This window comes from Eisenbergiella sp. OF01-20 (assembly GCF_003478085.1).
GTDB lineage: Bacteria > Bacillota > Clostridia > Lachnospirales > Lachnospiraceae > Eisenbergiella.
The window spans coordinates 1-49,376 of the sequence record NZ_QUES01000045.1 but is presented as its reverse complement, the minus strand read 5'-3'; the positions used below and the strand labels follow the sequence as shown (position 1 = coordinate 49,376).

The following is a 49,376-nucleotide window of genomic DNA, read 5'->3' as shown; positions in this document are numbered from 1 at the left end:
GGGAACCAGGAGCGCGTCCGGTTATGCAAGCATGCCGGATCGTGCTCCTGGTTCTCTGTCCATGCGGCTCGTAGATAAAAAAATTTGTATTCTGTTGGAAACACTGACAGGCTGTGTAGCATAGTATAAACCATAAAAACCAATTTGGAGGCAAATAAACATGAGTGATTTAACAGCAAGCGGCTGCGGATGCGGCAGCAATACCGGTTGTGGCTCCAGCAACACCGGCTGTGGTTGTACTACTAACTGTGGCGGGAGCTGCGGATGCGGATGTAATTCCGGCTGCGGTGGAAACTCCGGCTGCGGAAGCTGGATTTGGATTCTGATCCTGCTTTGCTGCTGCGGCGGCAATGGCTTCGGCGGCGGAAACAGCTGCGGATGCGGAGAGTCTAATGGCTGTGGCTGCGGCGGAAACTCCGGTTGCGGAAGCTGGATTTGGATTCTGATCCTGCTTTGCTGCTGCGGCGGTGGAAACGGCTTCTGCTAATGTAACTGCGCCCTCATTGGGCACATACATGAAAATAGGCTCTGTTACAGAGCCTATTTTTATGTTCTTATGTTTCCGGCGCCGACATAGTATTTCTATGAAAGGGAAAAGGACCGGGATATGGAGAAACATGATAAAGATTATTTACAGGCATTTGATGCTCTGTATACAACCAACCAAATACAAATAATGAAAATCCTCCTGCCCTACTGCAATCCCGACAGTCGCAGAGGGCTGGCTGTCATGATTAAATTCATGGAATTTGACTATACTCTCCGTTTTGCCCGTTCGCATCCGGGTAGCTTTCAGGATGCGGCTATCCCTTTTTCCTTGATAGACATCTGTGATAAAATAAAAAACTACTGTTCTCCCCAGGTACGTTCCATGCTGGAACAGTTCCAGTCCATACAGAATGCCATGCAGATGTATGAGGAAATGAAACAGTATATGGATCTCTTCCAGGGAATGAGTACAAATGACGCAAATGGTACCGCAGCTGCCGGAAGCGGCAGCGGCCCTGCACCGGAAACCGGACAGGGCGGCGAAGAAAAAGCTGGCGGCAATCCCTTTGGCATGAATCCTATGGATATGCTGATGGGTATGCTGTCACCGGAGCAGCAGTCCATGTTTCAAATGTTTCAGTCGGATTTTAGCACAGAGGCGGCTTCCACAGATAATACGGTTACTCGGGACAGCCCGCCGGAAGGGGATCAATAACTATGGCAGATTATAACGATTCTAAAAATTCCAAGGATAAACCAAGATGGATGCAGGAACCTTCCCTGAGGAATATTCCTGAGGAAAAACTCGATTTTCTGCAAAAGATGGTCTTTGAGAGCAACAACCTGTCTCAGAAAGAGCTTATGCCCTTTCTCATGGCTCTTGCCCAGAGAAGCCGGGCGGCAAATATCACATTTACCCAGGAGGAAATGACAGCTATTATAGAAGCGATAAAGAAATACAGTACACCGGAGGAACTGATGAAAATGAATCAGATTATGAAGCTTATGCAGCGTCGTAAATAATATGGTACGGGGCAGGATTCGATACCTGACGCAAAAATATAAGGGGCACCTCCCGATGCTGTCAACACACATTGGGCTGTGTCCCTTACATAATACATATCTTGTGAATTATGCCGTTCAATCCATAGCGGCCACTTTTGCAGAAAGCTCCTTCAGAAAGCTTTCCGAAGGAACATACTGTACTTTCACCGGCTCCGAAAGGATACGGAAGCGGCAGGCTTCCAGTTCCGTATGTATCAGGCCGGCGCTCTGGCCTCCCCAGCCATAGGAACCAAACGCAAAGGCCTTTTTATTTTTAGGGGCAAGTCCTTTCATATAACAGAGAAAGGAAGCGACCGAAGGCAGCATCTGATTGTTCATTGTCGATGAACCTACCACGATATATTCCGCTTTCAAAACATCCATCATGATATCGGAAATATGATCCACCTTCAAATCATAAAGCTTCACAGGTACCCCTTTCATGGCAAAGCCTTCCACTATAGCCCTTGCCATCTTTTCCGTGGAATGCCACATGGAATCAAAAACCACCACCGCTTTATGCTCCGGCGTCTCATCGCTGTAATGCTTATAGGCATTCACAATATCTTCGATATGGCTTCTCCACATTACTCCATGGCTGGGGGCAATCAGACGGATATCCAATGCTTCTATTACCGGCAGGGTCTTTTTCATCTGCATACCGTAAGGCATCAGGATATTGGCATAATACTTTCCCGCTTCGGCCATAACCTCGGCCATATCCACCTCATCATCATATCGCTTGCTGCTGGAATAATGCTGGCCGAACGCATCGTTGGAGAAAAGGATTTTTTCTTCCGGGCAATAGGTAACCATATTATCCGGCCAATGGAGCATAGGGGTAGGAACAAACTGAAGGGTATGTTTTCCCAGGTTCAGGCAATCTCCGCCTTTTACCGGCATATATTCATAGCTATCCCCATAATGCAGCTTCAGGCCGTTCAGCCCGCTGGGGGAACTAGTCACAATAACCGCATGGGGAGCTGCTTCCATCACTGCAGGAACGGAACCGGAATGATCCATTTCCACATGGTTGGAAACCAGATAATCAATCTGTGCCGGATCCATAATTTCACGGATACGTTCCAGAAGCTCTCCGGCAAAGGGGGCTTTTACAGTATCTATCAATGCGGTTTTCTCGTCAACAATCAGGTAAGCATTATACGTTGCCCCTCTGTTGGTTGTATAGCCATGGAAACTGCGTACATTCCAGTCAACAACACCTACCGCATAAATACCGGGTCTTAATTCTGTGGTATTCATCACTTATCCTCCTGTTTTTCCACTGATTTTGTGCTTTTGTTTTCATATTATACTAAAAATTTCTTAAATCGTGTACATTATAACTCCGTTTTTTTATCTTGTATACTTTTTAGGGACAAGTATTCTTTTTTGTACATAAACAAGTAACAGTTCAGACAAGTCTGAACTGTTACAAAGACAGGCCCTTTACCGACAACGGCCTGTCAATAAAGGGCATTATGCTGCTTCTCCGTTTTTATATCCGGTTCCCACAGGAGGAAAGCTGCCTCCGTTTTCTCCTTAGTCTGCTCCTTCTGACGGTTCTTCTGTAAGGGATTCTTCTGCAGTTTCCTCTGGCATTACTTCTGCAGTTTCCTCCGTCGTCTCTTCTATGAATTCTTCCGGATCCTTATCAAAAGCAGTTACCACATAGGAACTGATTCCATAAAGATGGTCGTCTCCTTCCAGCCGGATATAATAGTCTCCGGTGAGATCGTTCTGGTTCCCCACATATATTATTACACTGGAACCATTCTTCATTTCGGCCTTTATGGTCCTTACTGGATTATCCAGACCGTATTCGGACAGATTCTCCGGTTCTTCGACAACAGATTCCGTTGCAAGACCGGCAATATTGTTCACAAGAGAGCTGATCTGGTTTTGATCCAGCGTCATTTCCCTGTCATCCGCATTCACCCACTTCTCTTCTTCCTTTACAAAGTTCAGAATGTGATCGCCGGTTACGGAAAGGGCCGTTACATCCCCGGAAGCAAAATCCGTCACGGTTACCTGTTGTGCGGAAAGCGTCTCTTCTTGTGCAAAATCCATATTTTTAACAAGCACGTAAGCCCCTACACAAAGCAGGCAGAGAATTACAAGCACAAGCAGCTGTATCTTTTTTTTCTTCATCAGCGCTTCCTCCTTCCCATCCAGACAAAGATTCCGGCTATAAGCAGTCCCAGCGGCAGAATCAGCATAAACAGGGAGCCAAGAGAAAAGGCCGTGCTGTCATTTACCGTTATTATACTGGATTCATAAGATTTCACCGGTACGGAGACACTTATCTCGCTGTCGGACATGGATGCCACCGTATTGGTGAACAGCGTGAGGTTGGCATCCGCCACCATTGTATTGGCGCTGTCTGTAAACAGATTTTCGGAGGCAAACAAGGTCAGCTGTGCGGTCCCTTCCTCCAGCGTTTTTTCCGCGTGCACACCTACATCGAAAGGCCCCTGCACGTCCCCGTCTTCTTTTTCGTACGTCTGTGCCTGGTTCATATTGGTTTTAGCATAAGAAGACGCAGAGGTGGCCAGCAGGGAGGTTACGCTCACATCCTCTTTTTCCTCCGCACGTATCCCTTGTGCGTAAGGCATAAATATATACTTTTGCCCCGCCACCCCGTTAGTAAGGGTATCATAAGCCACTTCAGGCAGCAGATAGGTGGGCTGCTGGTAATACATTGAAGTGTCACCTTCCATAACAAGCCCCTTTTCTATGGACAGGCCGAAATAATCCAGAACCTTCTGCAGATTAGGCATATCGGCTGCAAAATCCTCCATATAAGAGGTCGTCATCAGGATTTTACCGCCTTTATCCAGATAGGCAATGAGCTTTTCTGCATCATCGGCAGATATATCCGAGGTGGGCGCCAGGATGAGCATTCCCTGGGCATCCTCCGGCACGCTTTCCTGGGTAAGCAGATTTATGGACTGCAGCGCAGCGTTCTGTTTTGCCAGACCGTTCTGGAAGGCGGTGGAAAGCGACAGCTCATCCTGCCCTTCCAGTGTGTACAGAACCGGCATATCATCGCTGGTTACATAGGCAAGTGCGCTGGTAATCTGGCCTTCCCCGTCATAACCGGTAACGTTGCTGCTGTAGGTAGAATAATCCATCTCTGTTTCATAAATATCGTTATAGTTAATTACCTTAAACCGCTTATCACTCACCACAATCAGTGAGTTCATACCGATATTTCCGTCGGTATAATCCTTATAGAAATTGGGGTTTACTACCGGATCCTTATATTCCACATGGATATGACCGGAAAGATCCATATACCGATCCAGCGTCTGCTTCAGCGTGGTATCCTGGCTTTCCTCCGACTGAAGGATATAAATGGTGACATCCTCCGTCAGATTCCTTGCCAGTTCCTCCGAGGTTTCCGTCAGGGAATACAGCTTTTGGGAAGTCACATCAAATGTGGTATAACGGGAAGGCAGCTCTCCTGCCGCCAGATTCAGAAAAACCGCAGCAACCAACACCACCGCAATCATTCCTGTACTGTAAGCACCCATCTGCAGGCTTTTTACCGATACCTGATATCTTCTTTTCTGTACTGACTGGACAGTCAAAAAAAGAAACACCAGAATAAAGGTAAGAAAATACAATACCGATTGCAACGCAAGCGAACCCTGCATCATATCTTCCAGACGGCTTGTCATATCATACACGCTTAAAATCCTGGTAAACAGATTGCCTGCGGAAGAAATCAGCCCTGTTATACTGCTCATCATGTAGCCCAGGAAAAGAGCGCCGAAGCTCAGGACAGCCGCAATCACCTGGCTCTCTGTAACAGAAGAAAGAAACAGGCCGATGGCAATACCGCTTAAGCCGTACAGATAATAGGCAAGCACGGCCGTATAGCTTTCTCCCATGGAAACGGTACCAAACCGGGAAAGGATGAGGGGATACACAGCTATCACCAGCGTGGACAGGGTAAAAATGGTAGCTGCCGCCAGATATTTCCCCCATACCACCTTACCCACGGACACCGGGGAAGTCAGGATCAGCTGATCTGTCTTCTGCCGCCTTTCCTCCGACATCATACGCATTGTCAGAAGCGGAATGGTAATGAGCAGCAGGAACAGAATATTATATACGGTATTTGCCATGCTGGAATAGCCAAATCTAAGGTTCAGCGCAAAGAAATACAGACCTGACAGAAAAATATTCGCTGCAAGGAACAGCCATCCTGTCATGGAATGGAAGTAAGCTTTCAGTTCTCTCTTATAAATCGCTGTCATCGTCCGTCACCTCCTGCTCGTTTTTCTGCTCCTCCTTCTTTCTGCCGAAATTGAATTTTTTCTTTGCCTGCGGCTTTTCCATGGAGTGTTTTCCTTCCATGGAATGCTTTGCTTCCATTTCCTCCGCCGCACTCCGCTTTTCGGAATCCGTCAGTTCCAGGAAGATATCTTCCAACGATTTGGTGCTTATATGCATATCCAGCAGAGGCAGCTTTTCTTCCGCCAGAAGATAAAAAAGCGGTTCCCGAATATCCACATCCGCGCCGGTTTTCAGAATCGCCCTTGTCTGTCCTTCACCTGCCGCTTCCAGCCTGCTGTCTTCTATTTCCTCTATTTTTTCCAGCGCTTTTATCAGTTTTTCCTGCGTTCCTTTTACGGTAATTTCCAGCTCTTCTTCTCCCGTCATAAGTCTGGTCAGGCCTTCCGGGGAATCACATGCCACCAGCTTTCCTTTGGATATAATTAAAATCTGATCACAGACAGCGTTGACTTCGGAAAGTATGTGGGAACTGAGGATAATCGTATGCTTATCTTTCAGGCTTTTTATCAAATCGCGGATTTCAATGATCTGCTTGGGATCCAGGCCAACGGTAGGTTCATCCAGAATCAGGACCTCCGGGGAACCCAGCAGCGCCTGCGCAAGCCCTACCCTCTGCTTGTACCCTTTGGAAAGGTTACGTATCAGACGATCCTTCATGTCCAGAATCCGGGTCATCTTCATCACCTCTTCCATTCCGTCCTCCCGTTCTCTGGACGGAATCCGTTTCAGCTGCGCAGCAAAACGCAGATATTCCTGTACGGTCATATCCGGATAAACAGGTGGCATTTCCGGAAGATAGCCGATACAGCGCTTGGCTTCCTCCGGCTCCTTCCTAATATCATGCCCGCCGATTTTTACTTCCCCGTCCGTAGGCGCCAAATAACCGGTAATGATATTCATGGTTGTGGACTTCCCTGCGCCATTCGGCCCTAGGAATCCATAAATCTGCCCTTTTTCCACTTGGAATGAAAGGTCATTTACGGCAAAATGGCCGCCATACTTTTTCACCAGATGATTTACTTCTATCATCTTATATCCTCCTCGCAACATTTTTGAGCCAACTCTATTGATAAATGTATTCTATATTTGTGTAAAAATGTTGGAAGAAATGTGATTTTTTTGTGAAAAACAGGGCGTACCCGCAAAAAAGGCCTGCCGGAGATGTGACTCCGGCAGACCTTTTCCTTACCTTCAGGTTTACACAAAGCACGGCATCCGTTGTTTGCAGCCTGTTAAGGTTTTACAACAATATTGATGATTTTTCCAGGTACATAAATTTCCTTTACTACATTTCCGCTCAGTTTTCCGGCATCTTCCAATGCCTTCCTGCCTGCCGCAATGGCGTCTTCCCTGCTGATATCAACCGGTACGGTTACCACCAGCTTGGTCTTACCGTTTACCTGCACGGCAATTTCCTTTTCTTCATCCGCCATAGCGTCCTTGTCCGCTACCGGCCAGGTGGCATGGAATACGGAATCCGTTCCTCCCAGCTGACGCCACAGTTCTTCACCGATGTGAGGAGCAAAGGGAGAAAGCATAATCACGGCCGTCTCCAGTGTTTCTTTATCAATTCCGCCGTTTCTTGCCATATCGATCATCTTATTGGTGAATTCCATAAAACCGGAAACAACAGTATTCAGACTGAAATTTTCCAGCCTGGTGGTAATTTCATGAACCATTTTGTGACGTACCTTGATCATTTCTTTGGAAGGAGCTACGCCGCTGTCTTTATTATCCATAACCAGATTCCAGAAACGGTTCAGGAAACGGTTTACACCGTCAATTCCCCTGTCGTCCCATTCGCTGTCCAGTTCCGGAGGACCTACAAAAAGCTCATACATCCGCAGGGAATCACAGCCGTAATCTCTCACCAAATCATCCGGAGACACTACATTTCCTTTGGATTTACTCATCTTAATTCCGTTCTTGCCGGTGATCATGCCCTGGTTAAACAGCTTGATAAAAGGTTCGTCAAAATCCACCACACCGGAATCATACAGAAATTTGGTATAGAAACGGGAATAAAGCAAATGCAGCACCGCATGCTCCACACCGCCGATGTACATATCAACGGGCAGATAGGTATCCGCTTTTTCTCTGCTCACCAGCTCCTTCTCATTTTTATTATCCACATAACGCAGGAAATACCAGGAGGAACCGGCCCACTGAGGCATAGTATTGGTCTCTCTCTTGGCAGGAGCGCCGCACACAGGACAGGTGGTGTTCACCCACCAGTCGATATCAGCAAGCGGAGATTCCCCTGTTCCGGTAGGCTGATAGGATTCCACTTCAGGAAGCAGCAGCGGAAGCTGATCCTCCGGCACCGGCACACAGCCGCACTCCGGACAATGAACGATAGGAATGGGTTCTCCCCAATAGCGCTGACGGGAAAATACCCAGTCACGGAGCTTGTAATTTACCGTTTTGTGGCCGATTCCCATTTTCTCAATCATAACCGGCGCTTCCTTCTTCAATACCGCGCTTTCCATGCCGTTCCATTCGCCGGAATTGATCATGGTTCCGCTTGCATCCGTATAGGCTTCCGTCATATTTTCAATTTCCTTACCATCTTTGGCGATAACCTGGATGATAGGAATAGTAAACTTTTTAGCAAATTCAAAGTCTCTGTCATCATGGGCCGGAACACACATGATAGCGCCCGTACCATAATCCGCCAGAACATAATCAGAAAGCCAGATGGGAACCTTTGCTCCGTTTAACGGATTAATCGCATAGGTGCCGGTGAAAACGCCTGTCTTTTCCTTATCCTGCAATCTGTCCACATTGGACTTCATGGAAGCATCAAAAATATATTTTTCCACAGCACTTTGATTTTCCGGTGTGGCAAGTCCGGCTGCCAGCTCATGTTCCGGGGCAAGAACCATAAAAGTCGCTCCATGCAGGGTATCCGGCCTTGTTGTATAGACTGTGATCTTTTCTTCTCTGCCTTCCACCGGGAAATCCACTTCCGCACCGTAGGATTTTCCGATCCAGTCCGTCTGCATCTTCTTCACTTTCTCCGGCCAGTCCAGCTTGTCCAGATCATTCAGGAGACGATCCGCATAGGCGGTTATTTTCAGCATCCACTGCTTCAGATTTTTCTTGGTAACATCTGCACCGCAGCGTTCACACTTGCCGTTAACCACTTCCTCGTTTGCCAGGCCCGTCTTACAGGAAGGACACCAGTTAATAGGCATCTCTTTTTCATAAGCAAGCCCGGCCCGGAACATCTTGACAAAAATCCACTGGGTCCACTTATAAAAAGAAGGATCCGTAGTATTCACTTCCATATCCCAGTCGTACAAAGCAGCGATCTGCTTAATCTGGCTTTTGATCTTTGCCACGTTGTCCGCTGTGGAAATTGCGGGATGCACTCCCATCTTAATGGCATAATTTTCTGCGGGAAGGCCAAATGCATCCCAGCCCATGGGATGGATGATGTAGTGGCCGCCGTTAAGCATTTTATAACGGCTCCACACATCGGAAATCACATAACCTCTCCAGTGTCCTACATGAAGCCCGTTTCCTGATGGATAAGGGAACATATCCAGACAATAATACTTGGGTTTCTTTCCATCGTTGACGTTAACAGGATTCGTTTCCCATTCTTTACGCCATTTCTCTTCAATCTCTCTGTGATTGTATGGTGCTGCCATAGCTTCCTCCTTTTTGCTGCCGCTCGTAATCCTTCACCTATACAGGTAAACGGACACGCCGCGCTCTGCTGTCCGTCCGCAGAAGCCAGCGGAATCGCATCCGCCCGGCACGTTACCTGCGGGAATACACAACGGATGCCACGCTCCGCGAGCCATCCATATGTCCAAAAAAAGCCCTTTCTTCTGCTTAGAGACGAAAGGGCTTCTTTTCCGTGGTACCACTCTAATTCGCAACCTTCAGCACAGGACCGATAGTCCTCTCCCTGCCTTATGCTGCGCACTTAAATATCTGTAACGGGAATACCCGCTCCGGACTACTTCCTTAGAAAGCTCTGCTTCTATAGAATGCTTTGCTTCTATTCTTAAGGGGATCCCCCGGAGGACTCCAAGGCGAGTTGGGGACTTATCCTTACCGCCTTACACCAACCGGCGGCTCTCTATAAAGGACAGGATCCTTACTACTCCTCTTCCAAGTCTCTGTCTTATTGCTATTCTGCCGGGAAACACAGAAAATATGCTGGATTCCCGGAAACTAGGGATAATTTTATCCTTTTTCCCGGCTTTTGTCAATAGTCCTCTTCTTCTAATTCAGCTCCCGCACCGGATTTAAACCGCCTTCATCCAGATATTTCAGCGTAATCCTGTCACCGGCTTTAAAACGGACGATTCCAATGAGCTTTTCGTCGGACAAGTCCACATCAAAGATACTCTCATTTCCTTCAATGCAGATATAATAATGAGTAGTTCCCTCCAGTACGACCGGCGATATCGATTCAATTCTGCCGGAAGCCTCCAGGTAAGCATCCGTATTCTGGCTGACAATACCGTTGGTACTCAGCAGTTCATTGTAATTCTTTTCACATTGCTGGATGGTATCGCCGATAGCAACCCATTGGTATTTCTGTACATTTACCATGGCATATTTCTTTACCAGGCCTGCGGCATCCTTAAGCGCCATAAAATAGGTGGGTTCATCCGCAATATTTAACAAAAGCGGGAAGGAGGCCTTATACCCCAGATTCTGTACCTGTCCTTCCGCAGAGGACATGGCCGACATCTCCGTTGCTCCTTCCACCTTATAATAACGGGTTTCCATGGTTCTCTGATTCATCAGGACGAACCCTACGTTTGACTGATCCCCGTTTACAGAGGTGATTCCCGTATATACCCAAACATCGTCATCCAGAGCGATATAATTATATCCGTTGGTTGTCACCAGACAATCCTTCTGTCCTAAAACACTGTTAAAGAAGCCATGCTGGTACATCCCATGGTAATCATACAGCTGCATCAGCATCTCTGCGGAATATACCTTGTCAATCCACTGCGGAACATCTTCGATGTCATAATCCGTACATTCCCCGGTAACAGCATTACAGAGCACAACACGTCCCACCGTCTCTCCGCCGAACAGCCCAATATTAAACTTTTTAACAGGGCATACCCAGTAGGGAACGCCATTGTCATCTATTTCAAAAAAGAGCTGATCGCCGAAAATATAGGTAGGGAACCGGAACCGGAGATGCCGGTACAGATTCCGGTTGAAATATTCGGATTTGGAATATTTGATCCCTTCCTCCAGCATGACACATTCCGTATCCTGTGTGGTCATATCAATGCGAATATACGCAGGAATCCCGTTTTTCTGGTTGGTCAGCCACTTGATCGGGCTGGCATATACAAGAGGGGTAACTCTCACCGGCACCCCGTTATAATTCAGCTGGGTATAGTCATCCGCCACCTCAAACTGGGAAACCATATCCACCAGACTTCCCATCTTCCTGTCTCCCAGCAGCGCCGCCGAGTCCTTATCCAGAAGAGGGATTGTCCGATAATCCACTTCCTTGATGTCATCCGTGAAATTCCGGCTCTCCAGAGTCAGAAGCTGCTGGTATTTCTTGGCATTGATAATCGGGGATGACAGCACGCTTCCGATTAAATAAGCAGCAAGCAAAAGCAGAAGCAGAATCCCCATCCACTTCAGGGGCTTATATTCCTTCAGGCTGAACTTCAGCGATACGCCTCCCGTTCCCGCCATATCCTTCCCTGCCTTGCGTACGGCATACAGGATCATTACGGCAACGATAGCCGCCATAATAAAAAACCAGAAGCCGCTGGAATGGATATTAATGGCCGGCAGTGTTACGTAATAATAAATAAATGCGGCAGCAGCAGCCAAAACGCCCAAAATCGTGTACAATACACCTTTTTTCATATAAAATAATACTCCTCCCTGCCGGCATCAGCTTCCGGCAAATCCTGTCGTCAGCCTGTTTTCCGGGCAGAATACAGGCTGCTAATAAATTAATTCATTGTACCACAATATTCCAGCCATAGCAATGCTGAACGACCGGCACGGGTGATGCCATTCTTTTTTATCTGCACCCTACCGGCACTTTTTCCTTGTTTCTCCCCTATGCGCATGATAAAATAAGCATGATGAAATCACAAAGGAAAGGCAGATAATCTGATTGAATAACCCTTTAGTTACCATTATTATTCCCATATATAACAGGGAACAAACGCTGGAAAGATGCCTTTGCAGCGTAATCAGGCAGACCTATTCCCATCTGGAAATTCTTGCCATAGATGACGGCAGTACGGATCACAGCGGGATAATCCTTGATAAATATGAAAAAAAGGATCCACGCCTGCGTGTTGTCCATAAGGAAAATTCCGGTGTTTCGGAGAGCCGGAATATAGGGCTGCAGATGGCAAAGGGCGATTATGTGCAGTTTGTGGATGCAGATGACTGGCTTACCCGTGATGCCACAGCTCTTTTGCTGCAGGCTATGGAACCGGATACGCAGCTTGTCATATCGGATTATTACCGGGTTATCGGAAGGAGGATCTGGATTAAAGGCCATATTCCCTCTCCCGCCCTGATGAGCAGAGCCGAATTTGCCAAATACATGATGAAATCCCCCGCTAATTTCTACTATGGGGTAACCTGGAATAAATTTTACCGCATGGATATTATCAGAGAAAACCGGCTGTTCTTCTCCCATGAACTGGATTGGTGCGAGGACTTCAAATTCAATCTGGAATATCTGAAATTCACCTCCAACGTCCATGTACTCACGGTTCCCTTCTATTATTATGTAAAAACAAAAGGAAGCCTGGTAGACAGTAAAATTGATTTGCGGGAAACTATCCGCACCAAAAGGATTCTCTTCGGCTATTACAAGGAATTGTATCAGATACTGGATATGTATGAAGAAAACAAACTGAAAATACAAAGCTTTTACCTGGAATTTGCCCGGGATAAGGTCAAGCATCCTGCCGCTGGCAGCGGGACGCCAGTCCTGAAACGCCGTAAACGACGGGATAACTGATAAAGCTTCTCCCTATATAAAAGGCGCCGAAGATATCCCCCAATATCCCCGGCGCCTTTACCCCAATATTTGTTTCTCTTCTCTAAAAAAGACTTTATTCTTCGCTTCCTTCTGCAACCTTGGCGGCTCTTGCAGCAACTTCTTTCTCCTGGATATCGGAAGGGGCCTGCTCATAACGGGCAAATGCATAGGAGTAATCTCCCCGGCCGCCTGTCATGGAACGCAGATCCGTACAATATCCATACAGTTCCGTCATAGGCACATCCGCTTCCACAATCTGCTTTCCTCCTGCAATAGGTGTCATTCCCAGCACACGGCCGCGGCGTTTATTCAAATCACCCATAACATCACCGGTGTACTGATCAGGAACGGTTACCTTCAAAGATGCGATCGGCTCAAGAAGAATCGGTCCCGCATCCATAAAGCCTTTTTTGAATGCCTGGATAGTTGCCATCTTAAACGCCATTTCCGAGGAGTCAACCGGATGATAGGAACCATCATACAGTATCGCTTTCACACCGACTACCGGATAAGCGGCCAAAGGCCCTTTCTGGACAGATTCCTGGATTCCCTTCTCCACCGCAGGATAATAATTCTTGGGCACGGCGCCGCCTACCACCTCCTGGGCAAATTCATAAGCACTTTCCAGATCCCCTGACGGTTCGAATTTCATCTTGACATGGCCATACTGCCCATGACCGCCGGTCTGTTTTTTGTATTTATACTCCACATCTGATTTTTTACGGATGGTTTCGCGGAACGCAACCTTGGGCTGGCTCAGCTCTATCTCTACTTTATACTCATTCAGCAATCTGCTTACCACCACATCCAGATGCTGATCGCCCATACCATACAGCAGTGACTGATGGTTCTCAGAATCATTAACCACTTTAAGGGTTAAATCTTCATGAGTCATCTTGGTAAGGGACTGGGAAATCTTATCAATATCCGCTTTGTTTTTGGCTTTGTATCTCTTTGAAGTATAAGGAACGGAGATTTCCGTTTTACCATATTCAATAGGTGTGGCCTTAGTGGAAAGCGTATTTCCTGTCCTTGCCCCTGTCAGCTTGGCCAGGGCACCGATATCGCCGGCATGAAGCTCGCTCACTTCCATAGGCTTGCTTCCCTGAAGAATATAAAGCTTACCTATCTTCTCCTCAATATCCTTATCGTAATTAAGCATCTGATCATCTGTTTTCAGAACGCCGGAGCAAACCTTTATGAGAGAATATTTACCAATAAAGGGATCCACAATCGTCTTGAAGATATAGGCGCTCTTTGCCTTGGCAAAATCGAAATTCGCCTGGAAAATATCCTTTGTCTTCATATTGATGCCTGCAATTTCCCGTCCTTCCGGGCTGGGCAGGTACTTCACAATGTCATCCAGCAGCGTATAAATGCCCTGTCCCAGAATATTAGATCCCATAGACATGGGAACAATACTGCCGTCATTAATATTGGTACGCAGAGCCGCTCTGATTTCCGCTTCGGAGAAGGACTCGCCGCTGAAATACCGTTCCATAAACTCTTCGCTTGTTTCAGCCACCGCTTCCATCAGGGTATCACGGCAAATCTGAAGGTTCGGTTTGTTGTATTCGGGTATCTCACACTCCACGACTTCCTTGCCCTGCCATCTGTAGCCGGTCTCGGAAATAACGTTGACATAACCGACAAACTTCTCATTTTCACGGATAGGCAGATGGAAGGGTGCAATTTTCTTGCCGTAAAGGTTTGTCATATCTTCCACGATCTGCCGGTAAGAAGCATTATCAATATCCATATCCGTTACGAATACCATGCGGGGAAGCTTGTATCTGTCACACAGCTCCCAGGCCTTCTGGGTACCCACTTCCACGCCGGCCTTGCCGGAGATGACAATGATGGCAGCATCCGCAGCGCTGACCGCTTCTTCCACTTCCCCAACAAAATCAAAAAAACCGGGAGTATCCAATATATTGATCTTCACACCTTCCCATTCAATCGGGACAACAGATGTGCTGATTGAAAATTTTCTCTTCTGCTCTTCCTTGCCAAAATCGCTGACCGTATTTCCGTCTGTTACCTTACCCATCCTGGATGTGATTCCGGACAAATACGCCATTGCTTCTACTAAACTAGTCTTGCCTGATCCGCCATGTCCCAGAAGAACAACGTTACGAATCTTGTCTGTTGTGTAAATGTTCATACTGAATTCCTCCGTATTATGCGATTTCCGGGTTTTCTGTAAAAGTCCCCAATCCATTAAAAATCTCTTCCAGAACCCCATGGGTATATTTTACTAAATGTCCAAATTTTTTACAAGCAATTTTCAACATTTTATACAAGTTATTTTTTCCCTTCTTTTTCCCTCCGCTGCATCTAAATCAGCCCTACCTCTAAAACCCCCTGAAATCAAGGGAAAATAGCCAAAATACAGGATATGGATTCCGGTTGACTTTCGCGCTTTAAAGTGCTATATTGGTAACGGCATTAAAATTACCGGAAAGTGAAAGGAACCAAACCTATGATTATTGTAATGAAACCCCAGGCAGCACAATCCAGTATCACGGCGATAAAGGAATATATTGAAAACAGCGGGCTGAACGCCCATCTTTCCCAGGGTACCGAGGTTACCATCATCGGCGTGGTGGGCGATAAAAGCCGCCTGTCCACGGAAAACCTGATAAGCTTCAAGGATGTTGACAGGATAGTGCCGGTAACGGAAACCTACAAGCTGGCAAACCGGAAGTTCCATCCCGATCCCACTACGGTTATAGTCGGCCCCACCTCTATCGGTCCGGACAATATGACCATAATGGCGGGTCCATGCGCCGTGGAAACGCAGGAGCAGCTGATGGCTATCGCAAAAGCCGTCAAAGCCTGCGGCGCTACCATTCTCCGCGGCGGAGCATACAAGCCGCGGACCTCCCCCTACTCCTTCCAGGGACTGGAAGAGGAAGGGCTGCGTTACATGCAGGAAGCCGCGAAAGAAACCGGGCTGGCCACCATCTGCGAGGTTGTGAGCCACGAGGCCATTGAAGCTGCCGTGAAATATGTGGATATGATCCAGATCGGCGCCCGGAACATGCAGAATTTTATCCTTCTTAAGGAAGCGGGACGATCCGGCCTTCCCGTACTTTTAAAAAGAGGCCTGAGCGCCACCATTGAGGAGTGGCTCAACGCAGCGGAATATATCATTGCCGAAGGCAACCCCAATGTGGTATTATGCGAAAGAGGCATCCGCACCTTTGAGACCGCCACCCGCAACACACTTGACTTAAGCGCCGTTCCGGTATTAAAGGAAAGGACCCATCTTCCTGTGATTGTGGATCCCTCCCATGCCACCGGCGTCTACAAATATGTGGCTCCTCTGGCAAAAGCAGCCGTAGCCTGCGGCGCGGACGGTCTGATGATAGAGGTACATAACGATCCCGCCCATGCCCTTTCCGACGGCCCGCAGTCCCTTACCTTTGAAAAATTTGAGAAGCTGACCGGTGAGCTCGCTCCCTATATCGGACTTGCAGGCCGCAGCTTCAGATAAAAGGAGCACGTTATGAAGCAACTCACCTTTGCCTTTATTGGGCTTGGACTTATCGGCGGTTCCATCGCCAGAGCCATCCGGGCATCCATGCCGGACTGCTATATCCGGGCCTGTGATACGGACGGTGCAACACGGAAGCTGGCCCTGGAAGAAGGTATTATTGATGAAGCGGCGGAACGGGTTGACGAAGAAAACGGAGCCGCCTTCACGGATTGTGACTTTCTATTCTTATGCGCCCCGGTGTCCCAGAATGACAGAAACCTCCGGTTAATCCGCAATTTCCTGTCCCTTCATCCCGGCTGTATCCTCACCGATGTGGGCAGCGTTAAAAGCACAATCCATGCCGCCATTGAAGAACTGGGCCTTACCGCTTCTTTTATCGGAGGCCATCCCATGGCCGGCAGCGAACGGATCGGCTACCAGAATTCCAAGGCCTCTTTATTGGAAAATGCCTATTATATCCTCACCCCCACTCCGGATGCCCCAAAAGAACAGGTGGAACGGTATGCCGCATTGGTTAAAGCAATGGGAGCCATCCCCCTGATTCTGGATTACCGGCAGCATGACTATGTGACGGCGGCAATCAGCCACCTGCCTCATGTCATCGCTTCTTCCCTGGTGAATCTGGTAAAGGCCAGCGATAACGATGAAGGAATCATGAAATTGGTTGCTGCAGGGGGTTTTAAGGACATTACCCGTATCGCTTCTTCCTCCACGGTTATGTGGCAGCAGATCTGCCTGACGAACAGGGAAAATATATCACAGCTTCTGGAACGCTATATCAGTTCCCTTGAAAAAGTAAAGGATGAAATTGACCGAAAGGATGCAAGCCAGCTCTATTCCTTCTTCGATACGGCCAGGAACTACCGGGATTCCTTTATTGACGCTTCCAGCGGCCCTATTAAAAAAGTATACACCATCAATGTGGAAATTCCCGACGAAGCCGGCTCCCTGGCCTCCGTGGCCACCCTGCTGGCGCTGAACCATATCAGCATTAAAAATATCGGCATTGTCCATAACCGGGAATCGGAAGACGGTGTCCTGCGCATTGAATTTTATGAAGAAGCTTCCATTGAGAAAGCGGAAAGACTGCTGAACAGCAGAGGTTATACAGTATTTATCAAAAACTAAACAGCAGTTCCCCATAAAACGACGCCGGCTTTCAAAAATCCGGCGTCGTTTTTATATATGGGTAATAATGATCTCTGCGTCCCCATCCAGACGGAATTTCTTCTCTCCGGCAGGAATGAAAATACTGTCTCCGGCCTTCATCTGTATTCTTTCCGCCCCCTCCGCGTGCTGCAACTGCGCCTTCCCTTTTACGCACAGCAACGAGTAAAAGGAGTTTCCGTCCTCCTCCAGCTCATAAGAGCCATGGAGTGTACAGCTGACACACTCAAAATATTTGCAGCGGCTCAGGATGCGTAAAACCACCTCCTGCGTTTCTATGGTTTCGCTGTCAAACCGCTGCACTTCGTACCGGCTGTAATTCATGACCGCCAGCGCCTTCTCCATATGAAGCTCCCGGTAATTTCCATACTTGTCCCTGCGGTTATAATCATATAAACGATAGGTACAATTGGAACTTTGCTGGATTTCACATATCAGGCTTCCCTTGCCGATGGCATGAACGGTACCTGCCGGTATGAAAAAAGCCTCCCCCTGTTTGATGGGAATCCGGTTCAGCAGGGAAAGAATCGTGTCCTCTTCCACCGCCTTTTCCACCTCTTCCCGGGTTACATCCCGTTTAAAGCCGCAGTAAATGCAGGAATCCGGTTCGCACTGAAGGATGTACCACATTTCATTTTTCCCGTATTCATTTTCCTTTTCCAGGGCATAGGCATCATCCGGATGAACCTGTACGGAAAGATTCTCTTTTGCATCAATCAGCTTGACCAGAAGCGGGAAACGTTCCAGCGGCTGGCATTTCCAGCCCCATTTTTCCTTCCCGATCCGATCCAGATACTCGGAAAAAAGCAGTCCCTTATGACGCCCGGAAGCCACAATGCTCTGCCCTTCCTTATGGGCGGACAGCTCCCAGCTTTCCGCAATGGTTTCATAGTCACATTTCTTAGCATAAATATCCCGAAGCCTGGTGCCTCCCCATAAGTAATCCTTGAAGGCGGGAAGCAGACGGACAAAAGGCTCCACCTGATAGCCCAGTTCCGCCTCCGACAGATCCCGGCTGCGCACAGAGATCAAGTCTCTTTCTTCCACCATTTTACCTGTGGATATCTCCATAAACACCAAAGGTTCATTTCCTATATTGGATATCTGGTGGGGGGTGTTTTCCGGTACTTCTATGCTGTCGTTGGGCCCGTATTCTCCTTCCCCGCCTTCCAGGATGATTCTGGCCCTTCCGCACACGATAATCCAATGCTCCGTTCGATGGGAGTGCTGGTGTGCATAGATCGTTTTTCCTTCCGTGATCATCACCTTGCGGACAACGTAGCGGGGATTCACATTCAGAAGCTCATAGGTTCCCCACGGCTTGTAAATGACCCTTCCCTGGTCAAAGTAATGCTGTTCCTCCGGATTTTCCCTCATGATACCCTTCAGCTTCTCGGATTCCCCTGTCTTGCCAACATAAACCGCATCTTCTGTATTAATAATAGTGATATCCGTCAGATTGTTGGCTACCACAAGCTGACGGTCACTCTGATTCAGCACCGTCGTATTGGTGCTTTCATACACGATTTGATTTCTTTCGTCTCTCCGGATCCCGGTGAGGGATAAATCCTCCAGGCTTCCGATATCCTGCCACTGAAAAGAGCTGTGAATCACCTTCCCTCTTCCGGTCCGTTCAAAAACACTTTTCTCAATAGGGACCGCCTGGATGCCTTCCAGTACCTCGGACGGATAATACGTATGTCTTCCTTTTACCTTCCTCATATAAAAGGCCGCTTCACAGGAATTGTATAACCATGGATAGAATTTCCGGATTTCCTGGACCAGCGTCCCCACACGAAACAGAAACATACCGCTGTTAATCAGATAGTCCCCTGCTTCAAAATAGGAAGCCGCCGTGGCGGCATCCGGCTTTTCTATAAAGGAAAGCACTTCTTCTCCCCGGCAGCGGATATAACCGAACCGGGTTTCCGGCTTGCCTATATCCATACCGAAGGTGACAAGCCAGCCCTCTTTTGCCAGCTCCGCGGCCTTTGTTACATCATCTTTATAGGTAGCCCCTTCAATCAGATGATCACTTGCCACCACAAACATCAGTTCAGACAAAGGAAACTGCAGACACGAAAGCACAATGGCCGCGGTAGTTTTCCTCCCCACATCCTCCAGTACCAGCCTGTAGGTTATCCCCTGGAAAGCCTTCATCTGGTTTTCCACAATAAACTGGTATTCTTTATTGGTAACTATAATAAATTCATCGCAATAAGGAATATTCCTGGCAATAGTCTCCTGAAAAATGGAATGATCCTTCTGGATGCTGATAAACTGTTTCGGATAATTCTTTCTGGACAGCGGCCACAGCCTGTCGCCTCTTCCTCCTGCCAACACGAGACATTTCATATGCATCTGCTCCTGTTTCTTTAAAAATTTCTTCAAAATCAGACCAATACGGCATTCCTTACGGAAGCCGTTTCTTCACACACCTAATACTATAGCCGAAACCGGACTTTTTCACAAGAAAAAAGAACGGTAAAAACCGTCCTTTTTTACGTATGCCATAGGCATATGTTCCCTCTTCAGTTGTCTTGTGTTATCCGTTCTTCTTCGTGGCTCCCAGCTTACGGGATTTGTCAGCGCCGAGGTAGTCCTTTTCTTTTGATCTTCCCAACAGATAATCCGCTGATACATTATAGTAGTCACAAAGCAAAGGGATAAATCTCACAGGCATAGCGTTCTGCCCTCTTTCATATCTGGAATAGACCCTCTGATCAATGTTCAGGTACTCGGCCACCTCCCTCTGCTTTACATCGTTGTCCTCTCTTAAGCCACGCATAATAACTACATAATCCATCATCATTTGCACCTTACTTCCAAAATTTACCAAACTTCGTTTTTTTCAGTTTAGCATATTCCATAAGCAAGAATTGCTTTTTCCACTGAACTGTAGTAGTATTTTAACGTACTTTTTACTCCGTGACTACAAACGAGGGAATTAGATATCCGAAGCGGCAAAAGATGTGCCATATATGGCACATCCAACAATACCTTTTGAGGCAATCCGTTAATCTGCACAAAAAAAATGAATATCCATTACCATATAAACCGTAATACAAATAATCAACGTCTGCGGCATCTATCAAAAGTCCTTTGAAAAATTCGGTATATTCCTAAAGATGCAGATATTTCTCCGAACAATGGATTTTGTTCCCCGGTTTACGGCAGTCGGCGTCCATCCGGCCACTGTACTGGAATAGTAATATTATATCGATAACTTAAAAGAAGCACCTGCCGGTACTCAGGGCAAAAAAAAAATACCTGGCTTCCGATATTCCGGAAACCAGGTATTTTGAAACCACACAAGTTGATTTTAGGAAATAGTTTTAGTACGAATCCAGAACTATCAGGTTCTGGGAGAAGTTGTTGCCGGAACATCTTCCATATGAGCGCCTTTGGCTACAACAAATGTAACATTTACAGCGCCGCCGAATGCAGGAAGTGCAACGGCAACTGCACCGTTCTTGATAACTACCGGAACGGCTACCCATGTTCCGTCTGCTCTCTGGTATAATGCCTGAATGGTTTCCCCTTCAGCCAGAGTAGCTGCTCCGAGAATATCTGCCAGCGCGAATGCTGCAGATACGGAACCGTTCTGTGCAACAGCTTCACCGGCTGCGGTCTGAAGGCCAATTACCATGTTGTTAACAACATTCAGATTGCCTTTGCTGTCTGTAAGAGACAGTCCGTTTCTTCCGGTAAAGTTAACTACCTGCATTTTGCTGGAAGCCATTGCTGCTGCTAAAGATGCGGCAGAAGCCTGTGCCTGTTCAGCGGAAGCGGGTGCGATAACCATTGCTACTGCAGCCGGGTCCACAACCTGGCCGCTTGCGGTCTTGAAGGTTGTTCCGGGAAGGACTGCAGACTTGTCGCTGGAAACACTTACAGCCTGTGTGGTAACGGTATTGCTTGTACCGACAGAAGGGCTCACAACGACCTGCGCTACAGGTTCCTTCTGGATGGACGGACTGGGAGCCGCCATCGCAGTCATGCCCATAGAGCATGCGAGAATTGCTGAAAGAACAATTGCCATTTTCTTTTTCATGTCAATCATCCCCCTTTCTTATAGTGTGTGTGGCTTCTTTATATCAACGTCCGGTTGCCCGTCCGCTAATACCATTGGTAAGCTGTAACAACAGCCTTACGGAGCTGCTTCCTCATAAAAAACCTGAAGTATCAGTTCATACAGGGCCGTATCATCCTGGTAAAATTCCTCAAACATTTCACCCATTTCCACGTTCCCTTCCATCGTATATATGTCATTCTGGTCAAAACTGTAGGATAATGCCTGTCCTGCCAGATAAACTGCTTCGTCTGCGGATATATCCGTAACCATATAAGGAGAAACCTGCGTATACAGCTTCAGCGGAAGCGTCATATCCTGCTTCATAGCTGCCTTTGCCTGTCCGATAAATCCCTGTAAATACTCTTTCTGACGGGACAGACGTGCTTCCGCGCTCTGCGCTTCCTTTGTATCACGGTACTTTATATATACATAGGCCTCTTCGCCCTCCAGATGAACGCGGTCCCCCGTCTTCCATTCACCGCCGTAGCGTGTACCATTTATTTTCATACCGCCCTTAGCTACGGATTCCGGTATGGTAACCTCCACACCGCCCACCGCATCATTAATTGCGGCTATAACACTCATATTCAGAGCACAGTATCCATGAATCGGCAGGCCATAGAATAAATTGGAAACAGCCTCCACCGTATTTTCACAGCTTTCTTCCAGCCCCTCTCCATAGGCATGGGCCAGGGCTATCTGTGCAACCTCTTTTCCGGAATATAAGCCATTGGGATCGTAAGTCTTTATTTCCGTCATAGTATCCCTGTTGATACCGATTACACTGATCTTATTTTCCCGGGGGTCCAAAACCGCCAGGAACAGGGCATCAGCCTGTCCGCCCCTGTATAAATCGGAGGAAGCCTTCACTTCTCCGGTCTTATCTATCCCCATACATAAAAAGGTCAAAACATCCTTTTTATAGGTATATGTCTTTCCCTTGTAACGCAGCGTCCCTGCTTCCAATGCTTCTCCCGCATCATTTTCCGATACGGAAACCGTCTGCATCTGTTCCGGGACCGCTTCCTGCTTTTGAGCAAAAGCACTCCGCCCATGGCTTTCCATCCATAAATATCCAACCAGCAGCAAAAGGAGAAACAAAAGGAGAACCGACAGCAGAACGGCAAGGAAAATACCGGCTTTTTTAGCTGCGGACCGCTTTCTCTTTTTTCTTCTTCTTTTTCGTTTCTGTTCCATGTTCCATCCGCCTTTCAGGCCTGTTCCGGCACAAGCACAGCCTGCACCAGATAACGCTTGTCATCCTCACCTGTTACCCCGGTGGATAATGTAATGATTTTATCCTCTGCGGAAACCGGGGCGGAGCTGTCGATAAAAGCATCCATCGCACGGATCGCAAAGATGTCTTCCAAATATGCAGAATAGACTGCCGGATCCCAAAAATCATATGTTGCGATTAAATGCCGGTCATCATAGGTATATGCCGCAAAAATCTGATAGGTAAGTACCTTGTCATCCAAATATATCTTTACTTCCCTGTGGGAATCAAAGAAATCCCTGTCCTTGTATTGGTGAAGCCTGCCGAATCTTTTATCCCTGTTACGACCGTATATAATGGTATTGGGATCGCCAAAATCCTTATTGTTGTAATACTCCGTATAAATGCAGCCGTCCTCATCCTCTTTCCCGTAAATATTATGGCTCAGGTAAAAGTATTCGTCCTCTGCCGGCTGCAATACCGGAAAGCTGATATCTGTCCCGGTGATTTCCAGCCATGCGTAGGCCTCCACATTTATATTCTGCAAAGACTGCATATCCGCTGTACCATCTTCTTTCATAAAATCTGCCAAAGACAGATCGGCACTTTCAACCGTCTGACGGGTATCCGTCTGTGTATTGCCCTGTTCTCCGGTTTTACTGCCGCAGCCTGCCAAAAGCAAACAGAACAAAAGAAATGGGGAAATGATAAAAACATTATTCAGAAGTTTGTATTTTTTATGTAACATCTTTTTATCCTTTTCATTCGGTTTCATTGTCCGGGAATAACCTGTCAGGAACATGCCGGCTCCGGGAAGCATACAGAGCACATAAAGATAACGATTCTAAACGAATTACGCCGGCTGCTGCAGAATTCCTCCGGTTCTGAACCGGAACGGAACCTGCCCGTATATGGTTTACAGGCCCTCCCCTCCTGATGATTCTTGTATAGCTTCCCATATTAACGCCAGAGGCGGTAATAGCTATTGCTGTACCTCTTCATAAAAAATATCGATAACAAGCTGATGAAGAGCATCCTCGTCTGGATAAAATTCCTCATAAACCTCCCCCATACGGGTTTCCCCTTCCAGCATATGGATTTCTCCGCTGAAGGCATAGGAAGCGGCTGTCGTAGCCAGATAGGTAACTTCGTCCGCTTTTATATCCGTGGTCATATAAGGACTTAATTTCTGAAACAGCGTGAGAGGCAGGGTGACATCTTTTTTAAAGGCCGCTCTGGCCTGCTCGATAAATCCCTGCAGATACTGCGCCTGCCTTTCCAGGCGATGACGGTTGCTTTCAAAAACATCGGTATCTCTGTACTTTACATACCAGAAGGCCGTTTCCCCCTCCAGCCTTACCGTATCACCTGCACTAAGGGCCGGGTCCGCAGCCGTCAAATCCTGCAGACATTCCACCTCCACGCCGCCTATGATATCATTAATTGTAGGAATCCCGTCCATATTCACAGCGAGATAACCATGGATAGGCAGCTGATACAGCAGCGCTGAAACGGCTTTTTCCATCAAACGGGCACTTTTATCCTTTCCATCCCCATATGCATGCTGCAACGCAATCTGGGCTTTAACTGTACCGGAATAGGCCCCCGATTGTCCGTACACCTCCACATCCGCCATCGTGTCCCTGTTAACAGCTATCAAATCCACCTTTTTATTATGCGGATTCATCACTACAAGAAAGACCGCGTCCGCCTGCCCCTTCTGCCCTCCGTTTTCAACGGTTTCCAGCTTGTCCTTTTTATCAATACCCATGATAAGAAAAGTCATGATATCATCATTGTATTCATAGATCTTGTCCTGATATCCGATCCAGCCATCCTGCCATTGTGCCACCTTATCCATTACCTTTACATCTGTGGAAATTGCCGGCTCCATACCGCCGCCTTTACTCATTATGCTGTTTTTCCCCATAGCACGCACGACCATAAAACCGGTGGTACCTACCACAAAAATCACACAGACTACTGTCACTGCTGCCATTAGACGGGCTTTACGCTTCCTGAGCCTTCTTTTCTCCGCTTTTTCCGGATTTAATATTTCTTCTTTTTCAAGATCCGCCTTGCTTAACTTTTCCATCCTCTGGTTCCTGCTTTCTTTTATCCTGTTTTGTTAAAAATTGTAACTGTTCAGTCCCCCTCACAGTTACATAAAGGTTCCTTATACCTTATCGGCATTTTAAAACGTAAATTAATATACGCTTAAAACAGGAAATTTGAGCATAAAAAAATTACCTGGCCCCGCTCTTGGAAAAAACAGCCAGAACTGTTTTTATCAAAATTTTCAGATCAAGACTTACAGACCAGTTGTCGATGTATTCCACATCCAGCCTGACGATTTCTTCAAAATCCGTAATATCACTTCTGCCGCTCACCTGCCACATACCGGTAAGCCCCGGCCGGAAACTGAGTCTTTTCTTATGATAAGACTGGTAATGCTCAAATTCATCCAGCGTGGGAGGCCTGGTACCTACCAGACTCATATCCCCTCTGAGAATATTGATAAACTGCGGAAACTCATCCAGGCTTGTTTTTCGCAGGAATTTCCCAACTCTGGTAATGCGGGGATCATCTTCCATTTTAAACATCAGCCCGTCCATCTCGTTCCGTGCCATCAGCTCCTTTTTCCGCTCTTCCGCATCGGTATACATGGATCGGAACTTGTACATCTTAAAAATACGGCCATTCCGCCCCACACGCTTCTGCGCGAAAAAGACCGGGCCAGGAGAATCCAGCTTGATAACAGGTGTCAGAACAACCGTAAGGACAAGCAATGCCAGGCTGCCCGCAAAGGCTCCGGCTATATCGATAAGACGCTTCAGCATAAGCTGCCCGAACGGAGCTACCTTATTGGCATAGGTAATCGTATGGAACTGTCCGAACTGGGAAAGGATACGCTGAGGAGCCTCTGTAAGCTCCAGGACAGGAACCTGCAGATGGATGGTCAGCCCCATAGCTGCCAGATTTTCCAGATCTTCTTTTCTTTCCTCCTGCGTCTGTCTGTCCGTACAGATAATTACCTCATCCAGAGAAGCTGTGAGGCAGTATTCAATCAGTTCCTTTCCGGGAGCAACCACCGGGATGCCTCCCACCTCTTTTTCCTCCCCATCCAGCAGAATAATCCCTTTTATCTGGTAACTGTAGTCTTTGATGCTCTTCATCTCTGCAGCCAAAGCCTCCGCTTCCCTGGCAGAAGCTACAAGAAGCAGCTGTCTTGCATTTCCGGCTACCTTGTAAAATATAGGGAGATACTTTTTGTACAGCTGATGGACGAGAAACATCAGAATAACATCTATAAAAACAAAGTAAACAAGCACTTTTCTGGAATATTCGTCGATTACCCTGGTAAAATATAAAGCAAAGGTAGCTCCGGCCAATGTCACAAGGTTCATCTTAATGGTTTCCAGCAGTTCCTGGAAAGGCCCGCGGAGCAGCATTTTCTTATACCAGTTCTTAAACAGGTTGATTATCAGGAATACCACCAAAAAAATAGCGATCAGAACTTTCATATCCGTGGGATTATTCAGTCCCTTGAAAAACTTCTGATGCCTGATATAGTTGGCAATACCGAGACTGAGGACAAGTACAAGGCAGTCTATCGATATAATTATTAAATTTTGCAGATTAGACTTCTTCTGGTACATATGCCTCCGGTAAAGCAGTAAGCGGTTACGCTTCTGCTCCTGCTTTTTTCTTGATTCTGTCTTTATAATGTGCAAATAAGTGCAAGATCATACTAATGCACAGGTATCCCAGCATGCCGAAGAGGAAACCTTCCAGGCATTGAGGGAAGGAATAATGTCTTCCTTCTATAAAAAGTTTCATAAATTCTGTAAAAAAGGCTATGGCGAACAGCATGGCTGCTGTGGATAGTATGCGAAGCTTTGCCGTAATCCTTCGGAAGGTGAGGAGGATCGCCCAGCTTCCGGTAAATCCTAATGCGAAGAAAAGGATAGCCCTGCCTGCCTGACGGAGGTAGTAGGTGATAGTCAGTACCTGCTCCTGGGTTGGAGCGTTTGCCAAGGTGCCTGTTACCTGGGTTACAAAGGGCTTTTCTAAAGCTTTGGTGGCTGGGCCGCTTTGGAAGGACAGGTAGAGGGTTATTAGTAATATGAAGGTAAAAATGGTCCATATGGTGCAGCGGAACCATTTGGGTGGTTGAATGAGGGGCATTTGGGGGTCCTTCTATTATGTAATGTGGTGTGGGTTATTTTAGGGGTTCCTTTTTGTGAGGCGTTGGTTTTTATTTTCTCTTAAGTATAGTATGCGGAAATCTGTTGTGTCAATAGTTTTAGCGGAGAATAAACGGGGGGATAAATTCATTAGGGGTATTGGGGTGTTACCGGTTGGGTTATTTTGGATTTTAAAACTGGTATTTTATCTACGTTTATTGCTCTATCTTGGATACTATAGCATAAATGGATGGGATTTTCTAGTGGTAATTTTAAAATCATGTAACTAACAATTTTATATCCTGTAACTTAAATCTCAAATTTATCTCTAAATCGCATTAAATATTTATTATATTTAGTTTATCTGAATGAATTTTTTCTTAAATTCATTATAGAATTTAAAATTTTTTACTTGTTTTTATTTTGTATATAAGAACTCATCCTGAATTATTCATGACATTATAATTCCTGCCTTATAATTCGTTTCATGTGTTTCGAACCGACGATTATGAGATTTAGCATGAGGAATACCCGGATAAAGGATAGACTTTCCCTGTAAGACTAAAATCTGCATCTTTCCTTCTCATGGTCCATAGTTACTGTATTACTCCAGCTTCGGCTGTAGCCTGCTTATATTATTCAGCGTTTCATAGAATTCATTTTTATAAGGGCTACTACGGCAAAGCTTAAATGTGATATATCTTGCTGAACGTACAACTCTTGCTGCTACCTTCAGCAATTTCAAGCGTATGGTATCTACCAACTGTTTACGCATGTTTGCAGGCAGTACCATTCGTTTAAACCAATTAATATGTTGTATGCCAGTGCATGTACTTGGAGACGGTTTGCATTTACGATTTTGTATGAACTGCTGACAGCGGTAAAATCAAAACCATTTTTGCTTTCTTTAATATAATTCTCCATTGTGCCGCGTTTACAGTAAAACTTGTTTACCAACTCGGGTGATGAATCCCTATTTGTTACAATAAATATGTACATGTGAACAAACTGCCCTGCAGGCTTTTCTGCTTTGCATACAACTCGTCGCGGACGTTCCAGGATCCAGTCTGATACATGGATTCTCCATACGCAACGGCATATGAGGTAAGATCATCCTTTATCGCTTCTGTAAGACGTTATCGATTTCAGCAGCCAGTTTCCGTAATAGTTCGCTCAGCTTTAAGCGAACCGCATAGGACACACCATCCGTTTCACACTGCTCATAGAACTCAGGCTTTGTAAATCCACTATCGCCACGAAGAAGCAATGGCTACGTTCCGGAATCTGCGCATGAGATTATAAAACTGATTCATCCATCCGATTAAAGAATCGAGACAACGTAGGCTGTGAAGCCAGAGCATTCTTCGCAAGGATTGCGGTCAGCACAGGATCATTTGTCAGTTCATCAGCACAGTCATCCTCAAAGTATGCACCGAGTATCTGGTAAATCATCTGCCATAAGTTTTCGTCCTCTTTATGATAACGAAAGATAGCAGTGTCATTGGTTTTAAACATAGATTGTAAAATCTTGATAAAACCAAGTTTGCAGGTGAATTCTTTTATTAAAAGAAGCCCTGCATCGAAGGATAAATCACCTCCGTCAAAATTTATTTTAATTTGTCTATTGCATTCTAATGCTTTTGTGTTTGAAATATGCATATGAGAACCTCCCTTTGTTTTTATATGGATTCGACACCTAAAATTAAACAAAAGTTTGCTTCTTTTTCCATATCATCTAACAGGTGAAATACAATACTCAGTTAAAAGCTTGTAACTATGCGGCTTTAGCCGCTGTGGAATGAATTATCATGAATAATTCAGGCTCATTATTCTAGTGGATTTCTTTACTCTCAGGCTCTCCATTCAAAATAGGACACTCCATCTACTCCGGGAGCTCTCATGTTAGGCGATATCTCTAACCTTGAAAATCTTTATATAGTCTACGGCTTGTGCTTAGGATATTTTTATCCTCATCTCTCTGTAAAATAGTAGACAGTTCGCGTGTTTCCAGATTCAAATGTAAAGATAAAAACTATATACCATAACGAAATCATTAGAAAACCGAAGCAACATGATTTCATGAGGAACGAAAATACATTTTATGTACCAGAAATTTGGAAACTTAGGTTAGTTCTTTTCAGGAACGAAATACCAGAACAGAGGTGCACAGTCTGGAAAAATATCTGTTCTGCACCTATACTTAAGTGGGACGGGTTACGATAAAAATCACTATTCATGAACGATCAAGTTGGATATGAACCTATAATACTTTCATCCCTAATATATGAAATTAACTCTGATATTAATCCATATTGCAAGCAGACTATTTGCTAAAATTATCCTACCACTAATTTTTCATTCACAAAACTACAGTTGCAATCCTTGGCTCAAAACAACAATTAGGACGTACACAGACAATCCTTACTCCGCTCGCTCTCTGGGGACCAACCTTCATATATGTTGCAATAACGCTGGTTTTACCGTGCAATCCTAGCGGACCGATATCCGCTTCATTCACTCTTCTAGTAATCTCCTGTTCCATTTCAGTCTGAACATCATATTTTCCATCCACCTGTGCTTGAAGCATCATGGAGGTAGCTTCATAATGACTACGTCCTACGCCCACCGCAAGTGTACATGGAGAACATCCCAGCGCCGCCACACCTTCTGTCGCCCACTTTACGATTTCATCTATAACCACCTGTGTGTTATGCTTGTGAAAAACGTGGCATGTCTTTCCTCGAATGGCAGGACCACCACCAAACATCAGAACATGCAGTCTTACCACGTTCTCCTCACATCTTCTGATGAGTATTGGTGCAGGCTCCACGCCGGCACTGTCCTGATTCAGGCCACCAGACTGGTTAATTCTGCGGCTGTCATCCCCCATAATCCCCATTGGTCTTCCCGGAAGGGTTCGCAAGCCCTCTACTATCCCTTCTTTGATCGCGTCCAGTATCCTACCGGTCACAACGGCATCCGATCCGATTTCCAAAACTATGTGAGGTATTCCGGTATCATCACAGAGTGGACTGTGATTCTTCTGAGCCACCTCAGCGTTCTCTAAGATTGTCTCTAAAATCCACTTTGCTTTTAGATTTGTCTCACCCTGGATCGCCCTCCTATAAGATTCCTTCTTATCCTCACGGAAGGTAGATCCAGCTTCTACCAGGGTAACCCGTACACGGGCAACGATCTCACTGTAATTTAACTCACTCATAAATGCTCCTTCCGTGTGCAGCAGCGATAATGGCTGGATATTGAACTATCTTTAACTGATAAAGTGCCTCCATGCCAAGCTCTTGGAAAGCAACAAGCTTTTGCTCAATCGTCTTATCTCCTAAAAGTGCGGTAACAGGAGGGATTACAGCATAGACAGCATTGTAGATATCTAAGGCTGCAATCGTTTCTTTATGTATCTCTCCCTTCCCAAGATGAAGCTTCACACCTGCCTTTGAGAGTGGTTCCATACTACTTTCAATCTCTAGCTTGTTACTAGATGTTGGTCCTACACCAGCAGGGCTTACTGCTGTGTGAAAAATAACTTTGCCTTTTAATTTGAGACCCAGCGTATCTACCTTTTCTTCCTCAATCAAATGGATTAACTTTGGAAGCACCGCATCTCTCCCACAGAGAATCTCACCTGTGATAAGGATTGTGTCTCCTATCTGCAATCTAGCTATGACATCATCAGAAATCGGTGTCTGTACATTTATAGCCATTATTTCCTCCAGTCTATACCTCAACATAATTGTATCCATTCTTCTACATAAAAGGTTTCTGCATTACAACCTTTTATTGACCTTCAAAGTCTTCTCAAGGTAACGATACAAATAATTATACGAAAAATAATTTTAACTATTTACTGCAAACAATTTTACGTAGGCACCTTCATTTTCAATTACGCCAAATGCACGTGCCCTATAATAAATTTTTACTGCCCAATTGGTATGTGGCTTTATCTCATTCATCTTGTTTGCCCCCGTTCCCTTAATTACTCCACCTTCTTTATGTCCCAAGATCATGCAGGCATCATCATACTCTTCCTTTGTAACTGCCATAAGTGCATTTACAAATTTGATATGAGTAGGATGGATTACAGTACGCCCCACAAAACCGTTCGCCTTATCAAGTATTACCTCACGAAGCAACCCATCAATCTCGTTATTCACAATAGGAATACGCTTCATCAAGTAGTCCTCCAGTCCGTGTTTAGGAAGTTCCTCAAACATCATCTCCTTTGGTGCACGAAAATATTCCCACACAGGACCAGAAATGACATAATCATTGTTACGTCCACATACATTAATGATATCAGCCAAACACTCCCGCACAGTCATGATATCATAGATAGAATAATCCACACCTCTTCTAACACCGAATACAGACGAAAAATCCGTACCCCCAACACGTACCTGTAAAACCAGATTACGATACTTATCAAGAATCTTCCTGATTCTAATCAATTCTGGCATTCTATTTTCCTTGTATGCCACCTTTGAATCCTCAATAATTGGCATGCCGTATAAAATTTCATTTAAACGCTCATTCAAATCCTGCAGAAACCCAAAATACTCATAGCCGTTCTCCGCATTGAACTTTGGAAAGTTAACACCACATAATGCACGTGCCTGCTTCTTAGTCAAACCATTACCAAAATGCTTAAACTGTGTTAAATTTCTAATACGTACAAAAATTAGCGGGATAGCATCGTCTGACAATGTTCCTTTATCAATCGCATCTGTGATAGTGTCTAATAAATGATATACATTCTGCTCTGCTTCCTCCACCCTGTCTTCAGGGCATGCATCTTCAAAACATAGTACAATCGTTGTTAGTCCGGGTATTGATTCGTTTAGAATCTTCGGCGCAAAATCCTTAATTCCTGGCATATACATCGTAGCTCCCAAACAGTACTGTAGCAATTCTCTATCCGTATACTTATTAAACTGCTCCGGCTCTACTACGAATCTGAAATTCTTATTATACTTATGGTGTCTCATAATTTATTGTTTTCCTCCTAATTGCTATATTAGCGTCCCTTTAGTAGACCACACTGCTTCAGGATAGTATTCGTCTATCATGCGCTTTACCAGCATGCACTGCTTCGCCCTCTTCTTTGCATCCTCAACTGTGCTATCCCAGTTATGTGTCACAGCAACGGAACCACCTGTCTTTAGATAAATCGGTGCTGCAATACGAATCATCTCTGGAACTTCATAATGGCGAATAAATCCCCCCGTGGATTTCGGATTTTCCGTATGAATATCGATAGGACAATCAATGGCCTGACGCATTGCAGCAAGCATCTGAAGCTGAATATCACGTACTGGATTGACAGAATCTGCACCAATATTCACTAACAGCTTTGCTGAAGCCGGATTGCCATGACCGGCGTGTGCAGAAACCTTGAAATGGCAGTCTGCTGGAATCTCATCAGCTTTTCTCATCTGATTTAATACCCATAGACATCCCTCATCATAGACAAGGAATCCACGGCAACCAAGTCTTGCGGCACGTTTTACATCCTCGATTGCACGAACGATTTGCTCCTGACCGCGGAGTCTATAGCCCATACGGACACCTTCCTCAGTATGTACAGAGGCAGAAGTATCTGTGGTTGCTCTCGGTCCGATTGCCAGAATCAAGTCGGTTTCCCACTTATGTGCAAGGTCTACCATCTTGCTGATCTCTTCATCTGTAAGGCACATGATGCCCTGTGTCTGAGTTACTCTGTGTAGGTAAAGGCCATAAGAATCCATAGACTCCAAAAGTGCCTGCATTACTTTAGGTCCTTGGATACCGGGAACCTCAAATCGGTACTGCCCACCATCCTTAAATCTCTTCTTCGATGTCGGAAGTTGGTAAGCATCTCCTCCCGGTAATCCCATCGACTGTAAAAATTCTCTTGTCTTGTCCATGCTATTCATTAGTATATGTTTCCTTTCTCTCGGAGCTTATGCTCCGTTTCTATTAGCATTCATCCATTCAACTCTTCTATCAAGGAATCTATAGCTCCCCTGTGTGAGAAGTTCAATGGCGGAAGGTTTCCTGCAAGCCCTTTATGGATTCGGATATCTATAAACGCTGCCTTTCCACAATCCTTTAGTTCCCTAATCGCCCTAATCAGATCATCCTTATTAGTTACTGGATGTCGAACAGTGGCATAACCACAGCCTTCTGCTATCTGTGTGAAATCGACCTTATGTCCTGCGGATGGTTGACCTCCTACGGACTCATGGGCTCCATTATTCAACACTATATGGATGAAATTTGGCACATTCAGCTTGCTTACCATAGTCAAGGCTCCCATATGCATCATGGCTGCACAATCGCCATCCAATACAACTACTTTTCGTTCAGGCTTTCCTAGAGCCATGCCCAGCGCAACCGAGGAAGCATGTCCCATAGAACCCACATTTAGAAAATCACATTCTTTCCCTTCTCCGCGTCTTTCCCGGAGGAAGAATAGTTCTCTTGTCGCCCTACCAGTTGTAGCTGAATAGATGGTATCCTTCGGAAACTGATCAAGAATCACCTCTATGGCATCTTCTCTGCTCATAGGATAAAAATTATCTTTATTGATCGTCTTCTCGCTGGCGGCCATCACACCTTTTGGTGCGATAAGGCCATAAGGTTGTCTGTGTTTTTTACAATAATTCACAGCTTCCTGAAGCGCTTCTGCAAATGCCACATCATCATCAGAGAGAATCGTATACGGAATATGCATGATATCCAAAAGTCCCGTTGTGATCTCTCCTTGTAGTTTATGTTGAGGGTGCTTTGGTTCTGTATTTCCCTGACCTCTCCATCCAATAAGCAAGAGCATAGGCACAGTGTACACATTCTTATCTACAAGAGATACCAGAGGATTAACCACGTTTCCCATTCCACTGTTTTGCATATACACAAGCGAGATTTCCTTAGTTGCAAAGTAGTGGCCGGCCGCTATTCCAACAGCATTTCCTTCATTGGCAGCAATAATATTTCTCTCTGGAAATTGCATCAAAGAATAGTTACAGAACCCATTCAGATAAGAATCTGGCACTCCTGTATAAAAAATCACACCCTGCGCTTCTAATTCTTCAAATACCTTTTTTTGATCTAGCATGTTGACTCCTTGTCAATCTTAACGATTTATTTTTTTCCTTTAAACAATGTAAAATATTCTGGACTATCTGCTCTACTCAACTCCCACGCTTTCTCAAATGCCCTCAGAATATCTTCCGGCAGTGGACCCGCCTTTACTGTTTCCATATTCTGCTTTAGATGTTCCAGCTTCGACGCCCCAATGATGATGGCATCTCCCCTGTCTCCATTTAACATGGAATGGTATACAAGCCAGCGATACGTCGCCTCTATCGTCGAAATTTCATACTTGCTAGCCACTACTTTTATGAGATTCACTGCTTCGAAATAACTCTTCTTCCAATATCTTCCCTGGTAATTAGGACGATGTGTAAATCTGCCGTCGGTAGGAATATCCTCAAATTTCTCATAGCGTCCCGTCAAAAGACCACCTGCCATCGGATTATATGCATAAAACCTCATTCCAAAATAGTTTAGAGCGTCATTAAGTTCAATCTCTGCTTTTCTCGTCAACGGATTGTAAATACCCTCAAATACTTTCGGCTTCACCCAACCATTCTTATCGCATATGTGCCACACATCTGCAACCATCCAGGCCGGGAAATTCGACAATCCAAGTTCCTTAAATTTACCCTGCGTATGAAGTTCTGCGCAAGCCTCCAACACAGACTCCACTGGTGTGAATGGATCCGGAAAATGTAAGAAAAAGGTATCCACATAATCCACTCCAAGCCGCTCTAGGGAACTATTCAATTGCAGATGTGCAGCCTCGCCATCCAACTTCCCACTGATGCGTGGATTTACCTTAGATGCAATTTTCACGTTGCTACGGTCAATCTTTTTTAAGATGTCACCTAACAACTTTTCACTCTGTCCTTCATTATATACGTAAGCTGTATCCAATTCATCAAATCCTGCATTTAAAAACATTGTGACAAACTGATCCGCATCTGGGTGAAATACGGATTCACCAAATGTCATGGTTCCCATAACTAAATTAATATGATTCATCACCGTAACCTCCTCTTTGATTGTAATAAAGCTCTCAAATCGTTACTATTCTTTCAATAATAGCACTGTACAGATTAGTGAAACTTAATCTTGAACAAAGCTTTAAGTAATCCTAAATTCAATACAATACAAACCGTTAATCCCGAAATAACATTTAAAATGTTAAACTGTATACTATTCTTAAAGCACATAACACACTGACACACTAGAATTATAATCACTATGATTATATGTTTCAAATCGTAGTGTATCTCAATAAATTTATTTAGTTTATAGACTCTAATCAGACACATAATCGTATATGCTAAAACTGAAGATATTGAAGCGGCATATAAGCCTAATACTCTTATTAGAATCAGATTTATCGTCAGATTTACAACCGCTGCAATCACAGTGGTTGTTCCAACTGCCTTTGTCTGCTTAATGGCAACAAAAATTCCTCCCCAGAAAGTTGATAAGCACAGAAAGAACATACCCATAAATAAAATAGGAATCTGGCTATAAGCCTCTTCGTAATCTCCTTGCACAAAAATCAGGAAGAGAACAGGTGTCATTCCAATTAAAACGGACATCATCCCTGAAATGATATCGAAGAGTACTCTAAACATATGCGAATAGTATTCTGAAGCATCTTCGTCTCCAACTGAAATCGATGCATTTTCCTGCCAAGCCATGTTAAACGTAGTTTGAGCCAAAGAAAGAATGGATGGTATTTTATAGGCAACAGAGTAAACTGCGTTAGCCGCAATTCCTAAAATTCCTGTTATAACAAATCTATCTGATGTATGAATGACCCACTGTGCTAAACTATTAGGAACCATTGGCCAAGAATACATTAGAAGCTCTTTTAATAATTTATAATCAAATTTACCCCATTTAATATACGTGAAAATTCTTCCTTTAATGAATAAATACATCATCGAACAAAATTCAGCTATGGTCACAGCTGCTAAAGCTCCTCCCAGTTCTTGATTTAAACCATATAGAAACAAAACCAGAAATATTATTTGTCCGAAACCACTAATAAATGCACTAACTGCATAATCTACATTCTTCAACAATCCTCTAATAATCTGACGATTGACAATAGAAACTATATCAAACAGATAATATGCACATAGTAAAATTCTAATTCTGTTTTGCATTGTTCCCAATACAAGAAATACTATAGTAAGACATATAACAGATGTCGCGAGCACAAATACATATATTGTCGTTATTAGTCTCTCCTGCTCATTCTTGTTTTTTTGGATATCAATCAAGAAACGAAAAGCCGCAGATTGAATTTGTACGGTTGCTAAAGGTAAGACTAATGACACAAGCGTTATAATTAAATCATATGTTCCATAGTCTGCTCTTGATAATTTAGCTGTCAAGATAGGGAGTGCAACAAAAATAGCAAGTTTAGGAAAAAACACGCCTAATCCTAATATTGCAGTGTTTTTTAACAATTTACCCTCTCTCTTCATTAAACTGACTTCTCCTCCTATACAAACTATTTTGGACTATGCATGATATTATATATATCGCAAAAATAATTATATCCTCAAATGGAATCTCAATAAAAGCGTATACCAAAACAAAAATTTGTATATATCCTGTTAATAATAATGTCCACTTCTCAACTGTATTATCTATTCTCTTTATTAAATTTCTGCATACAAACATCGCTCTAAACTGCATTACACCTATAGTAATTATATTGCACAGAAAACCTACAATACCTGTTTCACAGAGCCACTGCAAGTAGTCACAATTCACCTCATGATACTGTTTCATATGATATTTCTCAACAGTTAAAGCATTGAAATGTCTCCACCCTATTCCTAATATCGGGTTACTTTTCCACTCATTAAAAGCCATATCATAAATCTGGAAACGACCAGAATCCACACCATCACCCGAAAACAAACCTAAAATCAAGGTCCTAAATCTAGTAAAGAATTCTATTTCTGTATATGTTAAGACAAACTGGATAAATACAGCAAGGCCAATCACAACAAACAAGATTAATAAAAGTGACTGCAACCATTGTTTTCTAGATCCATATAAAACTAGAATCATTATTATTAATGACAATGCACCTATAACAAAAATCCCTCTTTTTCCTGTCATCAATAAAGAGACAAATAAGACTAATACAGGTGTATAGCATAGAATCCTTGTCTTATTCATAACATCCCATAGTACAATTCCGGCAATAGAAATACAAATCATAAATGCCGGCTCATGCGGGTTATAGAGTAATCCAAAAAAATATCCATATTTTGAATAAAGGCTATACGACCCTCTTGCAGTTTCATTAAGTAAAGAATAATAAGTGTTATCAAAGAAGGATTCAAAGAAGTAATGACAAAAAACCAATGCACTATTCACAATCCCAAAGAATATAAATAATTTCAAAACAGTCTTATATCTATATATAGGTTCATCAACAAAGAAAATAAAGGCTACTGTAAAAACAGTTATGGCTCCTCGCCCCCAAATACCAAAGGAAGAAGGGTGGATTATTAAACTAAATATAATATTTATAATGTATAAGATCCAAATTAGTCCTATTTTTTTAATTTTAAATCGATTAAAGAACAATAGAATACACAATAAGAACAGCAAAATGGTTGCCTCTATTATGGACTTATCTAAAATTCCTTCAAACAACCATTTCATATTTACTGTAAGCAACATGCATATCAAGCATATTATACTAACAGTATACTTTTTTTCTTGTTTTCTATTTAATCGCACCATGTAAAATTCCCTCTTACAGTAAAAGCTGGAGCTACCATTTTCCTTATCTTATCCATTGAAAAAAATCGTCGTATTTATTTCCTCATCCCCACCAAAACAAGAAACATAATCTATTATATCCCTAACTCTTTCTTCTTCTAAAATACCTGTGCTACATACCTTAAACTTATCCTTGAGATCACCAAAGGAAAGTGGATTTTCGGGATCACCTTTCGGTATTAATACCGTCTTTTCAATCACTTTATTATCCTGATGTACTTCCACCCGTACTCCTCGTATTCCCATTGTTTTATTTTCCAACCCTTCATCTGAAATAAGATGAATTTTACGAATCAAATCTACGACTCTCTCATTTAATATCGGTGGTTTCATGTAACGAATACCATATTCTCCATAAAGCAATGCAATTGCAAAAGTATAATATATAGAAAACTTGGTTTCATCTTCATCTTTAGGAAACATAATATGACCTGCAAGTTTTATTGCATTTGGGTAAATAAAAACGTCAACCCGCTCAATTTCCTTAAGAGATATTAAATCATGCAATGCAATCGCAGCTTCAATTCCACCATGCGTATGCCTACAGGATGGGAATAATTTAAAATAACATTCATGGATTAACCAATGTTTATTTTTAATTAAAAGTGACTCTGTATTAACCATATCAGCGACAGCATGAAACCATCCATTAGGACCTTCTAGAAAATTCAAAGGTCCTAGAACTCCAGCCTTGGCTAAACGAGCTGCAAAAACGCCTGTTTCCGCAGCTTTAGCAGGATTGATTGGCTTTATCATCTGTCTTGATTCGCTATAAGTTAGTAAACCGCTTGACATTGTACTTGCCAATGACATTGAATTTTCCATCATCTCTGCTGACAATCCCAGTATTTTTGCACATGCAGCAGCGCATCCAATTGCACCAGCTATTCCTGTTGAATGAAAACTTCTATTCACCATTCCTGGTTGTGCAGCTGATGAAACTCTTATATAAGCCTCATATCCACATACAATCGCTAGCATTACTTCATCTTGATTCTTCTTTTCGCTTTCTGCCAACGCTAAAACAGCTGGAATTACATGAACGCCCACATGCCCCATCGCCTTTCGATTTCCATCATCCAATTCAGCACCATGGCCATACAAAGCATTCATAAATGCTGCCTCTTTTGCCGGCAACTTTTGAGTATGGAGTAGAACCGAAGCTTCCTCCTTTCCTTTCTGGTCGAAAACAACTTTTTCAACACAAATATTAAACTTTCTATTTACTTGATATCCTGCATATGTTGCTGCCAAAAAATCCAACAACAGTTTTTTTATCTGTATTCTATCCTTATCTGACAAAGTACGAATATTAAACAAGAGAGTTGCCAACTCCTCCGATAGACTCATATGTAATCCCCCAAATTTATGAAAATATTAGTTCCTTTGTTAATCTTAGCTCTTTCTTCAAATGCTTCTTTCCGTCTGTTCCTAGAACCTCAACAGAATTATAGGTCGTAAAAATTTTATCTATTAATTCATCTATAGTTGCTGCATGATGAATGAAAAAAGCAACGCAACTTCCATTTGAACTTCCAGAAACAATTTCTGTACCAGACAATCTTGGAAACATAGCATTGCTGATAGTGCCATTATCCAACAATTCTTGATACCCTATTACCTTATCAAAAATACAAGGAGATGCATAAATAGTTGAAACCGTAGTGAAACTATCAGGTGCCTTAAATTCTATGATATTTGGAATATTCAAAAACGAATTAATTGTAGCCTCAAATTCATCTATTCCCGTATCATCATAAATTGCTTGATACCCATATCCTCCCGACATTCTTCCAGCAAACTCAATAACATTGATTTTATCCTCACAAACCATCACTTGCATAAACATTGGCACATTATCCAATTTAAACGCCCTTGTGATACAATTCGCAGTATCATGAATAATTTCTTTTGCCTTCTCGGAAATCAATGGCGGTGCAAATGTTGCAATCAGTTTTGTTACATGATCCTCAGATTGATTATCTGTACATCTTTTTGCAATCATCAATACATTTGCCCTTCCGTTTGTCGGGAAACAATAAACGTTATATTCTTTTCCTTTTGCCTCTTCCTCTACGATAACTCTTTTTCCAGGATATTTTTTCAATACTTGTTCAATACAGGACTTTACCTCCTCTATCGACGATGCCCTATTTACAGCATTAGACCCAGAACCTTCGCTTGATTTAACATATACAGGATATTTCAAACAAAAATCCCTTAAATCCTCATAGGAAGAAATACACATATATTTTGTAGTTGGCACATCATTTTGTACCATACATTCCTTCATGTACTCCTTATTTGAAATCTTATATGCGATTTCTGAACTATATGGATGCGGAAGGCCCAATTCTTCAGCTATTCTACATATTCCTGTGTTAACATGCTCTAGGCAAGCATTAATAATCAACGAAGCTTTTCGTTCTATTGCGAGGTTTTTAATAGCATCAAAATCAAATATGCTTATTTGAACATGTTCATCTGCATAATGCTTCGCCCTAGGCTCATCTAGATAATCAACTAAAATCGTATAATACTGTCTTCTTTTTAAACGCTTAATTAGCGGTATGTGGTTTTGAATGCCACCTACTACTATAGCAACTTTCACATTCACGTCGCTCCATCCTCCTTCTTATCGGCATATAACTTTAACGCAATAGACATACTAATTGCGTGTCCCCCTTCATCATATCCCACAAAATAGGACGCTGCGTTGCCATTTGCCTGATGTTCTCTTTGTCTCATTGAGAACACCATCTTCACCAAGTGAAAAATCAACTTTATATCAGTCAAAAAACTTACATTTTCCACGTACCATACATCATTCTCAAATTGAATATGATACTGGGATAAATCCTCACCCTGCAATTTAATTAACCGCGGACATTCCAATCCCGGCCGTATCGCATTCCGCATTTTATGCCGCTCGCTCATTCGATCATAAAAAAATACTGGCAATGGCCTAGGTCCTATTATAGACATATCACCCTTTATAACACTCCAAAAATTCAAAAGTTCATCTAATGAGTATTTCCGCATTATCTTTCCAAATTTTGTAACTCTTTTATTTGCTGGTAGTAGCCTTCCATTTTCATCTGTATTATTATTCATGTTTCTGAATTTGACCAGAAGAAATGGATTTCCATTCCTTCCACAGCGAGACTGCATATAAAATATAGGATGTCCTACATCGAAGAAGGTACAAATTACAAATAAAAGATTTATAGGAAGCAAAACCAAAAAAATCGGAACTGCAACAATAATATCCAGAACTCGCTTTATATATCTTGTGTATATTGAATTTTTTGGATGAACCTCCAAAGGTTTATCATTTGTTCTATCAAGATTCTTTTTTAAATACTCTACAATCTCTTCCTCTTTATTTGAAATCAAATTAAGGTTTCCTTGAAGATTTTCAATCTTATGATTAATTTTCACTTTATACCTCATAATTTACTAAAAAATAATTTCCAAGGTTTCATAAACATTAGTTCGTCCACCAAAACTTTCTTTTTGTGAAATCAAACCTTCATTTAAGAATCTACCATCATCCTCTGTTGATTTTCCAAAATCTAACCATAACTTTGTCGGCCTATATTTCTCTATCGCCTCTGCAATAACCAAGTCCAAAGCACCAATTTCTCTTGCCTTATCATCTGCCGCCAAATACTGCAAATGAATAACTTGACCATATTCATAGACTATCGCTCCAGCAATTATTGTGTACTCATATATTGCTGCATAAAGATGAATATGTTCTGGAAACCGACTATGTAGCAAAGCCATTTCTTCCCCCGTATGAGTTGCGGTTGCACCGTAATGTTCGCTTAATACCCTATTCTCAAGGTTTATAAACTCACAATAATCATCGTGATCATTGAGTTCCTTTACAACAACACCCTCACGTTTCGCCCTAGATATTTGCGATTTCCGCCCTTTTGGCATTTTTAATGGCTTTCGTAAATTAATTACTGTTGCTGCCTCAACTTTAGATATTTGTGCCCCATGTAAAAATAACGCATAAATATCTTCTTCTGATGGCTGTTCATGATACATATGTGGAATATGTTTATAAACAATTCTCTTAATGCCTTTACCTTTCGCATATGATATTAACTCAGAAGTACAATCATTTATCGTATGTTGTTTTACATTTGTACTTTCAATAAACCCCCCAAAAGTAAGTCCCTCATGAGTTATAAGTTTATCGTTCCTCACGTTCATAGGTAATAACGCAACCAACTTGTTCTCATCATAAAACATCAGCGAATTATCTTGAAATCTATCCTCATGATATTCCATATATTTTCGATTAAACATAAAAAGTGGATTCTTGCTGTTCTCTATGAACTGATCCCAAACCTTTTCATTCTCTTTTGAATACTGTTTTATCTTAATCAATTTATTTTCCCCCCCAAATAAGGTATCATCTCAATACTGATTAATCACATCAATTACATACTGCACTTCTTCGTTCGTCAGTCCAGCGTAAATTGGCAGGCTGATTTCCTGCTTTGCGTTTCGCTCAGCGTTGGGGAAATCGCTCCATGCGTACCCCCAATCCTTGTAGCACTCGGCCACATAGGGCGGAATCGGATAATGTACCTGTGTCTTGATTCCATTTTGGCTCAAATACTCCCGGAATGCATCCCTCTCCTCCACAAGAATAGGGAACAGATGATACACATGATATACATTCTCATACACAGCAGGAATCGTGATTTTCGAATTATGGATTCCATCCATGTACATCTGTGCCTGACGACGTCTTTCGGTATTGCCCTCATCCAAATGGGTTAGCCCCACCTGTAGAACAGCAGCCTGCACTTCGTCCATTCGACTGTTTATACCTTTGATTTCATTGTGATACTTAATCTTGCTGCCATAATTTCTAAGAAGACGAATTCTCTCCGCTAAGGCATCGTCATTAGTAATAATCGCACCTGCATCTCCCAGAGCACCTAGAGGCTTTGTGGGATAGAAGCTAAAGCAACCAATATCCCCGAAGGTGCCTGCCAGTTTGCCCTCAAATGTTGATCCAAGGCACTGGGCACAGTCTTCTATCACCTTGAGATTATATATCCTTTTGAGTTCCATAATCTTGTCCATTCGGTTGCTTTGACCAAATAAATGTACAGGAAGAATAGCTTTAGTTTTATCTGTAATTTTTTCCTTTATTAAATCTACATTTATCTCCATATGCTCATCCATATCCACAAACACAGGAGTGGCTCCATTCTCCGTCACTCCAATTACAGAAGCAATGTAGGTTCCAGCAGGAATAATCACCTCATCCCCAGAGGTAAATCCCAAGGCCCGGCAAGCAAGAATTAGAGCATCCGTTCCGGAATTTAATGCAACACAATGCTTCACCCCCATATAGGCCGCAAACTTTTGCTCAAAAGTCTCCATCTCTTTTCCGAGAATATACCACCCAGAGTTCAAAGCTCGTAGAGCCGCCTCTTCATACTCAGCCTTATATAAATCAAAGGTTTTCTTCAAAACTACCGACTGTACTACCATTGCAATTCATGTCCTTTCATTGTGTATTGGATTTTATCTCATGCATTTCTTTTACAAAGGTATCAAAATCTCTGACATACTCAGTAGCATCATAATATTCATTCGTTATCACCATCAGTACAGAATCCTCTGTAAAATCATACATTTCCTTCCATGTCATTCTTGGTAGATATACCCCTTTATTTGGGTAATTCAGTTCGTATACAGACTCATTCCTGTCTTCATCAATAACCTTGACCTTGTTTTTGCCAGAAACATTGAAGAGTACTAGTTCTGATTTTCGATTAGAATGTTTTCCCCGTATTAAACCGCTATTCCCCTTCCCGAAGATATAAAAGACTCTTTTAATCTCAAAAGGAATATCCAACTCTCCTTCAATCACCACAGACTTGGATTGGGTCTTATTGGGATTCATGAACGGGAACTTTAGCATACGAACTGTTCCTATTTCCGGCTGGTAATCCACCCCCCCTCAAAGGTATTTGTGTCTGCTTCTGCATCATTGCCTACTTCTTTTCTATACTGTAAATATTCGTCATAGCTACGAATATACTCTTCTGAATCATAGTATTCTGACGCCGCTACACACAACACAGAATCATCCTGTTTCCAAATCATTTCTCTCCATAATCCCGGATAGAGTACTAGCCCCTTTGACGGATGATCCAGTGTAACTACCCGCTTTTCTTCCCCGTCAGTTATGATAATGTCAATTACGCCATAGGGACAAAATAAAAGCTGCCAGTTTTTCTTATGTGCGTGGAAACCGCGATGCTGATTTTCCTCCGTCTTATAAATACAATAGATTCTCTTAATCGCAAACGGAATATCCCGCTCTGCTTCTATAAAGGTTAACCCGCCTAATTTTTCATCCTCATTTGTAACAGTTTTTAAATTTACTATCTCATACTTCATTTTTTGTCTCTTCGCCCTCACGTATTCTTTTGTTGTTTTATGTATCTGGATATCTTGGCTACACTTATTGATACTTACCCATTCCCATACATCTTCTCGTAATAATTCTGGTGTACCCTAAAGATGATGATCTTCCACCACTCCATACTACAGAATGGCCTTCCGAATGCCATCCTTAGACGTAGTCTCTGACAACGAGCCAAGATCCGTGTAAATCTTGGACATTCCGATGACATAGCGAATATTGATTATATTACTCAAATCATTATTCCAAATTTTGGTCCCATATACTATTATTAAGCCATTAATAAATTAGTACTAACATTTATAGATGTTGTAATAAACAAAATCCATATTTGATCTGACAGAGTTTCCTTGTTTCTAGCATTCCACCTCATAACAGATTAAACATTATAAAATATCGTTCCTAATCAAAAACTTTCACTTATTTCAATTTAATATTAATTGCTATACTTTACGACACTGTGACAGCAGACATCAATTGAAGAACTCACCACTTAGCTTATTCCTCCTCTCACTCCTCCACCTTCACCACCAACTCCCTTACCTCCGACCGGTTCCCATCCGAATCCACCGTATACAACCTCACCGGATACTCTCCCGCCGCATTCAGATCCACATGCCCTTCCAGCTTCAAATTATTATAAAGAGTATTATAGTCATCCCTATCATCCGACATCGCCGCTATTACCTGCCCCCAGTTCGGAGCCGTACCCATTTTCGTATTTACCACATCCCCGTTCATCTCCAGCACCGGATTCGGCCCGGCCTGCGGTTCTTCTCCCCGTTCTCCCTGTTCTCCCTGCTCCTCCTGCCTTCCATCGTCCCCCGCATTCTCTCCATTTGCATCGTCCCCTTCTTCCTCATCCCTGTCCTCCTCTGCCTCAGAGCTGCTTTCCCCTTCACCTTCTGTCTCAGATTCACTCATTCCACTTTCCTCTGTCCCCTTCCCCTCTTCCAATCCTTCACCCATAACAGGCAGCACATCCGCTCCCTGGTTACTTCCTGTCGTCGTAAACATCCGGGAAGCCTTCCCCACGTTATTCGCACTGTCCCGCGCCACATAAGTCACTATCACTTCTTTCCCGTTCGTACCCGCTATCTTCTCCACCAGCAGACTGTCGCTCACATCCCCGTCCTTTTCATCCACAGCGGTTACTCCCTGCAGCAGCAGCGCTTCGTCCATTCCTTCTTCATACCCCGCCAGATTCTCTCCAAAGGAAATCACCGGCGGCGTCCTGTCTTTCCCCAAATACAGAAACAGACACACGGCCAGGAGAACGATATCTATCCCTCCGATTATGAATACGACTCTTTTTATATCCATCTTCCCGCCTCCCTTTATTTCAGTTCTTCTATCGGTTCCGTATCCTCTGCCAGCTGTACCATGTCTATATCAAGCTGGATCATATCATCATCCGGAATCGCATTTTCTTCCACAGTTTTTTCTTTCCCGGGCTCTGTACTGTTTTTAGCTTCATGGGAATGGTCATTGGCATCCCCCTTTACCGTCCTGGCCCCCTTAGGTCCTTTCTGCACTACCGCCGCATGCAGACCGCCCTCTTCATTATTTCCGTAATACTTTCCATAATATTTGCCGTAATATTTCCCGTAATAAGCGCCGTAATATCCCTTGCCGCTCATATTTACCTTATTCAGGATCACCCCCAGGATCTTGCAGTCCACCTTCTCCAGCTGCTCCTTTACCTTCTGCGCAAATTTATAGCTGATAGCCCCGCTCTCTATCACGATAACCGTCCCATCACAATGCTGGGCAGCAACCGCACCGTCAATTACACTGCCTAACGGCGGCGTATCCACAATTACATAATCATATTCCTTACGCAGATACTCCAGCAGAAGCCGGAAGGCATCATTCCCGAGAAGTTCGCTGGGGTTCGGCGGTACCGGTCCGGAGAAAATGACATAAAAATCAGGGATATTGGTTTTGCAGGATATATCTGTTATCGATGCCTGGCCGCTCAGATAGTGGGACAGCCCATGCCTGGAGGCGTTGCTCTTGTAGCGTCCTTTTAATACGGATTTCCGAAGATCCGCATCCACCAGGATAACCTTTTTCCCACCCTCCGCAATAGACATGGCCAGCTGGAAGGACACACTCGTTTTTCCTTCGTTCGGAGTACTGCTGGTTACCGATATCACTCTTCTGTCCTTCCCTGAAAATTCCAGGTTGGTCCGCAGGGTTTTATAGCTTTCTTTTGTCCGAAAATCCAGTTTTTCTATGGCATTAAATGTTACTGTCTGCATGGTTTTCCCTTACTCCTTTATCTGTTGTTCCTCTCTGTTAAGCTAAATTTCCCGCAGCTTGCTTTGGAATTTCTGATTTTACAGCCGCATCGGTTTTATTTCCGGACATGATAACAGCAGAAAAGTAACCGCTCCTTCGGTACTCTTTCCTGCCCGTCATTACCTGATACCTCCGTCAGCCGGTACCGTTACTACAGTTACTTGCCGGATGGAGCTTTAGCTTCTCTTCACTTTTTTCTTTTTCTTCTTAGGCTCTGTCTCGCCTTCATTCAACGGGATTACCGCCAGGGTAGAAAGCTGCAGGTATTTTTCCACGTCCTCCGGCGTTTTCACCGTGTCATCCATCAGGAAACGAACCAGTACAATCGCAATCATCAGAAAGACGCCGAGCACGCCCCCGATTAACGTGTTCTTCAGCACACTGGGACCGGCTTTTTTCATAGGCATATTTGCTGTTTCCGCCACATTTACCGCCTGGATATCCATCACGTTCATAATGTGCACCGCAGCGACCTCCCGGATCGCATTGGCAGTCTGCATCGCCAATACGGGATCCGAATCTGTAACCGTTATGGCCAGGATACGGGTGTCCGTAGGTGTTGTCACGGAAACCTTCTTTTTCATCTCCTCATAACTCAGATCCATACCCATTCCCTGAACGACTTCTTCCAGAACAAAACGGCTCTGGATAAGTTCTGCATAATCTTTCGTCAGCTGGGTTCCCAACTGAATATCCGAATAGGTCACCGCATTATTGTCCTGCTTATTCAGGATATAAATCTTGGTAGTGGACTCATATTTGGGCACGCCAAAGAGCTGGGTAACCAGAAAGGCCCCCAGTGCCGCCATAATTCCCACGGAAACGATCAATGCCAGATTATGTATCAAAACCAGGCAGATTTCCCACAAATCAATTTCTATTTCATCTGTCTGACGTATTGTATTTTCTTCCATAAAACGGTTTTCTCCTGTGTATATATTTCCATTTTTATATCTTCACGAACAACAGCCTTTATTCCTGGGCTCAATAAGCCAAACGGTATTATCCGCAGAGAACGGAAGGTACTCTTGTTCATTTGCCTTCTGTTCAACATTCTTTTACAACAACAGCTTGTCCTGCAGTATACATCCCGGATTCTCAACCAGCAGTTTTCTTGCCTCATCCGTTCCCCATTTTTTTTCCAGGTATGCAGCACATTTCTTTATCCGTGGTGCACGGCCTCCATCACTATGGGTATCCGTTGCTGCAAAATCAACCAGTCCCAGTTTCAAAATCTTTTTTACTACGTTTTTAACCGCCAGTCCCTGTTCTCCGGATACACTCGATGCATTTATCTGAAAAAAGCATCCTGTATCGTCTTTCAGTTCTCTTGCTTTTTCCAAATTCTTTACCACATTGGCATATCTCTCCACATGGGCCAATATAGGCCAGTATCCAAAGGAAGCCACTCTTCCGAGAGCGTCACGGATATAGTTATAATCTTCGCCCGGCAGGAACTCTATCAGTGCATAATGGGAATCTGCCATGGTTCTTATTTTTCCGGCTTCCAGCAGTTCCGCCAGGCCGTGCCTGTAAAAAATTTCATTTCCCGGATAAAGCTTAACCGGAATTTTTAACTTCTCCGCTTCTTCCTGCAAAATCCGGATCCGTTTTGTTATACCTTCCGGTGTTACACATTTGCGATCTGCTTTCTGGTGAGGTGTGGCAATCATGCCTGTAATTCCTTCCGATGCCGCTATTTCCAGCATTTTGAGGGATTGTTCCATAGAGCGGGCTCCGTCATCCACACACGGAATTATATGAGAATGTATATCGATAATTTCTTCCATACGTGTTACGTTTTTTGTAATTTGCTTTTTCCCTTTCGTATTATTTTCTTCTGGATTCAGAAAATTTACAAACCTACGTTTAAAACTATTATATTATATACGTTTTAAACAGGTGTTGTCAAACCCCATTTTACAAAATAATTCCCTTACGGGTATTTTTTTGGTAGTAAATGGAATAGGAAAGGCATTTCAGTACCATAGCAATAATATGTGTTTTTTGTTATAATATTGAAATCATTGTCATATTTGTATATTTATGGATGTTTATAATGGTTATCATTAAGCATCAACCACAAAAGGTACCCCGTAACTTATAACCTGTAACCAACTGTCAGGAGGAAATTGCAATGTCTGATACCTACAATAGACTTGCTGCAGGCGAACGGCTACGTTTAAAACGTACCTTACTGGGGATGACACAGGAAGAAATGGCAGAAAGAATCGGCAGAGTGCCGAAATACTATGCCGACATTGAACGAGGTAGCTGCGGAATGTCAGTGGAGACATTAATGGCCTTGTCTCACTCCTTAAACATGTCGCTGGATTATATTATTTTTGGCAATGAAGCCAATAAGAATGTCCAAAGGCATCAGGATGAAGTGAGCGCCATTCTTGATATACTTGATAATTTTCCGGTTCAAAAAAGAGACTATGCTCTCAGACTGCTGAAGCTATTCATAGCGGCGTGCAGTAACTAATTTGAAAAAATTACTAAATAAAAGTTTTAATGTTTACCTTTATGTACTACTCTTCTGTAGTATATTTCTTCATGTCAGTCATCTTAGTAAGGAACCTCGCAAGTCTTAAAGTCTGTAAAAGGCAGAGCGGTCTCACCGTCTCTGCCTGTCATCAACCAAAATATTCCGCTTATCAGCGGAAAATCGGGTAGGAGGTAAATAATTATTTTATTTACCGTCCTCCCACACCACCGT

General features: G+C 43.7%; 42 protein-coding genes, 1 pseudogene and 1 other annotated feature. Of the genes and pseudogenes, 7 read left to right on the top strand and 36 right to left on the bottom strand.

Going from position 1 to position 49,376, the window contains the following annotated elements; genetic code table 11:
* Positions 1–160 precede the first annotated feature (160 nt).
* From DXA36_RS29170 to DXA36_RS29160, 3 genes are all read left to right on the top strand, one after another.
* The gene (locus tag DXA36_RS29170) at positions 161–487 is read left to right on the top strand and encodes a hypothetical protein (protein WP_118682777.1); all 327 of its coding nucleotides are present in this window, start codon (positions 161–163) and stop codon (positions 485–487) included.
* 120 nt (positions 488–607) lie between these two features.
* A complete protein-coding gene (locus tag DXA36_RS29165; RefSeq protein ID WP_118682776.1) occupies positions 608–1,204 on the top strand; it encodes a hypothetical protein in 597 nt (198 codons plus the stop codon).
* 2 nt (positions 1,205–1,206) lie between these two features.
* Complete coding sequence (locus DXA36_RS29160; RefSeq protein ID WP_118682775.1) at positions 1,207–1,512, top strand: hypothetical protein; 306 nt, start codon at positions 1,207–1,209, stop codon at positions 1,510–1,512.
* A 117-nt stretch (positions 1,513–1,629) separates the two neighbouring features.
* On the opposite strand, the gene DXA36_RS29155 is transcribed toward DXA36_RS29160, so the two are convergent.
* The 6 genes from DXA36_RS29155 to DXA36_RS29130 all read right to left on the bottom strand — a co-directional run bounded on the left by DXA36_RS29155 (position 1,630) and on the right by DXA36_RS29130 (position 11,709).
* The gene (locus DXA36_RS29155; RefSeq protein ID WP_118682774.1) at positions 1,630–2,796 is read right to left on the bottom strand and encodes an FprA family A-type flavoprotein; all 1,167 of its coding nucleotides are present in this window, start codon (positions 2,794–2,796) and stop codon (positions 1,630–1,632) included.
* 279 nt (positions 2,797–3,075) lie between these two features.
* Complete coding sequence (locus DXA36_RS29150) at positions 3,076–3,684, bottom strand: DUF4340 domain-containing protein (protein ID WP_118682773.1); 609 nt, start codon at positions 3,682–3,684, stop codon at positions 3,076–3,078.
* Positions 3,684–5,798 (bottom strand): Gldg family protein, encoded by a 2,115-nt coding sequence (locus DXA36_RS29145; RefSeq protein ID WP_118682772.1) that lies wholly within the window; start codon positions 5,796–5,798, stop codon positions 3,684–3,686. Before DXA36_RS29145 ends, DXA36_RS29150 begins: the two co-directional genes overlap by 1 nt.
* Entirely contained in the window at positions 5,782–6,867 is a 1,086-nt protein-coding gene (locus DXA36_RS29140) for an ABC transporter ATP-binding protein (RefSeq protein WP_118682771.1), read from the bottom strand. The genes DXA36_RS29145 and DXA36_RS29140 overlap by 17 nt, the downstream gene beginning before the upstream one ends.
* Before the next feature lie 203 nt (positions 6,868–7,070).
* Positions 7,071–9,494 carry a leucine--tRNA ligase gene (gene leuS, locus DXA36_RS29135; protein WP_118682770.1) on the bottom strand — a complete coding sequence of 808 codons (2,424 nt, stop codon included), beginning with the start codon at positions 9,492–9,494 and terminating at the stop codon, positions 7,071–7,073.
* Between the two features lie 186 nt (positions 9,495–9,680).
* Positions 9,681–9,975 (bottom strand) — a binding site (T-box leader).
* 102 nt (positions 9,976–10,077) lie between these two features.
* Positions 10,078–11,709: a CvpA family protein gene (locus DXA36_RS29130; protein ID WP_118682769.1), complete on the bottom strand. Its 1,632-nt coding sequence runs from the start codon at positions 11,707–11,709 to the stop codon at positions 10,078–10,080.
* Positions 11,710–11,965: 256 nt separating this feature from the next.
* On the opposite strand from DXA36_RS29130, the gene DXA36_RS29125 reads away from it, so the two are divergent.
* Positions 11,966–12,829, top strand: a complete 864-nt coding sequence (locus DXA36_RS29125) for a glycosyltransferase family 2 protein (RefSeq protein ID WP_118682768.1) — start codon at positions 11,966–11,968, stop codon at positions 12,827–12,829.
* A gap of 94 nt (positions 12,830–12,923) precedes the next feature.
* On the opposite strand, the gene DXA36_RS29120 is transcribed toward DXA36_RS29125, so the two are convergent.
* Complete coding sequence (locus tag DXA36_RS29120; RefSeq protein ID WP_118682767.1) at positions 12,924–15,014, bottom strand: elongation factor G; 2,091 nt, start codon at positions 15,012–15,014, stop codon at positions 12,924–12,926.
* Between the two features lie 318 nt (positions 15,015–15,332).
* Between DXA36_RS29120 and aroF the strand changes: the two genes are divergently transcribed.
* Together aroF and DXA36_RS29110 are read left to right on the top strand one after the other, a co-directional pair.
* Complete coding sequence (gene aroF, locus DXA36_RS29115; RefSeq protein ID WP_118682766.1) at positions 15,333–16,349, top strand: 3-deoxy-7-phosphoheptulonate synthase; 1,017 nt, start codon at positions 15,333–15,335, stop codon at positions 16,347–16,349.
* A gap of 12 nt (positions 16,350–16,361) precedes the next feature.
* Positions 16,362–17,480 carry a prephenate dehydrogenase gene (locus DXA36_RS29110; RefSeq protein ID WP_118682765.1) on the top strand — a complete coding sequence of 373 codons (1,119 nt, stop codon included), beginning with the start codon at positions 16,362–16,364 and terminating at the stop codon, positions 17,478–17,480.
* 51 nt (positions 17,481–17,531) lie between these two features.
* On the opposite strand, the gene DXA36_RS29105 is transcribed toward DXA36_RS29110, so the two are convergent.
* The 29 genes and pseudogenes from DXA36_RS29105 to DXA36_RS28970 form a co-directional block, all read right to left on the bottom strand.
* Positions 17,532–19,874: a type I phosphomannose isomerase catalytic subunit gene (locus tag DXA36_RS29105; RefSeq protein ID WP_118682764.1), complete on the bottom strand. Its 2,343-nt coding sequence runs from the start codon at positions 19,872–19,874 to the stop codon at positions 17,532–17,534.
* Between the two features lie 190 nt (positions 19,875–20,064).
* Positions 20,065–20,331: a helix-turn-helix domain-containing protein gene (locus DXA36_RS29100; RefSeq protein ID WP_308623979.1), complete on the bottom strand. Its 267-nt coding sequence runs from the start codon at positions 20,329–20,331 to the stop codon at positions 20,065–20,067.
* Between the two features lie 543 nt (positions 20,332–20,874).
* On the bottom strand, positions 20,875–21,573 hold the full coding sequence (locus tag DXA36_RS29095; RefSeq protein WP_118682763.1) for a hypothetical protein: 699 nt from the start codon (positions 21,571–21,573) through the stop codon (positions 20,875–20,877).
* A gap of 96 nt (positions 21,574–21,669) precedes the next feature.
* Positions 21,670–22,791, bottom strand: a complete 1,122-nt coding sequence (locus tag DXA36_RS29090) for an LCP family protein (protein WP_118682762.1) — start codon at positions 22,789–22,791, stop codon at positions 21,670–21,672.
* Between the two features lie 14 nt (positions 22,792–22,805).
* Complete coding sequence (locus DXA36_RS29085) at positions 22,806–23,558, bottom strand: class B sortase (RefSeq protein WP_182479311.1); 753 nt, start codon at positions 23,556–23,558, stop codon at positions 22,806–22,808.
* A gap of 234 nt (positions 23,559–23,792) precedes the next feature.
* On the bottom strand, positions 23,793–24,905 hold the full coding sequence (locus DXA36_RS29080; RefSeq protein ID WP_118682760.1) for an LCP family protein: 1,113 nt from the start codon (positions 24,903–24,905) through the stop codon (positions 23,793–23,795).
* Positions 24,906–25,056: 151 nt separating this feature from the next.
* Positions 25,057–26,469: a sugar transferase gene (locus DXA36_RS29075; RefSeq protein WP_118682759.1), complete on the bottom strand. Its 1,413-nt coding sequence runs from the start codon at positions 26,467–26,469 to the stop codon at positions 25,057–25,059.
* A gap of 25 nt (positions 26,470–26,494) precedes the next feature.
* Complete coding sequence (locus tag DXA36_RS29070) at positions 26,495–26,998, bottom strand: VanZ family protein (RefSeq protein ID WP_118682758.1); 504 nt, start codon at positions 26,996–26,998, stop codon at positions 26,495–26,497.
* Between the two features lie 603 nt (positions 26,999–27,601).
* Positions 27,602–28,656: pseudogene (locus tag DXA36_RS29065) on the bottom strand (IS1380 family transposase).
* Between the two features lie 700 nt (positions 28,657–29,356).
* Positions 29,357–30,217 (bottom strand): fumarate hydratase, encoded by an 861-nt coding sequence (locus DXA36_RS29060; RefSeq protein ID WP_118682757.1) that lies wholly within the window; start codon positions 30,215–30,217, stop codon positions 29,357–29,359.
* Positions 30,210–30,719 carry a fumarate hydratase C-terminal domain-containing protein gene (locus DXA36_RS29055; RefSeq protein ID WP_118682756.1) on the bottom strand — a complete coding sequence of 170 codons (510 nt, stop codon included), beginning with the start codon at positions 30,717–30,719 and terminating at the stop codon, positions 30,210–30,212. Before DXA36_RS29055 ends, DXA36_RS29060 begins: the two co-directional genes overlap by 8 nt.
* Before the next feature lie 132 nt (positions 30,720–30,851).
* Positions 30,852–32,000: an HpcH/HpaI aldolase/citrate lyase family protein gene (locus tag DXA36_RS29050; RefSeq protein ID WP_118682755.1), complete on the bottom strand. Its 1,149-nt coding sequence runs from the start codon at positions 31,998–32,000 to the stop codon at positions 30,852–30,854.
* Between the two features lie 24 nt (positions 32,001–32,024).
* Positions 32,025–32,927 (bottom strand): peptidase, encoded by a 903-nt coding sequence (locus tag DXA36_RS29045; protein WP_118682754.1) that lies wholly within the window; start codon positions 32,925–32,927, stop codon positions 32,025–32,027.
* A gap of 50 nt (positions 32,928–32,977) precedes the next feature.
* A complete protein-coding gene (aepY, locus tag DXA36_RS29040) occupies positions 32,978–34,108 on the bottom strand; it encodes a phosphonopyruvate decarboxylase (RefSeq protein ID WP_118682753.1) in 1,131 nt (376 codons plus the stop codon).
* 26 nt (positions 34,109–34,134) lie between these two features.
* Positions 34,135–35,097, bottom strand: coding sequence for an aldo/keto reductase family protein (locus tag DXA36_RS29035; protein WP_207666386.1), 963 nt, complete (start codon positions 35,095–35,097; stop codon positions 34,135–34,137).
* Between the two features lie 74 nt (positions 35,098–35,171).
* Positions 35,172–36,566, bottom strand: coding sequence for an oligosaccharide flippase family protein (locus DXA36_RS29030; RefSeq protein ID WP_118682752.1), 1,395 nt, complete (start codon positions 36,564–36,566; stop codon positions 35,172–35,174).
* Positions 36,550–37,845 carry an O-antigen ligase family protein gene (locus tag DXA36_RS29025; protein WP_118682751.1) on the bottom strand — a complete coding sequence of 432 codons (1,296 nt, stop codon included), beginning with the start codon at positions 37,843–37,845 and terminating at the stop codon, positions 36,550–36,552. Before DXA36_RS29025 ends, DXA36_RS29030 begins: the two co-directional genes overlap by 17 nt.
* 48 nt (positions 37,846–37,893) lie before the next feature.
* A complete protein-coding gene (locus tag DXA36_RS29020) occupies positions 37,894–39,234 on the bottom strand; it encodes an MmgE/PrpD family protein (RefSeq protein WP_118682750.1) in 1,341 nt (446 codons plus the stop codon).
* 16 nt (positions 39,235–39,250) lie between these two features.
* A complete protein-coding gene (locus DXA36_RS29015) occupies positions 39,251–40,501 on the bottom strand; it encodes an ATP-grasp domain-containing protein (protein WP_118682749.1) in 1,251 nt (416 codons plus the stop codon).
* Complete coding sequence (locus tag DXA36_RS29010) at positions 40,498–41,325, bottom strand: sugar transferase (protein ID WP_182479310.1); 828 nt, start codon at positions 41,323–41,325, stop codon at positions 40,498–40,500. Before DXA36_RS29010 ends, DXA36_RS29015 begins: the two co-directional genes overlap by 4 nt.
* Before the next feature lie 18 nt (positions 41,326–41,343).
* The gene (locus DXA36_RS29005) at positions 41,344–42,288 is read right to left on the bottom strand and encodes a GNAT family N-acetyltransferase (RefSeq protein WP_118682747.1); all 945 of its coding nucleotides are present in this window, start codon (positions 42,286–42,288) and stop codon (positions 41,344–41,346) included.
* Between the two features lie 30 nt (positions 42,289–42,318).
* Complete coding sequence (locus tag DXA36_RS29000; protein ID WP_118682746.1) at positions 42,319–43,410, bottom strand: DegT/DnrJ/EryC1/StrS family aminotransferase; 1,092 nt, start codon at positions 43,408–43,410, stop codon at positions 42,319–42,321.
* 16 nt (positions 43,411–43,426) lie between these two features.
* Positions 43,427–43,876: a sugar 3,4-ketoisomerase gene (locus tag DXA36_RS28995; RefSeq protein ID WP_243114772.1), complete on the bottom strand. Its 450-nt coding sequence runs from the start codon at positions 43,874–43,876 to the stop codon at positions 43,427–43,429.
* A complete protein-coding gene (locus tag DXA36_RS28990) occupies positions 43,855–44,325 on the bottom strand; it encodes a sugar 3,4-ketoisomerase (protein WP_118682744.1) in 471 nt (156 codons plus the stop codon). The genes DXA36_RS28995 and DXA36_RS28990 overlap by 22 nt, the downstream gene beginning before the upstream one ends.
* A 535-nt stretch (positions 44,326–44,860) precedes the next feature.
* A complete protein-coding gene (locus DXA36_RS28985) occupies positions 44,861–45,673 on the bottom strand; it encodes a hypothetical protein (RefSeq protein WP_118682743.1) in 813 nt (270 codons plus the stop codon).
* 14 nt (positions 45,674–45,687) lie between these two features.
* Positions 45,688–46,614, bottom strand: a complete 927-nt coding sequence (locus tag DXA36_RS28980) for a CpsD/CapB family tyrosine-protein kinase (protein WP_118682742.1) — start codon at positions 46,612–46,614, stop codon at positions 45,688–45,690.
* Between the two features lie 37 nt (positions 46,615–46,651).
* A complete protein-coding gene (locus tag DXA36_RS33905; RefSeq protein WP_279221571.1) occupies positions 46,652–46,774 on the bottom strand; it encodes a hypothetical protein in 123 nt (40 codons plus the stop codon).
* Positions 46,775–46,830: 56 nt separating this feature from the next.
* The gene (locus DXA36_RS28975) at positions 46,831–47,568 is read right to left on the bottom strand and encodes a YveK family protein (protein ID WP_118682741.1); all 738 of its coding nucleotides are present in this window, start codon (positions 47,566–47,568) and stop codon (positions 46,831–46,833) included.
* Positions 47,569–47,712: 144 nt separating this feature from the next.
* The gene (locus DXA36_RS28970; RefSeq protein ID WP_118682740.1) at positions 47,713–48,444 is read right to left on the bottom strand and encodes a CpsB/CapC family capsule biosynthesis tyrosine phosphatase; all 732 of its coding nucleotides are present in this window, start codon (positions 48,442–48,444) and stop codon (positions 47,713–47,715) included.
* A gap of 347 nt (positions 48,445–48,791) precedes the next feature.
* Here DXA36_RS28970 and DXA36_RS28965 point away from each other — a divergent pair, with 347 nt between their 5' ends.
* Entirely contained in the window at positions 48,792–49,142 is a 351-nt protein-coding gene (locus DXA36_RS28965) for a helix-turn-helix domain-containing protein (RefSeq protein WP_118682739.1), read from the top strand.
* Positions 49,143–49,376 lie beyond the last annotated feature (234 nt).

Coding starts and splice junctions, on each gene's coding strand:
- DXA36_RS29070 (WP_118682758.1), bottom strand. CDS start 26,998: ATGCCCCTCATTCAACCACCCAAATGGTTCCGCTGCACCATATGGACC.
- DXA36_RS29080 (WP_118682760.1), bottom strand. CDS start 24,905: ATGGAAAAGTTAAGCAAGGCGGATCTTGAAAAAGAAGAAATATTAAAT.
- DXA36_RS29075 (WP_118682759.1), bottom strand. CDS start 26,469: ATGTACCAGAAGAAGTCTAATCTGCAAAATTTAATAATTATATCGATA.
- DXA36_RS29140 (WP_118682771.1), bottom strand. CDS start 6,867: ATGATAGAAGTAAATCATCTGGTGAAAAAGTATGGCGGCCATTTTGCC.
- DXA36_RS29165 (WP_118682776.1), top strand. CDS start 608: ATGGAGAAACATGATAAAGATTATTTACAGGCATTTGATGCTCTGTAT.
- DXA36_RS33905 (WP_279221571.1), bottom strand. CDS start 46,774: ATGACGGGCAGGAAAGAGTACCGAAGGAGCGGTTACTTTTCTGCTGTT.
- DXA36_RS28985 (WP_118682743.1), bottom strand. CDS start 45,673: ATGGATATAAAAAGAGTCGTATTCATAATCGGAGGGATAGATATCGTT.
- DXA36_RS29090 (WP_118682762.1), bottom strand. CDS start 22,791: ATGGAACAGAAACGAAAAAGAAGAAGAAAAAAGAGAAAGCGGTCCGCA.
- DXA36_RS29020 (WP_118682750.1), bottom strand. CDS start 39,234: ATGAGTCTATCGGAGGAGTTGGCAACTCTCTTGTTTAATATTCGTACT.
- DXA36_RS29045 (WP_118682754.1), bottom strand. CDS start 32,927: ATGAATAGCATGGACAAGACAAGAGAATTTTTACAGTCGATGGGATTA.
- DXA36_RS29150 (WP_118682773.1), bottom strand. CDS start 3,684: ATGAAGAAAAAAAAGATACAGCTGCTTGTGCTTGTAATTCTCTGCCTG.
- leuS (WP_118682770.1), bottom strand. CDS start 9,494: ATGGCAGCACCATACAATCACAGAGAGATTGAAGAGAAATGGCGTAAA.
- aroF (WP_118682766.1), top strand. CDS start 15,333: ATGATTATTGTAATGAAACCCCAGGCAGCACAATCCAGTATCACGGCG.
- DXA36_RS29060 (WP_118682757.1), bottom strand. CDS start 30,217: ATGAGTGAGTTAAATTACAGTGAGATCGTTGCCCGTGTACGGGTTACC.
- DXA36_RS28975 (WP_118682741.1), bottom strand. CDS start 47,568: ATGGAAGAAAATACAATACGTCAGACAGATGAAATAGAAATTGATTTG.
- DXA36_RS29155 (WP_118682774.1), bottom strand. CDS start 2,796: ATGAATACCACAGAATTAAGACCCGGTATTTATGCGGTAGGTGTTGTT.
- DXA36_RS28965 (WP_118682739.1), top strand. CDS start 48,792: ATGTCTGATACCTACAATAGACTTGCTGCAGGCGAACGGCTACGTTTA.
- DXA36_RS29030 (WP_118682752.1), bottom strand. CDS start 36,566: ATGAAGAGAGAGGGTAAATTGTTAAAAAACACTGCAATATTAGGATTA.
- aepY (WP_118682753.1), bottom strand. CDS start 34,108: ATGCTAGATCAAAAAAAGGTATTTGAAGAATTAGAAGCGCAGGGTGTG.
- DXA36_RS29100 (WP_308623979.1), bottom strand. CDS start 20,331: ATGATGATGGATTATGTAGTTATTATGCGTGGCTTAAGAGAGGACAAC.
- DXA36_RS29055 (WP_118682756.1), bottom strand. CDS start 30,719: ATGGCTATAAATGTACAGACACCGATTTCTGATGATGTCATAGCTAGA.
- DXA36_RS29095 (WP_118682763.1), bottom strand. CDS start 21,573: ATGAAAAAGAAAATGGCAATTGTTCTTTCAGCAATTCTCGCATGCTCT.
- DXA36_RS28970 (WP_118682740.1), bottom strand. CDS start 48,444: ATGGAAGAAATTATCGATATACATTCTCATATAATTCCGTGTGTGGAT.
- DXA36_RS29085 (WP_182479311.1), bottom strand. CDS start 23,558: ATGTTACATAAAAAATACAAACTTCTGAATAATGTTTTTATCATTTCC.
- DXA36_RS29105 (WP_118682764.1), bottom strand. CDS start 19,874: ATGAAATGTCTCGTGTTGGCAGGAGGAAGAGGCGACAGGCTGTGGCCG.
- DXA36_RS29035 (WP_207666386.1), bottom strand. CDS start 35,097: ATGAATCATATTAATTTAGTTATGGGAACCATGACATTTGGTGAATCC.
- DXA36_RS29130 (WP_118682769.1), bottom strand. CDS start 11,709: ATGAAAAAAGGTGTATTGTACACGATTTTGGGCGTTTTGGCTGCTGCT.
- DXA36_RS29160 (WP_118682775.1), top strand. CDS start 1,207: ATGGCAGATTATAACGATTCTAAAAATTCCAAGGATAAACCAAGATGG.
- DXA36_RS29145 (WP_118682772.1), bottom strand. CDS start 5,798: ATGACAGCGATTTATAAGAGAGAACTGAAAGCTTACTTCCATTCCATG.
- DXA36_RS29120 (WP_118682767.1), bottom strand. CDS start 15,014: ATGAACATTTACACAACAGACAAGATTCGTAACGTTGTTCTTCTGGGA.
- DXA36_RS29025 (WP_118682751.1), bottom strand. CDS start 37,845: ATGGTGCGATTAAATAGAAAACAAGAAAAAAAGTATACTGTTAGTATA.
- DXA36_RS29050 (WP_118682755.1), bottom strand. CDS start 32,000: ATGAGACACCATAAGTATAATAAGAATTTCAGATTCGTAGTAGAGCCG.
- DXA36_RS29000 (WP_118682746.1), bottom strand. CDS start 43,410: ATGGTAGTACAGTCGGTAGTTTTGAAGAAAACCTTTGATTTATATAAG.
- DXA36_RS29110 (WP_118682765.1), top strand. CDS start 16,362: ATGAAGCAACTCACCTTTGCCTTTATTGGGCTTGGACTTATCGGCGGT.
- DXA36_RS29170 (WP_118682777.1), top strand. CDS start 161: ATGAGTGATTTAACAGCAAGCGGCTGCGGATGCGGCAGCAATACCGGT.
- DXA36_RS28980 (WP_118682742.1), bottom strand. CDS start 46,614: ATGCAGACAGTAACATTTAATGCCATAGAAAAACTGGATTTTCGGACA.
- DXA36_RS28990 (WP_118682744.1), bottom strand. CDS start 44,325: ATGAAGTATGAGATAGTAAATTTAAAAACTGTTACAAATGAGGATGAA.